This is a genomic window from Salinisphaera sp., from assembly GCF_002729955.1.
Lineage (GTDB): Bacteria > Pseudomonadota > Gammaproteobacteria > Nevskiales > Salinisphaeraceae > Salinisphaera.
Genome location: NZ_PBYA01000012.1, coordinates 55,927 through 110,582 on the forward strand (window position 1 = coordinate 55,927; position 54,656 = coordinate 110,582).

Sequence of the window (54,656 nt, forward strand, 5' to 3'; positions counted from 1 at the left end):
CGGTTTCGATCAGCCGGTCGTCATTCAGGCCCAGACCGCCCAGCAGGGCCACGCGCTGGTTGATCCAGTTCTGCTTCATGAAGCCACGCAGGCCGTATTCGGACTTGAACAGGTTATAGCTTTCTACTTCCGGCGCCTGTTTCTGGAACTTGCTTACATCCAGCGGGTTGGGGCGGGCGGAAGGCGTCGCCGATGCCACCTGCGGTCGCGCGTGATCGGGCGCTTCGAACGCGTTTTGCACGTTCAGGTCCAGCGAATCGCTGCGCTCGTTCTCGACGAATGTGTCGCTGGTTTGCGCGTCTACGCCCCCGGTCGTCTCGGCGGGCTTGCTGGTTTTCTTGGCCGGTTCTGGCTCGTGCTCGACCAGGCGGTTCGCGCCGTCGAGGCGCAGCTCCATGCTGGCCATGGGTTTGGCCGGGCCTTTCGAGGTGGACGGTTCCGCCGGTTCTACGGGCGCCGTATGAGAGGCGCTCATGCCCTGAGAGTCTTGCACATACGACTCTTGTGGCTGCTGTGCGTACCACCAGCTGCCCGCGGCAAGTGCGCCGACCACCGTCAGCGACAGCGCGGCGATTATTCGGGAACGGGCAAAGTAGGGCTTGTTCATCGCTTCATCCATGACTGAACGTCAAAGAAGCCGGAGATTCCGTAGTGGGGTCAGACAGTTCAAAAAGTATCATCGCGCGATTTCGAGCGATGCACAATATGTAACGAAAAGGGCGGCTCGCAGACCACGAGCCGCCCGAGAGCACGCATCGCATGACGATACGCGTTCAACTCCGTAGTTTATGTACGCAAGCTGATCTAGACCTGAACGTCGAGGGTGACGTCGATATTGCCGCGGGTGGCATTCGAATAGGGGCAGACCTGATGCGCGGCCTCGACGAGCTTGTCGGCCTCGCTCTTGTCCATGCCCGGCAGCGAGATATTGAGTTTGACTTCAATCCCGAAAGCCTCGCCGGAGGGGCCGATACCGACATCGCCGGTCACGCTCGTGTCCTTGGGTAGCGATACTTTCTGCTTGCCGGCCACGACCTTCATCGCGCCGATGAAGCAGGCCGAGTAGCCCGCTGCGAACAGCTGCTCGGGGTTGGTGCCGTCGCCGCCGGCACCGCCCAGCGCCTTGGGCGTATCCAGTTTGAGATCGAACTCGTTGTCGGCGCCGGTGGCACGGCCGTCGCGGCCGCCGGTGGCCGTCGCCTGGGCCCGATAGAGAACCTTGTCTACCGCCATGTCGTGATCCTGTTTGTAAGTGGTTTGGCAATTAGTATTGTGCGCAATGTAATTCGATTCAAGACCGTTCGGCAACGGCGTGCGCGGGTCGTTGCCGCGCGCCGATAGTGCGCCTAGGCTGCCTTGCTCAGGGCTTCCTCGAACAGGGTCAGCAGACGCTTGAAATGCCGCGCATCGGCACGGGCATCGTAGACCGGGGCGTCTTTTGCGGTATAGCCGTGGCCGGCCCCTTTATAGAGTTCGGTACAAAAGTGCACGCCTGCGCCGGCCAGTGCTTCGTCAAGGCAGGCGATCTGGTCGGGCGGTAGCAGCGCATCGCCGTCGGCATGGCCCAGATAAACCTGGGCCTGAATCGAGGCCACCTCCTGAACCGGGCTGTTCGGGTCGTCGGCTTTCGCCAGGTTCGCGGAATGAAAGCCCGCCGCCGCGCGTATGCGCTCTGGATGCCAGGCTGCCATGCGCAGCGCAAAGGCACCGGTCATGCAGTAGCCCACCACACCCACGGCAGATGAATCGAACTCGGGTTCGCTATCGATAGCCGCCAGCCAGGCGGCGAAGTCCTCGCGCTGTGCTGCCGGGGTGAGATGGTCGGCGTATTCGAAAAGCGTAGGACGGATATCGTCGTCTCGAAAAGACTTGCCGTCCGGAACGATCGTCCCGTGGGCATCGCGGTAATAGACGTTGGGCATGAGCACCGCGTAACCGCCGTCGGCTACGATCTGGGCCTTCTCGTAATAGCAGGGACGCAGTCCGCCGATGTCGGTGAGAAGAATGACCGCGGGCAGCGGGCCCTGGGCGTCGGCGGGGGTGAGAACGTGGCCATCGATCGTGCCCTCGGGCGCGTCGATCTGAATACTGCGAGACATGTTGCGGCTCGTAGGGGAATGTCGTGGCCCAGTTCTACGTTGCCGTTTAGGGGCACGCAACCACGAGGTTGTCGCCAGCCGGGTCAGGAGTGCGAAGACGTATGTGAGGGGCTTATTGAATACGCGAATGCATTTTGTGCGATCGGCTTGATGCCGGGCTCCTAGAACGTTGGCCGCGTGACAGGTTGTGCAGCGCTTCCCTAGGCTGGTGACCCTTCATTGTCCTGAGTGAACCGATGAGCCCGGCTTACCCGCATACCCCCGACGGTCGGTATTTCGTTGCCAAGGGTCGGCTGTGGCGCTGCTCCAATCCAGCGCTCGCGCCCGCCGAGCGCCAGCAGCTCGTTAAATCGTTGATGGCGGCCCGGCGTGCCGTGGGCGCGGCACAGACCGAGGCCGCCGAGCGCCAGGCTCGTGAGCGCGTGCAGGAGGCCAAGGTAGCTCTGGGCGAGCGCGGGCCGGTGTGGTGGTCGGACGGCGCCGCCGACGAATCCCGAAAAAGCCCGGCCAATAGTGGCTATGCCGAATGGTGGGCGGCGCTCGACAAAGAAGCGCGCGCCAAGGGGCGGTCCTGAAGCGCGCCACTCAACAGGCGATCTGTACCCGGCAGCGGCCGCCGCGTTTGGCCTCGTATAGCGCTGCATCGGCACGGTCCAGGGCTTCGCGCCACTGGCCGTTTTCGAATTCTGCATACCCCATGCTGGCGCTGAGCTTGAGGCCATCCAAACCGTCCAGGCGGGTCTGATCCAGGGCCCGTACGAGGCGTTCGATGGCCGGATGGGTGTGTTCGCTTTCGGCGCCCAATTCGAGCAGTACCACGAACTCATCGCCGCCCCAGCGACATACGACATCCCGCTCTCGGGTCGCCTCGCACATGCATCCGGCAACCGTCTTGATCAGCCGGTCGCCGGTGATATGGCCGTAGTCGTCGTTGATCGTTTTAAAGTGATCGAGGTCGACGAACAGAAGCCCGCCGCGCGCCTGCGCGCCCGCACGGCTCATATACTCTTCGAAATAGCAGCGGTTATACAGGCCCGACAGCGCATCGCGATTGGCGCGGTCGGTGACCGATCTGAGCTGTGCGTGGTGACTGCGCTGCTCGCCGAGCGTCAACGAGTAATGCCAGACCATCACTGCGCAGGCGAAAGTCTGGAATAGCACGCCGGCCAGCGCCAGCGTATCCAGCGGTAGCAGCGACAGGCCGAGCTCGCGCAAGGCGTCGTGAATGCCGCAGAGGATGAATACCGCGAAGCCGAACCCCGTCACCAGCGAGATACCCGTGCTTTTCCGGGCCGGCGCATGCCGTAGTATCCGGTAGCTCACCACGGCGAACACGGCCAGGCAGGCCGCGAAGAAAGGTCCCGCGCCCGCGCCGTAGTCGAGGAATATGTTTGCGCGGGTAATCGTGAGCTGCTCGCTGGCCACGATCAGGTACGGACTGTCCACCCAAGGCAATATCGCGCCACCCAGGCCGAGCGAATAACAAGCGACAAGTAACCGGCGCGATGGCCAGCCGTCCTGCCGCATGCAACGGTAAACAAAGAAATAAGCCGCGAGTGCGAGTGGCAAGACAGCGATGGCCGCCCGGTAGGCGGTCTGGACCACATCGTCACGGGCCAGCGTCATTGCGATGATGACCGTGGTATCGGCCACGATGTAGGCGGCGGCGAAGAAGTTGGCAACCGTGAAATGCACGGCGGTCGGCGCATATTGATCGCAACGCTGGTATAGAGAAAGCGTCAGCACGACAAGCACCGCGGTCAACGCCAGGGTAGCGCCCACGGTCAGAAGTTTAAGCCACAGCGCCCATGCACCCCAAGAAAACGCTGCATGTGCGCCGGTGGCGATATATGCCTGCGGCATGCTTATACCGTGTTCCCCGGCCCCGTCCAAGGATCATAGCAGGATGCTTCAGGCGCCGGTGCAGTATGTGGTGCGCAACATATCGACTGCTGTCACGAGCGATTTTTTCGCGCTGTCCGATGCGCCTGGCGGCATGGCGCCTGTGCGCGCGATTCATTGCGAACACAAGGCAGGCGCGAGGCGCGCAACCGCTGGCACGGGCAAAGCGTCAGCGGGTTGCGCTACGCCAGCGATCCCAGAGCGGCGGGTCGCCGATCTGTTCGAGCACGTGATTGACGAATGCTCTTGTCTTGGGCGGGGCGAGCTCGCGCTCGGCATACAACATGTAAATCAATCGTTGCTGCGGCGTGACTTCCCATTGCCAGTCTTCGAGCAGCGGGACGAGCGTGCCGGCGGCCAGCTCGCGGTCGATCAACCAGCTTGGGAAGAGCACGAGGCCGCTGCCCGCCAGCGCGGCTTCGCGCAGGCTGACCGCGTCGTCGCTATAGAGAGGGCCATCGACGGTCAGCGGTGTATAGGCAGACTCGGCATGAGCGCGCCAGTACCACTGTTGTCGTCCGTAATCACCCTGGTAGCGCAGACAGGCATGCTTGAGAAGGTCGCGCGGAGCTTGCGGGGCGGGGTGTTCTGCTAGATAGCCCGGCGCACCGGCGACGATATACCGCATCGGTGCGAGCGGACGTGCGATCAGAGTGGAGTTGGCGGGCTGGCCGACACGAAAGGTGACATCGTGGGCCAGCCTCACCGGGTCTTCAAAGCGGTCCGACAGGCGCAGGTCGACGCGAACATCGCGGTAGTGCGCCTGAAAGCTGCCCAGGAGTGCAGGGAGCTGGCGCTGGCCGAACGCGACCGGTGCATTGACGCTGAGTACGCCTGCGGGCTCGGCGTCGTCGCTGAACAGCGTTTCGGTGGCGCTATCGATCTGTTCGACAAGAGGCCGAACCGCGTCGAGATAGAGCCGACCGGCTTCGGTAAGCGATACCGCCCGCGTATGTCGATAGAACAGGCGTTGGCCCAGTGCCCGTTCGAATGCGCCAACCTCGCGTGATACAGCGGAGACCGAGCGCTGACTTCGTTGCGCGGCTGCGGTGAAACTGCCGGTGTCGACCACCGTTTGCAGCAATCGCAGGGCATTAAGATCGAGTGTGTTGCGTTTCATGCAATAAACAATTGCAAAGTTAGCGATTGTAGCAACTCGCGTAAGCCGGATACTGGGTTCATCACCCACGCAGCCATGCTGCACTTTTTGACAGGATCAACCATGCAAAAAGGAACCGCGCTCGTCGTCGGTGCCACCGGCATCGTCGGTGGCAATCTTGCCGCCTATCTGGCCGCCAGCGGCTGGACCGTTTACGGCCTGTCACGCCGACCGGCCGATACCGGCGGAATCATTCCGGTGCAGGCCGACCTGCTCGACGCCCGCGCCACCGCCGAAGCACTTGCCGGCCTTCCGGTCACCCATGTGTTTTTCTGCACCTGGACCGCTCGCGACTCCGAAGCCGAGAACGAAAAGGCCAACGGCGCAATGATGCGCAATCTGTTCGATGCGCTCGACGAGACAAGGCTGCGTCACGCATCGCTGGTCACGGGCACCAAGCAATATCTGGGTTCGTTCGAAGCCTATGGCAGCGGCAACGTGGAAACGCCCTTTCGTGAATCCGCCGAACGGGTGCCGGGGCCCAACTTCTACTATGTACTCGAAGACATTCTGCTCGAAAACGCCCGGCGTTACGGTTTGAGCTGGAACGTGCATCGCCCGCATACGCTCATCGGCTATGCGCGCGGCAATGCCATGAACATGGGCGTGACGCTTGCAGCCTATGCGTCGATCTGCAAGGCCACCGGCCGGGCGTTCAAGTTCCCGGGCTCGCAGACGCAGTGGAACGCGCTCACCGATCTCACCGACGCGTTGCTGTTGGCGCGGCAGATGGAATGGGCGGCCATTTCGCCTGGCACGCAGAATCAGGCCTTCAATTCGGTCAACGGCGATGTGTTTCGCTGGCGTCGTCTGTGGCAGGAAATCGGCGAGTACTTCGGGCTCGAGGCCGAGGGTCCGGACGAAACACCGCAGCCGCTACAGCAGCAAATGGACGGCATCGAATCCACCTGGGCCGAACTCGCTGAAACCCACGGCCTGGTGGAGTCGGATATCGGGCGCCTTGCGTCCTGGTGGCACAGCGACGGCGACCTGGGTCGCGAACAGGAGTGCGTGAACGATATCAACAAGTCGCGCAACTTCGGCTTCATGGACCACCGTGAAACGCGCTCGTCGTTCTTCGATCTGTTCGATCGGCTTGCCGCCGAACGCCTCATCCCGCCGATTCAGGCCGACTAAGCCCTTGGCCCGGGCGCGGCAGGCTGCGCCTGTCGGGCCCGAGGCCTGCAGACGTGTTGCTGTGCGCCGACAAAGCGGCTGCGGCTTCGCGTTATCATTGCGCGATGCACACGATTTCCGACGACCTGCGGTTGGATCACCGCGCCGCGCTACCGGCCGAGATCGCGTTGCTGCGGGCGAAGTATCCGGTACCGCAATGGCCGGCGCACACCAATTACGGCGAACTGGCCGCATTCTGGCTGCAGGTTCACGATGCGCTGCGCGCCGAGGGCGCCGCCCTGGCCCGGGTTAGCGAGGATTTTCGCGAAGGGCGCACCGACATCGCGGCGTTTGAGCGCGCGTTCGCGCCGCGCCTACGGGCCTATCTCCAGCATCTGGAAGGGCATCACCGAATCGAGGATGCCCATTATTTTCCCCGTTTTCGAAACCTCGACAAGCGCCTGATCTACGGCTTCGATCTGCTTGAAAACGATCACGAAATCATTCATGAGCAGCTGCTGTCGGTCGTAGATAGCGCACGGTCGTTGCTGCAGGCGTTCGCGGTGGGCGACGACGCGCTGCGCTACGGCGTGGATACCTATGCCGAGCGCGCGGACCGTCTGCTGGTGCTGGTTAAACAGCACCTGGCTGATGAAGAGGAAATCGTAATTCCGAGCATTCTCGAATACGGCGAACTGGCACTGCGCTAACCGCGCTCGCGGCTTTGGCCGCTGGCCTGGGCGGTGAGCTTGAGCCAGCGACCGGGCGAAATGCCGTAGGCATCGCGAAACTGCCGCGTCATATGGCTTTGGTCCGCGAAGCCCGCGGCCAGTGATGCCTCGGCCAGCCCGAGCCCTTGCGCGAGACTGCGCTTGCAGCGTTCAAGACGGCGCATGGTGAGATAGCGGTAGGGGCTCGTGCCGAACAGCAGCCGAAAATCCCGCGATAGCCGCCAGCGGTTCTGTCCGCTCGCGGCTTCGAGTTGGGCGAGGGTGATCCGCCCCTGCGGGCTGTCGTCCATGAACGTACGTGCACGCTGCGCGGCCACGGCGTCCACGATCCCGGGTTTTGCGCCCGTGCCGGCCAGCGTATTCATGGCGCCGATCAGATCGAACAGGGCATCGTCTTCCTCGAACGTTTCGAGTGGATCGTCGATCGGGCGCAACAGCCGCAGCACGCTCTCGGCCATGCGCGTATCGGTAGTGATACCGCCCGGTAGAAACGGCAGGGGCTGGCCGCCGAGCATGTCCTGGAACACGGTCGGCGGGACATAGACCATGCGGTAGCGAAAGCCGTGGGCGTCGCCGGCGTGACCGTCGTGTACTTCGTCCGGATGGATGACGATGGTGCGCCCGGGCAGGCTGTGTCGCTGGGCGCCGCGGTAGTGAAAGCTCTGCACGCCCGTCAGGGTGACGCCGATCGCGTAGGTGTCGTGGCGATGCGGGTCGTAGGCATGGCTGCCGAAATAGGCCTCGATACGTTCGAGGCGCGGTGTGGGCGAATGGATGAACCAGTCGCTGTCGTGCGTGCGAGCGCTCATGCGGGGCCGTTGCGGGTGGCGATGAAGAAATCGTAGGCGATCGACGCCGCCACGGCGACCAGACACAGCGCCATGACCTTGTTTGCAATCGCAAGCGTGCGGCCGTGGCGAATACGCGCGCCAGCGAGCCGGCCAAGCAGGGCATAGGAGGCCGGGGCACCGACTGCGCCCAGAGAAATAAGCAGAGCGCAGACGAAAATCCCGCCACCGCTCAGCCCGGCAGCCGGAAACATCAGGGTGGTCACCGGTAGAACCAGAACCCAGCCTTTCGGGTTGAGCAGCTGCAGGCCATAGCCCTGTCGAAAACGTAGTTCGGTGGCGGATTCGCACGCCTTCGAACCGTCAGTGTCCGCAGTAAAAAGGTGGTAGGCGAGATAAAGGATATAGGCACTGCCCGCGCCGGCCACCCAGGGCAGCAGGGCCTGGCGAACGAGTGCGGCGCCGGCATAACCCAGCACCGTGAATACGCTCAGCATCGCCACGCCCACGCCCATACAGTAGCCGGCCAGCGTGGCCGGCCGCCGCTGCAGGGCCGCGTTGAAGGCAAGCAGGTTGACCGGCCCCGGCGAGTACATCACGCAGACGGTATAGATCGCGATTTCCATGGCGTGTCGACAAACAGGCGAACGAATATCGACAAGCTTGAAGCGCGCGCACCAGCGCGATCTTGAACGATCGTGCAACCGCGCGGCGAGCGACTGCGGGGGCGCCGATTACAGGCCCACGTCGGGCCGGTATTGCCATAGCGTGGCGGGCGGCCAGTTGCGGGCGACACGCCGAAAGCGGTCGGCGCGATAGCCCCAGCGCTCCAGTGCGCGCTGGCGCACCGGCGAGCCGGGCAGGTAGGTGATCTGGGTAAAAAGCGCCCCCGGCAGCGCGCGCGCGAAACAGCCATCGAGCACGCGACGTTGGTCGGCGCGAGAAAAATGCAGGATCGGCAGCGTGGATACGATCGCGGCCACCTGATCGATACCCTGGGCGTCGAACAGCGAACCCAGCGCGCGGGCGTCGCCCTGGACGATGCCGCCGTTGCCGAAGCGCTGGCGCAGCAAGGCTACAAGGTCGTGGTCGTATTCGACCACGCACAGGCGTCGTCGATCGATGCCGGCCTCCAGCATGGCGGCGGTGATCGGGCCGGTCCCGGCGCCGAGTTCGATGATATGACCCTGACGAGGGGCAGCATCCAGCGCGTCCACGAAAGCTTGGGCCACGGCGCGCCCGGTCGGCGTCCAGGTGGCGATCTGGCGTGGTTTGGTCAGCCATAGCCGCAGTAGCAGGCTGGTATCCGACATGTTGCTTCCTGGAGCGAGCGTTAGCGGCACTGGATAGCAGCTTCGAATGACACAACCGTGACATTCCGCTGCGTCATGCAGCTGTCACCGATGGGTCACTTGCGTATCACACGGGGCTCGGAGAATTGCCGTCGTTGATTCGCGATCGAGACGCTCGCCATGACCGCAACGACGACCCAGCAAGCAGCGCAGGAGCGCGGTGCCCGTTTCTACTACAGCTTTGCCCGTACCCAGAACGAAATTGACGAAAGTCTGGCCCTGCGCTATCGCATATTCGTGCAGGAGATGGGGGCCCAGGCGACGCTGGCGGGCAGTGGCCTCGAAGCCGATGCGATGGACGCCTTCTGCCTGCACCTGTTGGTCCGTGACGCCCGCGACGGCCGAGCCGTGGCGAGCACCCGTGTTCTGACGCATGAAGCGGCCACCGCGGCCGGCGGTTTCTATTCCTCCAGCGAATTCGAACTGGATGCCGTGCTGGCCTGCCACGGGCGCTTCCTCGAAATCGGCCGGACCTGTGTTCACGAAGACTATCGCCGTAGCCCGGCGATGGCCGTGCTCTGGAGCGGTATCGCCGATCTGATCCGTGCCGATCGCTACGATCATCTGATTGGCTGTGCGAGTATCGATCTACGCGACGGCCTGGCGCTTGCCCATGCCACCTATCGCCAGATCTGGGCACGCCAACCGGCCGAGCGTGATCGCTGCGTGCGCCCGCGGCTGGCACTGCCGCCGGCCGACGCGCCGCTGGATCGGGCGGTTCGCCTGCCGCCGCTGATCAAGGCCTATCTGCGCGTCGGCGCCTGTGTCGGCGGCCCGCCGTGTTACGACCCGGACTTCAACGTGGCCGACGTGTTCATGCATCTCGACCTCAACCGTCTGACGCCGCGCTATGCCCGCCATTTTCTGGGCCGCTCGATGCCCGATGAGGGCCGTTCGGCCGCGCGTCTGTCGGCTTGATCCGCCTGGCGCCTGTTCAATGATCTGCCTGTTGATCGCGCTGCGCGGCGAGCTAAGGCGCTCGCGGCGCTAGTCGCTCACTGGCCAGTGCCCGCCGCGTCGATGTAATATATGCGCTATACATCGATTGGGCGGGCGTGATCGCGCTCGCCCTGGCTTTTCGCAGACGGCGGTCCCCATGTCCTCACCCGATCGCACGGCCCGTTTGGGTACCGTGCTGCTTCTTGTCGCAGTCCTCGCCGGGCTCGGCGTCGCGGTTTATTCCTATTTCGCACCGCTAACCGGCGTCACCGAAACGCTGGGCGCGCTCGCGGCGATCGGCGTGAGCGCGGTGCTGGTCGTATTGTCGCTGCTACTTGCCCGGCGGCCCGGGCAGGCTGTTCTGGTGGCCCTCACGTTGATCGGGCTGGTCGGCAACGCGGTTGCCGGGGCGCTCCTTCACGAATGGTGGCTCTGCATGGCGATGGGCGTCGGGTTGATCGGCTTGCTCGTCGATACGCTGGCGCCGCAGCGCGGCCGTATGGCGGTGCACTCATGAGTACTAACGTGTATGCCGTACTGCGTGCCGCCGCCACCGGCGCGGCGCTCGCGTTGCTTGCCGCTTGTGGCAACAACGCCGCGGCCCGCCAGACGGGCGCGCCCGAGGGCCAGGCTTCGACCACCGCGCCTGTTGCTGCGAACACGCCCTCGTCGCTGGTGCCGGCCGAGCCCACCTGGGACAGTTTTCACGGCCAGCTCAACGCACAGAAATACAGTCCGCTCACCCAGATCACCGCGGACAACGTCGCCGGGCTCGAGAAGGTGTGGGAGTTTCATACCGGCGATGTCTCCGACGGCAGCGGCGATACGCCCGCGACGGTCTGGTCGGCAACGCCGATCTTCGCCAACGACACGCTCTATATCGGCACCCCGTTCTACCGGCTGATCGCGCTCGATCCGGCGACCGGCGAACAGAAGTGGGCCTTCGATACCCACACGAAGAAGAAAGCGTTGACCCAGCCGGTGCTCAAGAACCGAGGCGTATCGTATTGGGCGGCCGACAAGCCGGTGCCAGGCAAGGCCTGCCAGAAGATCGTCTACATGGGCACGATGGACGCGCGGCTGTTCGCGCTCGATGCCGATACGGGCGAGAAATGCCCGGAGTTCGCCGACAACGGCGTGCTCGACGTGAATCAATGGAACGACACGCACGCGAAGTGGCCACTGTCGCTGCTGCAGCCGCCCACCGTGGTCGGCGATCACCTGCTGCTGGGCTGGGCCGGCAAGGACTGGGCCTTCGAACAGGCGCCACCGGGCACCGTGTTCTCGATCAACGCCCGTACCGGCAAGCGCGAATGGACATTCCAGGCGCTTTCCGACGAGATGCGCAAGAACAGCGGCACGGCCAACGTGTGGACGCATATGTCGGCCGATGAAGAGCTCGGGCTCGTGTATGTGCCGGTATCGTCGCCGTCACCGAACTTCTGGGGTGGCAATCGCCAGGAAAAGGCGCCGCTGGCGACTTCGACCACCGCGCTGGATCTCGATACGGGCGAGGTTGTGTGGTCGCGGCAATGGGTGCATCACGATATCTGGGACTACGATATCAACGCCGCGCCCACGCTCATGGATATCACCGTGGATGGCGAAAACATCCCGGCGCTGGTCCAGGCGACCAAGATGGGCTTTCTGTTCGTGGTCAATCGCAAGACCGGCGAAGACGTATGGCCGATCGAGGAACGCCCGGTGCCGGCCGGCGATGGTTCGGTGGCCGGCGAAATCTATTCGCCCACCCAGCCGTTCCCCACCAAGCCCGCACCGTTGCTCGACCAGACCAGGAAACCGCCGGTCTGGAAACTGGCGGATATCGTCGGCGGCGGCCAGTGTTCGCGGCTGTGGGATCAGCTCGACTACCGCGGCATGTATACGCCGCCCACCACGAAGGGCGAGGGCGCGATGGCCTATCCGGACAGTTCCGGCGGCGTACAGTGGGGCGGCGTGGCCTTCGACCCCGCCAGCCAGACCGCAATCGTGAATACCTCGCATATCGTGCAGTACGTCAAGCTCTACGAGCGCGAAGCGTATGAACAGGCCGATAGCGGCTCGGGCAATGAAAGCGGTTTTTCACCCCAGACCGGTGCCCCCTACGGCATGCGCCTGAAGGTGGCGATGAACTGGCTCGGCATGCCGTGCTGGCAGCCGCCGTTCGGCGAACTCGTGGCTCTGGACATGCATACCGGCGAGGTGAAATGGCGGCGCCCGGTGGGTGCCTCTCAGAAGTACGGTTTCTTCATGCCGGAAAAATGGGGCTCGCCCACGATCGGAGGCCCGGCCGTTACAGCCGGCGGCGTAGTGTTCATCGGCGCATCGATGGATGCCAAGCTGCGTGCCTTCTCACTGGAGACCGGCGAACAGCTCTGGTCCGATCAGGCCCAGGCGCCGGCGGTGGCCAATCCGTCGGTTTATGAATACCAGGGCCGCCAGTACGTGGCGTTCGTTGCCGGCGGCAATACCATCCTCAAGGATCAGGTCGGCGACCAGGTGGTTGTCTACGCGCTGCCGCGGGAGTAGCGCTGGAAAGGCCTGTCGAGCGCGTTGTTCAACCCGTGCACTTACGCGTGGCCATGCCGCGGAAATAGCCCGGGACGCTTGCCCGGGCTGCGGGCAGGCGACGCTCATTCGAGGCGTTTTGCCACCGCGTCCAGTCCGGTACGGAACACGCCGTCGGCCACGGTATCGACCGTCGTGGCCGCATCCTCGGCGGCCACTTCGAACTCGGCTTTCCAGACCACCAGGCTGGCGGCTTCCTCCGTGATCGGGATCACATCGAGGGTGGCATCGTAGGCCGTCACCGGCATGGGCGATTCGAGAATCACATACCGCATATGCCGGTCAGCGTCCGAGAGGGCGGTGAGTCGCTCGCGGATATGGCCGCCATCGGCGAGGTGGAAGCTGCGAACACAGCCCACCGCATCGCTCTCATGACCCTGCTCGATTTCGCTATCGGTAATCGCCGGATGCCAGTCCGGCATGCCGTTGAAGTCGCGCAGCAGGGTCCAGACCACATCGGCATCGGCCCGAATCACGCGGCTGATGAATATACGTTCCATGGCAATCTCCCGAATCGGTAAGGGCTTCGCTCGTCGCGCCTCGTGCGCACACGAGGCGATATGCCTCGACGCTTTCTCGCACCATAGCACTGAACAGAACGCGCGCCGGACGATAGACCGTAAGCCTTGTTCGGCGAATAACCGATTACGATAAGGCGATGCTGAAACTCATCGACAGAAACTGGCAACGGGTCGTGTCGCGGCTCACGCGTGCCAGCGCTGTTTACGCTCTGATCCTGTCCGCGGGCATCGCGAATGCTGCGATCGATACGACATCGCTGGAGTCGATCGCCGAACGAGCAGGGGCGCTGGCACGAACCCATAGCTTTCTGGTCGCCATCGATGGCAAAACCGTCGTCGCACGCGGTTATCGCGGTCACGACGTGGACGCCACCGCGAATATCAAGTCGTTGTCGAAGACGCTGATCGCCACACTCGTCGGCGCGGCCATCGATCGCGGCGTGATCGAGAACGTGGATCAGCCGATCGGCGAGCTGCTGGGGTCGCGCATGCCGCAAAACGTGGATGCGCGGGTCGCGGAAATTACCGTCGGACAGCTGCTGTCGATGCAGTCCGGGCTGGAGCGTACCTCCGGGGCCAACTACGGCAGCTGGGTCGCCAGTCGCGACTGGGTGGCGAACGCGTTGCGGCGCCCGCTCGTCGCCGAACCCGGTACGCGCATGCTCTATTCGACCGGCAACAGCCATATTCTGTCGGCGATTCTCACCCGTGCGAGCGGGCGCAGCACGTTGGCGCTCATGCGCGACTGGCTCGGCGAGCCGCTGGGCATCGATATTCCGGCCTGGACGCGCGACCCCCAGGGCATCTATTTCGGTGGCAACGAAATGGGCATGACGCCGCGTGCGCTGCTCGCCTTCGGCGAAATGATCCGTCGCGGCGGCACCGTCGGTGACCGGCAGATTGTGTCCTCCGACTGGATCGAGGCCAGCTGGCGTGGGCGAACCCGTTCGATCTATACCGACGATGCCTACGGCTACGGCTGGTTCACCACCGAGCTTGCCGGCGTGACCGCCCACTACGGGCGCGGTTATGGCGGGCAGGTTCTGTTCGTGGTGCCCTCGCGCGCCATGACGGTGGTGATGACCTCCGACCCGACGCCGCCCTCGAACGGCAGTTATTTCGGGCGGCAGGCCGAAATCGTCGCAGCGCTCATCGACGCGGGTTGATTGCAAGGTCGAGGCTGGCTGCGCTTACCGCAGCAGTCTTCGCTATCATGCGCAGCTGACTGTATCGACAGGGAATAATCATGCCCAGCCAAGATGCCGGCCTCTCGTTCGTTTGCCTGGGCACCGGTCGCGGCGCGACGACCGTTTATAACGGGGAGCCCAGCAGTGCGGTTGCCTTGCGTATGGATGGGCATGACGTGCTGCTGGTCGATATCGGTTTTGGCGTGGTGCGGGCGTGCCAGAAGTGGCTGGGTGCGATTCCGGATACGATTCTGGTCACGCACAATCACAGCGACCACGCGGCCGAATTGCCGGTGGTGCTGGCGGCCGAAGCGGCTAGCGCGCGTCGCCTGCGGGTTGCCGCCGAGCCGACGGTTGGTGCACGCCTGAAAGCGCATCGCCTGCACGAACTGGAAAGCACGGGCGATCCGCTGACCACGTTCTGCCAATGGGTCGATACGCCGGCGGGGCAGGCGTGGCCGTTAACGTCTCGTCTGTCGCTGTGTTTGCTGCGCGCGCGCCACAGCGAGCCTTGTTTCGGTTTCGTTGCCAGCCTCGACGGCGAGCCGATTCTGAGCTACGGCGGCGATTCGGCGGCCGACACCGACTACTACGATCAGCTTTTCGCCGCGCCCAACGTGATCCTCGACGCCCGTGCAACCGGCAACGACGAGCATGCCGATTTCGAGATGGTCGCGGCTTATATCGCGACAAGGCCGGCCCACCGGGTATGGATTACCGGCTATGGTCGACACGATCAGGCGCCCGCGCACATGACGGCGATCCATCCCGGCGACACGATCACGCTAGGCTCACGCGCCGCATGAACAGTACGCGCCTGGTCGAATGGCTGGTGGTCGCGCTCTACCGGCTTTCGCCTTATGCCTGGCTGGACGCGGGCATGGCGCGGTTGGAGCGTATGCGGGGCCCAGGCTGGCGGCAGGCGCGCTATGTGGCCTCGGAAGTCTATATCGTCGGCTGGCTGGTATTGGCCGTGCTGCTGTGGTGGCAGTACGAACATGTCCCGGCATGGCTCGTCGTGCCGGCATTGCTGCGTGTGGCCGGTATTCTCAATAAGGAAATCGGGGTCATCCTGTTCGGGCGTTGCAAGATCACGCCGGGGCGTATCGTGGCCGCCACCGGCCGCACCATCGTGCTCGCGCTGGAAAACTATGCCACCGCTGCGTTCTTGATACCAAGATCGGCCGCTTTGATCTGCCGCATGGCCAATCCGGCATGCTTGAGGGCGGCCATGCGCTGATCCAGTCGCTGTCCGTTCAGTTCTCCATGAGCGGTGCCTACCGGCCGCTGGATCTGGATACCTGGATACTGGTAATGAGCCAGAGCGCATTCAGCTTCCTGTTCAGCCTGATCGTGATTTCGTTGTTCGTATCGCTGCTGGATATTGGTGCCGACCGCCATTGAGCGACCGCGGCGTTGGAGGATCGGGCAAACAATCGACAGCCCGCGATACGCATTGGCTTGCGAATACCACTATGCTCGGGGGTGTTCATTCATAGCCTGTATGGAGGCTTCGTGGCTAACACAGTCAAGACCATCAACCCGGCGACCGGCCAGGTCATCCGCGAATTCGACACGATTTCCGATCAGCAGCTGCAGGACAAGATCGAAAAGACCCACGAGGCCTTTCTCGACTGGAAGCAGCGCTCCTTCGACGAACGCGGCAAGCTGATCCGCAAGGTCGGCGAACTGCTGGTTGAAAACCAGGATCGTCTGTCCAAGCTCATTACAGAGGAAATGGGCAAGCCGATCAGTCAGGCCCCCGGCGAGCTCAAGCTCTGCAAGGGCATCTGTGACTACAGCGCCGACAACGCGTCCACCTTCCTCGCCGACGAGGAACGCGACCTGCCCGGCGGGCGTGCCCTGGTCAGCCATCAGCCGATCGGCGTGATCTTCGGCATCCAGCCGTGGAACTTCCCGTTCTATCAGGTCATTCGCTATACCATCGCCAACCTGATGGCCGGCAACACCGTGCTGCTCAAGCATGCCCCCAACGTCTGGGGCTGTGCCGAGGCACTGGAAGACATCTTCCGTGAAGCCGGCATGCCCGAGAACGTATTCAACGTCCTCTACATCCAGGAAGACCAGGCCAGCCAGGTCACCGAGCATCCGCGCGTACGCGGCGTAACCTTCACCGGCAGTGCCGCCACCGGTCGCAAGATCGCGTCGGCCGCCGGCCAGCATCTCAAGAAGACCGTGCTCGAACTGGGCAGCAACGACGCCTTCCTGGTGCTCGAGGACGCCGATATCGACAAGGCCGTGGATGCCTGCGTGACCGGTCGTATCAACAACAACGGCCAGACCTGTGTCGCCGCGAAGCGCTTCGTGGTCGTGGATGCGGTCTACGAGCAGTTCCGTGATGCCTATCTCGCCAAGATGAAGCAGATCGAGTTCGGCGACCCGAGCGACAAGAACACCCAGCTCGGCCCGATCGCCCGTGAAGACCTGCGCGACAACCTCCATGCCCAGGTCAAGGAATCGATCGAAAAGGGCGCGAAATGCCTCACCGGCGGCGAAGTGCCCGATCGTGAGGGTTATTTCTACCCGGTGACCGTGCTAGAAAACGTCACCCCCGGTATGCCGGCCTACGACGGTGAGCTGTTCGGCCCGGTCGCATCGCTGATTCGTGCCAAGGACGAGGCGGACGCGATCCGTATCGCCAACGATTCGGTCTACGGTCTGGGCGGCGGCATCTTCTCGGAAGACGAAAAGCGTGCCGAACTGCTGGCCCGGGATCATTTCGATACCGGCATGGTCAGCATCAACGGCTACTACATCGCCCAGCCGAACCTGCCCTTCGGCGGCGTCAAGGACAGTGGCTATGGCCGCGAACATGGCGGCTTCGGCATGCGTGAGTTCGTCAACAGCAAATCGCTGATGATCGCGCAGTAACGCGCTTGCCCAACGTCGTCCGCGTGACGTCGTGAAAGCCCCCGGCATGTTTTGCCGGGGGCTTTTTTTGTGCGTGTTCGTACGTCGGTGACGGTTCGGAAGGACCGTCCGCGAATGAACGCGAATAAACGCGAATTAGGACGATGGTAGGCCCCGTGCCGTGGTAGAAATGACCCTGACCGCACGCGAAGCCGGTCGAACATTCCGGCCGGGGGCAACCATCATTTATTGGCGCTCATTCGCGTTTATTTGCGGATAGAAATTGTCTTTCAGGCAAACGGCAGCGCGGTCGAATACGGGGGCTGTGCCCTGCGCCAGCACGTGCTCCTTATACCAACGGGCTGCAGTCAGGCCGGATCGGTCAGAGACAGGGTGCCGGTATGGGCCTGGCGCGATCGGTCGCGGGTTGGGGCCACGCCGAAGTAGCGCTTGTACTCGCGCGAGAATTGCGAGGCGCTTTCGTAGCCCACGGCATGGGCCGCACCCGCCACGTTTTCCACCTGGCTGGCGAGCAGGTCGCGGGCGGCCAGCAGGCGAATACGTTTTTGATACTGCAACGGCGACAGCCGTGTGACCCGCTTGAAGTGGTGGTGAAAGCTCGATGCGCTCATGTGCACGCTCGCCGCGAGATCTGCCACCGACAACGACCGCGCATAGTCGGTATGCAGCTGATTGATGGCCGTGCCGATACGCGCATAGGCGCCGCGCTCGTGGATGAGCCGTCGCAGCAGATGCCCCTGGGGGCCACGCAGGGCCTCGAAGATCACCTCGCGCACACGCGTTGCATACAGCGCCCGCGCCGACAGCTCGTCGTCCAGGCAGTCGAGCAGTCGTGTCAGCGCATCGGTCATGTTCGTATCGAGCGCCACGGCCGCCATCGGCAGTGATTCGGTATCGGTCGGGTCGGTCGCCGGCCAGGCGTGCTCCGGCAACGACGTCACCAGCTCGTCGAGCACATCCGGGTCAACGCGCAGCGAAGCGCCCAGCACCGGTACATGGCTATCGCCCCGGGTTTCGCATTCGAAAGGCACCGGCATGGCCTGTACGAGATAGTGCCCGGCGCCGTAGTGGATGACCCGATCTTCCAGATAGGCCGTCTTTTCGCCCTGGGCGACGAATACCAGCGAGGGCTGGTAGACCTCGGGCTGGCGAATGGTGCGCCCGGCATAGCCGAGCAGCGACAGGCCGTCCAGCGCAGTCGGCGTAAAGCCGTCGCGGCTGATATGCGGCGCGATACGGGCCGCCAGCTGTTCGAACGGGCCGTGCGGTTGCTCGCTACGGTACATATCGACCACGAATGTTGAGTCCCGACAAATACACGGCGCAATTATGCCTGTATCGGCCGGCACGGGCGGAATACGCCTGAATGTTGAGCTGCGCGGCGACTGTTCTATCATGGGTCTGTATTCGTGGTGTATCCCAGCGCCGCGCAAAGGCCGCGGCAGTGAAAACGGCTGGGGAGCCAGTGGTCTGGGTGCCGGACACGTCATCGCGTAACCACGCTTTTCGGAGACGCCGTGCCTACGCTTGCCGCAATCTATCGTTATCCCGTCAAATCCACGGCTGCAGAGGCGCTCGGCACGGCCCGTGTACAGCAGGAAGGGTTGGCCCATGATCGGCGCTTCATGGTGGTCAAGCCTAACGGCGCATTCGTGACCGCCCGCAGGTATCCGGTTCTGCAGACGATCACCGCACGCTTTGATGGTAATCGCCTGACCCTGGTTCACGACGATCAGGTTGCGGTGGCCGAATCCGTCGCGCAATTCGAGCGCCAGCGTTTCGAGACCGGCGTGTGGGCCGATGATTTCGCGGCCTGGACCACCACGCTACGCCTGGATGCCTGGGTGAGCCGAATCATCGGCGAACCCGTGCATCTGCTGTGGCTGGGCGAGCAGTCGCCGCGCTTTCGCGACACGCTGGGCGTACGCGTCAGCTTTGCCGATGGCTATCCGCTGCTGCTGACCAGCGAGGCCTCGCTGGCCGATCTCAATGCGCGTACCGATGGCACACACGTCATGGCCCAGTTTCGCCCTAACGTCGTGGTCAGCAATACCGAGGCTTTTGCCGAGGACGGCTGGACGCGTATCCGTATCGGCGAGGTGGTGTTTCGTGTCGACGCGCCGTGTTCGCGCTGCGTGATGATTACCGTCGACCCCGCCTGCGGCGAGCGTCGTGATGATGGCGAACCCATGCGCACGCTGCTGGGCTATCGCAAGGGCACGGATAACCAGGTGTACTTCGGGCAGAATCTCGTGGCCGAAAATGAAGGCGAGATCCGTATCGGTCAGACGGTCGAGGTGCTGGACTGACGCGCCGATCACGCCCATAGCGACCCACATGATTCGTGTCGCCGCCGCCGTGCAACGCCCGCCGCAGGTCGGCCCGCGGCGGGCGGTCGCCTCGCCCGCTGCAGGCTACGGGCGGTTTGTGGACTCGGGCGTCTTGTCCTTGCTTTCGTCGTGGACGATCGGGTTCTGGCCCTTGTAGCCGCCCACTTCGTCTTCCTTCACCGGCGACTGCACCCGATAGCCTTCCTCATGGGCTGCATAGCCGCCCGCCGCACCGGCGCCGGCTGCCGCCAGCACACAGCCCTGCAGGCCCAGGCTGGCCGTGGTGAGCATCGCGATCATGATCAAGGTGGCGAATTTGCGCATCAGTACACCTCGGAGGGTCGAAATATCGGCCCAGTATGCGTGCCCAATCTGAGCCGGTGCTGAATACAGCAACCCACGGCGGGGCACCACGTTGGCATCACTCGTCGGCGGATTCGCCGCCGCGCCAGTAGCGCTGCATCTCGATATACAGAAAGGAGGCGGTCCAGGTGATCAGCATCAGGCCCGTCAGCGATTCGATGCCGGTCAGATAGCGCAGGCCGGCAAGTGGATGAATATCGCCGAAGCCGAGGGTGGTGAAGGTGGTGAAGGAAAAATAGGCACAGTCCAGCAGGCTGCCGTCGAACTGACCTTCGAAATGACCAAACCCGCCCCAGGACAACATCGCGTAATAGGCCAGGGCGAACAGCCATACCTCCACCGCGTGCGCACACAGCGCGCCGAACACCCCGAACACGATACGAAACCGATGCGCGGCCGGCAGGCGCGGCATGAGCCGGGTCATGCGGTAGAGAAATTCGTAGTGGATGAATACCGCGAGGGCCACAACGAAGATATTGATGGCAATGATGGTCGGCAAGGATCGAACACCCGGGAAGTCGGTGATCGCCAGCCTAGCGCGGCACGTACGGCGTGGACAGTCTCCGCGGCCGCACTGCGGCATACTCGATTGCGCTAGAGTTGAATGCCATGTGTGGGCACCGGGCATGCCTGAACGGGGGACGGCATGGCGAAGAACATACTGATCTTTTCGGATGGTACGGGCCAGATCGGCGGGCTGAGGCCGGACCAACGACTTTCCAACGTATACAAAATGTATCGGGCCATGCGGGCCGGGCCCGACTCGCCGATCGATCCGAGCCGACAATTCGCGTTCTACGACCCGGGCCTGGGTGCAAGCGAAGGCCGCACCAGCAAGCGCGAGCGGATACGGGATGTGCTGTCGTCGGCGCTCGGTACCGGGATCGACGATAACGTCATCGATTGCTATGCCGCCGTGATTGCCCAGTATGAGCCGGGCGACCGGGTGCTGTTGTTCGGGTTCAGCCGCGGTGCCTATACCGTGCGCGCGCTTGCCAATGTCATGAACCTGTGCGGCGTGCCGACCGGCGATGGCAACGGCCATGCCGTGCCGCGCTACGGGCCGAAGCTACGCAAGATTGCCGCCGATGCGGTGCGCTATGTCTACAATCACGGCGCGGGCAAGGATCGCGCCCGCTATCAGTACGAGCGTGAAACCAAGGCCCAGCGGTTTCGCGACCGGTACGGCTGCGACGGCCGTGGCTCGGGCGGCGAGCCACAGGGCAATGTACAGCCGTGCTTCGTCGGCGTATTCGATACCGTGGCGGCGCTGCAGAGTCGGTCTGCCATCGCGCTAGCGGTGGTCTGCGCATTGGTGCTTATGGCAACGACCCTGGCCGGGTGGCTATGGCTGGGTGGTTGGCCGGCGCTTTTTTTGAGTGTGCCGGCGGTGCTTGCAAGCGTGCTGGCGGTGCGGGTGCTGTTCCGGCAGTTCAAGTATTTTTTTGAAGACCCGGATCGGCGCTTACGCTGGTGGCACCCGATCGACTGGGTGGATGCCTACCGGCACGGCCATTTCGCGCTCTGGACGGGAAAACACTACGACCGCTATATCGATCGCGACGTGCGTTTCCTGCGCCATGCGCAGTCGATCGACGAGGCGCGGGCGAACTTTGCTCGCGTCGAATGGGGACGGCCGGAAGATATCGCCTGGAATCATGAACAGGGCCGCGACGACTGGATGCGACAGCTCTGGTTCGCGGGCAACCACTCGGACATCGGGGGCAGCTACCCCGAGCATGAATCACGGCTGTCCGATATCGCACTCGACTGGATGGTGGCCGAACTCGACGCCGCCATGCCGGGCACGATCGCGATACGACGCGACGTGCTGTTTCGTTTTCCGGACGCGTTGGGGCTGGCGCACGACGAACGCAAGCAGCTGCTTTTCATGCAGCCTCGCTGGCTGCGCGCCTGGACCGGAGATCGACTGACCTGGCCGGAAAAGCATCGGCCTGTGCCCGTCGACGCGCCGTTGCACGACAGCGTACTGCAACGCTTTCGAGCGGCGGCGGTAGCGCATGCCGATGTCGTCAAGCCCTACCGGCCGCCCAATTTGGCGCACCACGAGGCCGTGGCGGCTTTTTACCGCTAGGGTTCGCTTGGGTTTGCTGGCCGGTGCCAGCATGTCAGTCGTTGCTGATAACATCGACGCTACCTGCCTGCTGCCGAATTGATGAAACCCATGCACGTTCAAGAATTCGCAGGATCCAAAGCCGAGGCGTTGCTCGACGCGCATGTCGCTTACCTCGCCACGCGTTTGCAGGGCGATGCGCTCGAACGCGAGTACGAACGGCGCGTCGACTGGCTGCTCGCCGATGCAGCACGCCTGCGCCTGGGCGACGTCGTCAGCGAAGCCTCGATCAAGCAGACCGCGATCGACTATGCGGCCGATATGAAACTCGGTGGGGGTATCCCCGTGCTGGTGGGCGATATCGCCGCGGCGATCTACGAACATCCGGTGCACGAACACACCACGCTGGCCGAGCTGCTGCCCGATCGCGAGTTCGAGGAACTGCTCGACAAGCTGCTGGAAATGCAGCGACTGCGCGAAGAAATCATCCACCATTCCGTGTCCACCCCGGTGTTCGCCAATCTGGTTGCGCAGCTTCTGTATTCGGGGCTGCGTGGCTATCTAGCCCATGGTCAGCGCGTGGCTCGTCGTGTGCCCGGTGCCGGTATGGCGATGAAAGCGGGGCGCGCGCTGCTCGATCGGGCGCCTTCGAGGCTGAGCGCGGCGATCGAACGCGGTATTCGCGACTACGTCGAGCGCTACACGCGCAGCGGTATTCAGCTCAGCGAGGCGTATCTGCGGGCGGCCTTCGAGTCGGATGAACTGCGCCAGGCCGTGCTCGACTTCTGGGACGACCACAAGCATCGCTCCGTGGCCTCGGTGCGCGACGTCGCCGGCCAGCTCGATATCGAAGAACTGTTCGTGATTGGCTACGAATACTGGCAGCGCCTGCGGCGCACGCCGATCTATCGCGAACTTATCGAAAACGGCGTGGAAGTATTCTTCGATAGCTATCGCGACGTGACCCTGGCCGACCTCCTCGCCGACATCGGCGTCACTCGCGAGATGATCGTGCGCGACGGCATGCGCTTCGTGCCCCAGGTCGTCGAGGCACTCCAGGCACGCGGCATGCTCGAGCCGGCTATACGCCGCCATCTCGAAGACTTCTACCGCAGCGACGCGGTCGCCCGTATTCTGCGCGACCCGGCTGGCTGAAGCGGTCGCGAGCCCGACTGCCTGTCGGGCTCGCGGATCGATTCACGGCCGGTTGAGGGTTAGAACATGGTGTTGTCGTTGGCAGCCTCTCCCGGCACGGCCTGAATCACGTCCCAGTGTTCGACGATCTGGCCGTCTTCAACGCGAAAGATGTCCACGACCGCCTCGCCGCGATCGTCGGCATCGGTCGTCGAATGCACATGCAGCCATACCAGGTCGTCGTTGGCAGCGGTGCGTACGATACGCGCCTTCGAATCCGGGTGGTCCTTGAAGAACTGCTCGAAGTAGTCGACGAACGGCGCCTTGCCATCGGGCACCTGGGGATTGTGCTGGCGATAATCGTCGGCGACAACGCTCGCCGCCTCGCGGACTTCGTGGTCGTTGAAGAAGCGGTTGTAGAAGTCCACCACCAGGGCGCGGTTTGCGGACTGCAGGTCTTTTGCGTCGCCCGCGTGCTCGTGCGCCTGCGCCGGCCGGGCCAGGAGAGCGGCCAGGGCGAGTGGCACGACCACTACGGCCGTTCGCGAAAACTTGATCGGTTTCATTGCGGATTCTCCGGTTGACTTGCTGGACGGTCTCAGTAGCCGACGGTGAAACGTTGGCGCACATGAGCGGGCTGTTCCAGTTCGTCGACCAGCGCGATGGCATAGTCCTCGAATGAAATGCTTGAGCCCTCGGCATGAGTGAGCAGTTCGTCCTTGCCCAGACGAAAGCGCCCGGTACGTTCGCCGGGAACGAATTCCGCCGAGGGCGACAGAAACGTCCATTCCAGGTCGTCGACGCCGCGCAGATAGTCCAGGAATACGCCGCCGGCGCTCGCTTCGGGTTTGTAGGCCTCGGGGAAGTCCGGCTGGTCGATGACTTTCTCACCCGGGGCGACTTCCAGGCTGCCCGCGCCGCCGACCACGAGATAGCGGGATACGCCGGCATCGCGTACCGCACCCACGAGAGTCGCCGCGTCGCTGGCAGTGAAGTGCACTGCGCTGATGACTGCATCGTGGCCCTTGAGCAACGCGGCGAGGGCGGCGCGATCGTTGGCGTCACCCTGGACGGCGGTCACGTCGGGCAGGGCGGCGATTCGATCGGGGTGACGGGCGATCGCCGTGATCTGGTGTCCGCGATCGGAGAGTTCCTTGAGAATCCGGGAGCCGGCATTACCGGAGGCACCGACGAGAGCAACATGGGACATGACTGCATCCTTCAATAAGTATGTAAATAAATATTGGTCTAATTAGTAGACCGTGGGCGTAATCTATGCCACCGTTGACTGCGGTACAAGACGTCATTTTTTCGTGACCCGGTCATACCCGGCTGACCCTCGGGGGTTGCCGACAAGGAGACAGCCCATGACTAAGACCTCGAAGGACGCGAACTCGCCTGCGTCGGATCCGTTCGTGTTCGAGCAGCCCTGTCCGATTCGCGATGTGCTCGATCGCATCGGCGATCAATGGAGTCTGCTGGTGCTCGAATCGCTCGCCCCTGCGCGCCGCCGCTTCAGCGAGCTCCAGCGAGCTATCGGCGATATTTCGAAGCAGATGCTCTCTCGCACCCTCAAGCAACTCGAACAGGACGGCTTCATTACGCGTACCGTCTACCCCGAGGTGCCGCCGCGGGTGGAGTACGAACTGACCGAGCTCGGCCGTTCCTTCGAGCAGCCGATGCGTGAGCTCGTACAGTGGGCCGATAGCAACCATCGGCAGATCGTCGAAGCCCGGGCACGCTATCGCGCCACGCGATGACACAGACTTTGAGGCGCGCCGGGCGAGCGATGCCTGCCGCGTTACACTGCGCGCCGCTTCATGCAGTCCAGAGATTCACGATGCTTGCCAGAGCCCGCTGCGCGCCAACGCAGCGCCACGATTCGCCCGGGGTTGATAAGCGATGAGCTATGCCGTCAAGGAGATGTTTCTCACCCTGCAGGGCGAGGGCGCCCAGACGGGTCGCGCCTCGTTGTTCTGTCGCTTTGCGGGCTGCAATCTCTGGAGCGGCCGGGAAAAGGATCGCGGCCACGCCATCTGCCAGTTCTGCGATACCGATTTCGTGGGCGTTGACGGCCCGGGCGGCGGCCGTTTCAAGAATGCCGAGGCCCTTGCCGAACGAGCACGCGAAATCTGGGATGAGACCGCGAACCAGGGGGGCACGCCCTATATCGTCTGCACCGGCGGGGAGCCCTTGCTCCAGCTGGACGATTCGCTCATCGACGCCCTGCATGCGGTGGGCTTCGAAATCGCGGTGGAAACCAATGGCACCCTGAAAGCGTCGCCGGCCATCGACTGGGTCTGTGTCAGCCCCAAGGCCGGTAGTACGCTCGTGCAGACCCACGGCAACGAACTCAAGCTGGTCTGGCCCCAGCCGGGTTTCACGCTCGAGCAGTTCGAAACGCTGGCCTTCGAGCGCTTCTATCTACAGCCCATGGACGGCCCGGCGCGCGAGGCCAACGTGGCCACCTGTATCGAAACCGCCCTCGGCCGCCCACAGTGGCGGCTGTCGCTGCAGACCCACAAGATGATCGGCATCGCCTGAGTGATTGACGGGTGCGGCTGGGCGCCAGTGTGGCTGAGCACCGACAGGCCCGCGGGTGAGGTCGCTCATGACGGGTCATCCGTCGACCTCGCGGCTTGCGTAGAATGGCTGCGCTAGAGAGGCGGTATCCGCGTAAAAACGGACTGAGTACGGCCACCATCCGCCGCCATTCGTCTATCTGCCTGGAGACGTCTTGACCGCAGCCTATCGTATCCGTCGTCAGATCGGCATCGACGCCGGCCACCGCATACGCCTGCACGGCAGCAAGTGCCGGCATCTGCACGGCCACCGCTATACCGTGGAAGCCGTCTGCGAGGCCGCTGAGCTGGCCGACGCCGGCGAGCAGACCGGCATGGTCCTGGATTTCGCCTTTCTCAAGGACGAAATGCTCGGTGAGATCGACAGCCCCTGCGACCACGGCTTTATCGCCGAAGCGGCGGATACCGAACTTCTGGCCTTGTTTACGCCGGCGGGCACCGACCCGGGCGAATTCGCGCAGGCGCTGGCGGAAGAGGTAAACGCCCAGGGCTTCGCCGTGTCGACTGATACCGCGTTGGGCACGAAGCTCTATGTGATCGGCGCACCGCCGACTGCGGAAAACCTGGCACGCCACTGGTTCGAACGACTGGCGCCGCGGGTGGCACAACGCAGTGCCGGCCGAGCCCGGCTGACGCGCGTGGTCGTCTGGGAAACACCCAACTGCGCAGCCGAATGGCCCTGAGTTGAAGCGCAGACGAGTCTAAGCGTCGGCGGGTGCTTCGAAGATGACGGGAAAGGCCGCATCCGAGCCGTTGCATTCGCTTCGCGCGCGATACTCGCGCAGCCGGAAATCGCTGCCCTCCCATTGCCAGCGGCGGGGGCCGCCGCAGTCACCGAGGCCACGATCCTTGTACTGGTCGGACAAAATACCGGTTTGCGGATCGAATGCAGGATCGAACAGATCCGCGGTGCCGGTCCAGCTCTGGTCGCGCCATAGGGCGAACAGTAGGCGGCGCGGGGCGCCATCCTCGGGGACAACGACCGCGTTGTAGGCCGTCTGATAAGAGCCGCGAATGCAGGGCACCAGCCAGAGCATGCCGCCGGCATCGGGCAGCGCATAGCTGCGTGCATCGGCGGCCAGGGCAGGGTCGGCCGTGCCGTCACAGGCGAGTTCGGTTGCCGGCGCCGGGCGCGCCTCTACCGTATCGGCACGGGCCCATGCCGCCTGGCTCAGCGCCAGGGCGGCGGCCAGCAGGCCCGACGTCAGGACAGCCAATCGATCAGTACGCATGAGGCGCTGCGCGGTTGTGTATGGCCAGCGGGATTATAGGCAGGCAGCAAAGGCGTCGCTATCGAACGAGCCGATTAACCGGCATCAAAACAGCTGACTCTGTCAGCCGTTTTCAACGCTTTCAAAAATCAAGGCCGGCGCGTGTCCGCCCCTGATTTCCAATAGCTTCGCGGCCGTCGGCCGCGCCGAAGTGACTCAGCCATAAAGTGATGTGTGTTCGTTCAATTCGTAGCGGCGCGACCCATCTACCGGCCCGGATAGCCGTCGTAAAAAAGTGATCCCCGGTATGATTGCCGCGCCGGTGCGTATTGTCGGCGGGGGACGGGATAAACGACGGCACAGACGGGGACGGGTAGACGTGCGATCGGAAGACGAGTCGAGGCATCCACTACTGGGGCTGTGGTACTGGCTGATAGAAGGCGATACACAGTCGCCCGAACAGCGCATGAACCGAAGTTTTCTGTTCTGCGCCGCGGTCGGCTGCTTCAGCGGCGCAATACTCAATTATTTCGCTGGACTGACCGACATAATCTATATCGTGACGGTCACGATCATCGGCGTCGGCCTGCTCGCCATGTGGGTGTATCTGCGGCGTGGCCACGACGCCGGGCATTCGGCGATGGTGGCCAGCTGCCTTGTGGCCATTGGCCTTCTGCCGCTCAACTGGTTTTACAACCAGGGCACGCAGGGCCCCAGCCTGCTGCTGTTCCTGGCCGTGGGCGGCTATGCCTTCTGCCTGCTGCTGGTCGAGCCCATGCAGCGACTCGTGATCGCGCTGCTTTTTCTGATGGTGCCCTACGGGCTGATCTACCTGGATTACCGCTTCCCCGACTGGATCGACCCTTACCCCTCGGATGCCGCCCACGCCATCGATGCCGCAGCGACATATACGATCTGTGTGGTGCTGCTGCTGGTCATGGTGAGCGGTTTCTTTCGCCGTTTCGAAAGCGAGCACCGGCTGCTCAACGAGTACGCCGAAAAACTGCGCGAGGCGGGCCTGCGCGACAGCCTCACGGGGCTGTTCAACCATGGCTCGTTCTACGCTCTCGCTGATGCCTATTGTCGCCAGGCCGAGCAGACGCCGAGCGAGCCGGGCGCGCTCATCATCTACGATCTGGACTACTTCAAGACCGTCAATGACACCTACGGCCACGTCTACGGCGACACCACCCTTAAATTCTTCTCTCGCGTGCTGCGGGAGCTGGTGGATGCACGCGGCGGTACCGCCGGGCGCTGCGGCGGGGAAGAGTTCGCGGTACTGATGCCCGGCGCGCGTCAGGCGGAAGTGCAAGAACTGGATTCGCGTCTGCGTGACGTGCTTGAGGCGCAACCGCTCGAATACGGGCCGGTTCGATTCAGCGGTGGTGTCGCGTTGGAACCGGCGGCGAGCATCAAGGCCTGGATGATGCGTGCCGACCAGGCGCTCTACGACGCCAAGTGCCGGGGACGCGATCGAACGGTTTTCTACCATCAATCCGAGACTGATGGCGTTGCATGAGGCCGGCCGACGGTAGGACTTGGGCTACGCCGATGCGTCCTCCGTGGCAACGCCGCGCCCGAGCCCGGCCAGCAACGCCATCGCGAGCAGAACGGCCGTACAGGCCACCAGAAACGCATCCGAGAATGCGGCGGTGGCCGCCGCGCCTTCGTAAAATGGATTCAACGCTGGCGCGGCCTGTTGCTGGCGGGCGGTGAGCACCGAGCCGAACACGGCGGCACCGCTGCCGGCACCCATGAAGAAGAACAGCTGATAGATGCCGAAGCCCACCCCGGCGATCTCGGGCGATAGCGCCTTGGACGCCGCATTCGCGGCCGGTGAGGTGACGCCCGCATAGCCGATGCTGGCAATCACCAGCGCAATGGTCACCATCCAGGGGGCGGCGCCCACCGCGAACGAGGACATGAACAATAGCCCGCACAGCAGCCAGGTCAGGCTGATGCCGAGTACCGGGCGCGGGCCGAATTTATCGGACAGCCGGCCGATCGTGGGGGCCAGCAGGGCCACGGCAATCGCCCCCGGTGCGACCACGAGGCCGGTTTCGAAGGCGGTCAGGCCCAGTTTGTTGATAAGCAGCAGCGGGGTCAGAAACAGCCCGCCGCCGATGAACGCGGCCTGGGAGAGCAGGGCGATCGCGGCCGCCGAAAGAAACTGGCGGTTGCCGAACAGGGCCGGCGGGGCAAACGGATGGCTGGCCGTGCGAATACGCCACACGAACAGCCCGATCAGCGCCGCTGCCAGCAGCAGCGCGCCCCAGGCGTGGGGCGCGGCCAGCCCGGAATGATTGGCCGCCGTGATGCCGAACAACAGGGAAGCCGCGCCGAGTGCGAGCAGCAGGCCGCCCGGCAGGTCGAGGCGGGCAAAGCGATGGGGCTGGCGTGCGCGCTCTGCGTTCAGATCCGGCAGGAAACGCCAGGCTGCAACGAATAGCAGGCAGATCACGGTCAACGTGCCGAAGAAAAGCACGCGCCAGCCAAAGGCGCTGACGCCAAGCCCGCCAATGAGCGGCCCGGTGGCCGCGCCCAGCCCGATCGCCGAGGAGAGCGTACCGAACACCACGCCCCGCTTGCCCGGCGCGAACAGCCGGGCGACCGAGCCGAATGCCAGAGAGGGAATTGCGGCAGCGCCGGCGGCCTGAATGGCGCGGCCGGCAACCAGCCAGCCGAAGCCGGGGGCCAGCGCACAGGTCAACGAACCGATGCCGAAGATCACCAGCGCCGAGAGAAACGTCAGCCGGAAGCTGTAGCTGTCGGACACGCGCCCGTAGAGCGCGACTCCGGTCGCAAACACGATCGAAAACGCCGTGATCACCCAGCCCGACAGGCTGGGCGAGACGTCGAGCCCGGTGCTGATGGTGGGGATGGCGACGTTCACCATGCTGTTGTTGAGCACGCTCGTGAACGCGGCCAGCACCATCACCAGCAGCAACGGATTGGTCAGCGGCGAGGCGGATGCGGTATCGGAAAAGCGATTCATTCAACGCGCGGGGTCGGAAAAACGGCGCTTACTGTGCCATGAAGCGGTTGCAAAAACGTGAGTCGTTACCGCGCTCGCCTGCCGTGATCGGTTCATGACGGGCGTCGGGATCGGAATCAACGCTTGAAAAAGTCCAGTCTGGCCTGCATGCACGACAGGGTAAGCAAGAACACGATACGAACAACGTCTGGAGAACGATCGATCATCATGACCGATTCCAAAGAGAACGAAAGCCCGGAAACCCATGCGCCGATGCTGCAGTGGCGCGATATCAACGCGCTCACGCTGGCCGACGAGTCGCCCTGCGTGACGATCTATGTGCCGACCACGCCGGTATCCAACTACCGAGAAGAAAACCGCATCCTCTACAAGGATCAGGTCAAGAAGGTGGGCGAGGCGCTCGAACAGCGCGACATGGACAAGTACGAACGCGACGCGTTGCTCGAACAGCTTGAGTCGGTAGGCGCCAACGAAGTGTTCTGGACGCACCAGCAGTATGGTCTGGCCGTATTCGCCTCGTCCAAACGCTTTACCGTGCGTCGCATGATGACCAGCCCGGCCGAAGCCCAGGGCATCGTGGCCGACTCCTTCCACCTGCGTCCGGCGCTGCGCGCGGCCTCGAACTGGATGGACTATCAGGTGCTGTGCGTGAGCGTGCAGGATGTCGCGCTCTACGATGCCAATCAGGACGCGATCGTCGAAGTGGACCTGCATAGCGACGTGCCGCGTGGCATGGGCGACGCACTCGGCAAGCCGGACACCTCGCCCAACCGCAAGGATTCCGAGAGCGCCGGCAGCAACAGCACCGATCTGAAGAACTACTTCAAGGAAGTCGACAAGGCGATCCGTGCCTATCACGGCAATACGATTCGCCCGCTCGTGCTTGCGGCCGTGGCCGAACACCAGGGGCTGTATCGCGAGGTGAGCGAGCATCCCAACCTGCTCGAAAATGGGCTGGATCACGACCCGTTCGAGGCCATCCGCCAGAGCAATCTCGGCGAACAGGCCTGGCAGATCGCCGAGCGCGCCACCCGTGACAACATCGAACAGATCATTGACCGCTACAACGAACGCGCCGCGCACAAGGAAGGCGCCAGCGCGCTCGAAGACGTGGCCTATTCGGCCACCATCGGCCAGATCGATACGCTGCTGATCGACGAGACCGCCCGTGTGGAAGGCTCGGTCGATGGCAATGGTCGGATCGAATATGGCGCGGCCGGCGACGGCTATACCGACGACGTGCTCGACAAGATCGCCGAGTTCGTCATCGCAAGCGACGGCGACGTGAAGTTCGTGCCGGGCAACATGATGCCCACGGACACCGGCGTGGCCGCGGTGCTGCGCTATGCGATGGAGCCGGAAACATAAACACGGCGCTTGAAGCATCCGCCAGCCCCAACGCGCTGGCAAGTTGAGCGAAAGGCGGTCATTGTTTCAGTGACCGCCTTTTTCGTGGGCGGCACAAACGCGGTGCGCAAGCCCGTTCATCGCCGACCCCCGGAGGCTTTTCATGATCGTTCGTATGACCATGCTCGCTCTTGGCACGCTGCTGGCCGCGACTACCGCGCAGGCGGCCGACACGGCTGCCGCGCAAACGGCCGGTGCGCCCGCGGTAACCGTCGAGGGCGCCGGGGCGACTGCGCCTTCGCCGAATGCCGGCGCCGCGGCCGATCGTAGCCGGCTGGAGCCGGGCCGCGAAGAGTCGGACTACTACGCCACCCCGCCGGACAACGACGCCGAGGAGGCGTCCCGCACCGAACGTACCCACGGGTTGGACGATACGGCACGCGACGAGGCGGATATGCCCGAGGCGTCGCGCTAGCGCCGGCGCGCGCTCCCGGCCGCGGGCAGGGCGTCTTCGTTGCCGACGCCAGTCAGCACGACGCCGCGCCTCAGCCGCATTTGGAGTCGCCGCAGTTCAGACAGGTCAGGCAACCGTCCATCATCACCAGCGCCTTGGTGTGGCATTTGCCGCATAGCTGGGCGTTGTCAGGAAAGTTGGCGGTGCTGTCGTCGCAGTCTGCGGCCGCCTGTTTTTGCGGTTGCCGGGCATCGATCTCCGCCCGTTTGGCCGCAATGAAGGCTTTCTGGTGCTCGTCGAGCGGCTCGGCCTCGAGCATGCCGATATGCTGGAGGTGCTGTTCGAGAATATCGCCGATCTCGGCGACCAGCGACGGCATGAACTTGCCGCCTTTCTTGAAATAGCCGCCGCGCGGGTCGAACACGCTCTTGAGCTCTTCGACCAGGAACGTGCAGTCGCCGCCCTTGCGAAACACCGCCGAGACGATACGCGTGAGGGCGACGATCCACTGGAAATGATCCATGTTCTTCGAGTTGATGAACATCTCGAAGGGGCGACGGCTTTCGTGCTCGGTACCGGCATTGAGCACCACGTCGTTGATGGTGACGTACAGGGCGTGGTCCGACAGCGGTGTTTTTACCTTGTAGCTCTTGCCTTCGAGCCGGTCCGGGCGCTGCAGCTGCTCATGCATGTGCTCGATTTCGGGCGCGGCGGGCGCCTGGGCCGCGTTGTCTTCGGCGCGTGCGACTTTGTAGTCGACAATCTTGCGATCGATCTTGATGGCCATGATCTGGTTCCCTCTTGTAGTGCGCCGGCTCAGAAGCGGCCGTAGTAGCCTTCTTTCAGGGCATCGAACAGGTTGGCGGCGGTATGGGTTTCGCCGTCGTACTCGATCTCATCGCCACCCTGGGCCTCGACCACCGAGCCATCTTCGAGCACGAAGCGATAGGTGGTGTTGGCCAGATCGCTTTCCTTGACCAGCACGCCCTGGAAGGCCTCCGGATTGAAGCGGAAGGTCGTGCAGCCCTTGAGGCCCTGCTGGTGGGCGTAGCGGTAGATGTCCTTGAAATCCTCGTAGGGATAGTCCGTGGGCACGTTGGCTGTTTTCGAAATGCTCGAATCGATCCATTTCTGGGCCGCCGCCTGGACGTCCACATGCTGTTTGGGCGTGATTTCGTCCGCGGTGATGAAATAGTCGGGCAGGTTGCGCGTGGCGGCGTCCGTGCTCGGCCGTGCGTCCGGGTCCACCATATGCCGATAGGCCAGCAGTTCCATCGAAAAGACGTCGACCTTTTCCTTGGACTTGCGGCCTTCGCGGATGATGTTGCGGAAATAGTGGTGGGCAAAGCTCGGTTCGATGCCGTTGCTGGCGTTGTTGGCCAGCGACAGCGAGATGGTGCCGGTGGGCGCGATCGAGCTGTGGTGGGTAAAGCGCGCGCCCTGTTCGGCGAGCTTTTCCACCAGGGCCGGGTCTTCGCCGGCGATCTTCTGCATGTAGCGGCTGTATTTCGCATGCAGCACCCGGGCCTTGATCGTGTCGCCCGCGCTGTAGCCGTCGGCCGCCATTTCCGGACGCCGCTTGAGCATGGCGTCGGTGACCGTGAAGTCTTCGTCCATGATCGGGGCGGGGCCTTTTTCCTCGGCCAGCGCCAGGCCGCTGCGCCAGCCCTGCAGGGCCATCTCCCGGGCCACCCGTTCGGTGAACTCGAGCGAATCCGGCGCGCCGTATTTCATACGCAGCATGGTCAGCGTCGAACCCAGCCCGAGAAAGCCCATGCCGTGGCGGCGCTTGCGCTGGATTTCTTCGCGCTGGCGCTCCAGCGGCAGGCCGTTGATCTCGACCACGTTGTCGAGCATGCGGGTGAACACGTCGACCACCTGGGCGTACTCTTCCCAGTCGAAACGGGCGTTGTCGCTAAACGGCTCGCGCACGAAGCGGGTCAGGTCGATCGAGCCCAGCAGGCAGGCGCCGTAGGGCGGCAGCGGCTGTTCGCCACAGGGGTTGGTCGCCCGGATTTCCTCGCAGAACCAGTTGTTGTTCAGCTCGTTCACGCGGTCGATGAGAATGAAGCCCGGCTCTGCGTAGTCGTAGGTCGAGCCCATGATCATGTCCCACACGCGCCGTGCCTTGACCGTGCGATAGATCCGACAGGCCACCAGGCCATCCTCGCGGCTGACGTAGTTCTCGCCGAGCGGCCATTCGCGCCAGATGACCTGGGCCGGATCTTCGAGGTCGACTTCGCCGCTGGTCACCTCCTCGGCAAGTACCGGGAAGCCCAGCGGCCAGTCGGCATCGGTTTCCACGGCCTGCATGAACTCGTCGGTAATCAGCAGCGAGAGGTTGAACTGGCGCAGCCGTCCGGATTCACGCTTGGCACGAATGAAGTCGAGCACATCGGGGTGGCCGACGTCGAAGGTGGCCATCTGCGCGCCCCGGCGACCGCCGGCCGAGGACACCGTGAAGCACATGCGGTCGTAGATGTCCATGAACGACAACGGCCCGGAGGTATAGGCGCCCGCACCGGACACATAGGCGCCCTTGGGCCGCAGCGTGGAAAACTCGTAGCCAATGCCACAGCCGGCCTTGAGCGTGAGCCCGGCTTCATGAACCTTGCCGAGGATCGCGTCCATGGAGTCTTCCACGGTGCCCGATACCGTGCAGTTGATCGTCGACGTGGCGGGCTTGTGCTCCCAGGCGCCGGCGTTGGAAATGATGCGCCCGGCCGGAATCGCGCCATGGCGCAACGCCCAGAGGAACTTCTCGTACCAGGCCTGCTGTTTTTCGGGCGTGGTTTCCACATCCGCCAGGGCCCGGGCGACACGCTGACGGGTGGCATCCACATCCGCGTCCAGCGGTCGGCCATCCTTGGACTTCAAGCGATACTTGCCGTCCCAGATATCCAGAGAGGCCGCCTGCAGCGGAAGTTCGGCGTCAACGCTGGACGAGCGGGCGAGGGCGATGGATGTCATACCGTGTTCCTGGGCGGCAGTAGTCGGGGAGGCGGGATACTATCTCAAAACCACGTCATATAGTGTATTGATTTGCGTCAATCGCTATATCTTGGGGTTAGCCTTTGCGGCCTATTCCAGGACACGCGCTGTATTCGCGCGCTTGTACGGTGGGCGTGAGGACGGTTTTTCGTCCGGTCCGGCTCCGGTTGCAACAGTCTCGGCAGCGCGCGAGCGTCCCTAAAGCCCGTGGCTGCCGGCGACCGCGCCCCCCACGATAATGACCCCGGCGAGCAGCAGCAGCGCATGCAGCCGGTGGAAATATCCCCAGGCGCGCCGTGGGTCGTCGCCGCGCCCCAGCAGCCGTTCGAAAACGCCCAGTGGTTCGGCCACGAACAGGGCCAGGGCAAAGACCAGCCAGTAGGCGATCATGGCCTGCAGCCACCAGAAGCGGGGTATCGTCAGCCACGCCCAGGCGTGGAGCGCGTACAGCAGATAGGCGCCGGACAAGCCGGTGAGCACGACCGCCAGGCGCGCCTGGCGCGAAAAGCGGTGTTCGATCGCGCTGAACAGGCGCCGCGGATCGTCATCGAGCCCGTGGCGCAGCGCCGGCAGAAATACGAGCGTGACGAATGCCAGCCCGCCGATCCACCAGACCACCGCGAGCACGTGCACGGCAAGCGCGAAGCCGGGCAGCGTCATCGATGCCTCTTCGTAAGCTCGACCGACGGGCGCGCTCGGCCGGCCGCGCCGGCGCCGAGCGCTGCAGGGATCGGCGCTATAATGCGAATGTCGATGATGGACAGTCTGGCCAGGTTCATGGCGATATCGCAGCGCTTTCTCGGGCAGAGTAGACCTGTTGCCGCGATGGGCCAGCCGCCGCGGCGCCCGCAATATAGCGACCTGCGCCCTGTGCGCCATTGATCGGCATCAAGCACGCGGCGTGCCCGGAGCATGCCCGTTGATCGACCGAGGAGCATCGATGACCCGTCCCGATGATCGTCTGCTTGCACAGCTGCGCAAGCACTATTTGTTCGCCGACCTCAGCGATGCGCAGATGGCGGAACTGCGCCCGCATCTCGACGTACGGGCGTTCGATGCCGGCGAAACGCTGTTCGACCAGGGCGACGAGGCGGCCTCGTTTTTCATGCTCCATCGAGGCACGATCAAACTGTTTCGCGTATCGGCCGGCGGGCAAGAAAAGATCATGCGGTTGATTCAGGCCGGCCAGAGCTTTGCCGAGAGCGTGATGTTCATGGGCGAGCCGCGCTATCCGGTCAATGCACAGGGCCTGAAGGGCGGCCAGCTGGTTTCGATATCGGCATCGGCCTATTTGCGCGTCATGCAGGCGTCTTTCGCGAGTTGCCGCACCGTGATGGCACGCATGACCGAGCGCATCCAGTCGCACTGGGACGAAATCGAAGCCCTGACACTGCAGAACACGCAGTACCGAATCGTGCATTACCTGCTTGGCCTGGTGCCCACGAACGAGGCCGCCAGCGCGGATCTGAGCCTGCCCACGCGCAAGGGCGTGATCGCCAGCCATCTGGGCGTCACACCCGAAACGTTTTCCCGCGTGCTGCGTCTGCTCCAGGAAGATGACGTCATCCGGATGCAGGGCGCACAGGTGCATATTCCGAACGTTGCCGCGCTTCGGCGTTATTCTGCCTAGTCGCGATCGTCGCGTACTTCGATCACGCCATCCACGACCCGCAGCGCAAAGCTGTGAATATCTTCGTAGGCCGGCGGCGCCATCACGCGGCCGGTACGGATATCAAAGCGTGCGCCGTGGCGCGGGCAGACCGCGCAGCCGTCGTCCACCCAGCCGTCGGCCAGTTCGCCGTCGTCGTGGCTGCAGCGATCCTCGATGGCGAAATACTCGCCACCGAGGTTGTAGACGGCGATCGGTTCGTCGTCGATATCGCAGCGCAGGCACTGCTGGTCGGCGATGTCGCCCACGCGGCCGACCGCGATCCACTCACCGGAACTCATTCGTGCACCCCGGCGGTCATGCGGCTTCCAGCGAGTCGGCCGGGCCGAAGAACTCGTAATGCATGTGCTCGGCGGCGACGCCGCGTGCGTCGAGCAGGCGGCATACATGAGCGAGCATGGGGTTCGGCCCGCAGAAGTAATAGTCGGCGGGCGTCTCACCGATCACCGCATTCAGCAGGGCATCGTCGATGAATCCCCGGCTTGCCTGCGCCGCTTCGGGCGCGGCCTGCGGCTTCTCCTCGCTATAGCGGATATGCAGCTCGAAGTTCGGGTGGAGGCGGGCCAGTTCGGCCAGTTCGTCGGCGAACGGACGCAGCGCTTCGTTGCGTACGGCCTGAATCAGGATCACGCGACGCTCCGGCTCGGCGGCCAGGGCGGCGTGCAGCATCGACAGCAGCGGGGTAATACCCACGCCACCGGCCATCAGCACCAGCGGGCGGCCTGCCTGCGCGCTCGGCGCCAGGGTGAACTCGCCGCAGGGCGGGCTCAGACGCACGCGGTCGCCCACCGCGAGTTCGTCGTGGGCATAGTGCGAGAACACGCCGGCCGGCGCGTCGTCGCTCGACGCCAGTTCGCGTTTGACGCTAATCCGGTAATACGGCGTGCCGGGTGCGTTCGACAGGCTGTAGTTGCGCAGCGCCGTGGCACCGTTCGGCAGGGTCGTATGCACGGCCACGTACTGGCCGGGTCGGTGCGCGGCCAGCGGCGCGCCGTCTTCCGGCTCCAGATAAAGCGATACGATGTTGTCCGAGACGGCCTCGCGCCGTGCGACCACGAACGGCTTCAAACCGGTCCAGCCATAGCGCTGCTGCTTGGCATCGTAAAGCGCGTGTTCGCGGGCGATGAAGATATCGGCCAGCTCGGCATACGCCGCCGCCCAGGCATCGATCACCTCGGGGGTTGCCGCATCACCCATCACCGCCTTGATGCTTTCCAGCAGGTTCTTGCCTACCACGGGATAGTGTTCCGGGAGAATGCCGAGCGAGACGTGCTTGTTGGCGATCAGCTCAACCGCGTCGGCAAGTGCAGCCGGGTTGTCGACGTACTGCGCATAGGCGCAGACCGCCGACGCCAGGGCACGCTGTTGGCGGCCGGATTGCTGGTGGGCGGGATTGAAGTAAGGCTTCACTTCGGGATTGTTCTTGAACATGCGGGCATACATGTCGCGCGCCAGCGTCTCGCCGCAGGCCTCGAGGGCAGGGGCCGTGGCCTTGATCGTTGCGGTCTGTCGTTCGCTGAGCATGTCTGCCTCCTAAAGTGGCATCTGATTTACCTGTTTAAAATAAGTATATAGTTTACCTATTTGGGGTCAAGCGCATGCAGCTCACCACGCATACCGACTACGCGCTGCGTCTGCTCATCTTCGTGGCCGTGCGCCGGGACGAATCGCCGGCGCGGGTACAGGATGCGGCCGCGCGCTACGGCATCTCGGCCAACCATGTGGCCAAGGTGGCCCAGACGCTCGTTCAGTTGGGTTATCTGGACAGTTTTCGCGGGCGCGGCGGCGGGGTCGCGCTGGCGTTGCCGGCGGAATCGATCAATATCGGCGCGCTCGTGCGCCAGACCGAGAATCTGCGTCTGCTCGAATGCTTCGGCCCGCATTCGACCTGCCCGATCGATCCGGCCTGTACCCTCAAGCGCGCGCTCGCCGAGGCCCAGCGGGCGTTCCTAGAAGTGCTCGACGGCTATCATCTGAACGATCTGGTCGTCAACGGCGACACGCTGCACAGGCTGCTGGGCCGCCCCTGACGGGCAAGCGCGGCCACGCGTCACGGCGAAGCCCAAGATCCGCAGCGGCCAGAACGGCCGGGTCGGCTAGCCCGGCATGGACAGGGCTGGCAAGGTGGCGCTTTATTCCCGAGGAGTGACCCATGGCCCGTCCCGATCACGCGAGCGCGGCAGAGATTCAGACCTACCTGAGCGGCATGCAATACCCCGCCAGCAAGCAGCAGCTCGCCGAGCATGCAGAACAGCAGGGGGCCACCCTGGGCGTACGCACCGTGATCGATGCGCTGCCCGACGACGAATACAGCGATGCGGCGGCCGTGAGCCGTGCGGTGGGCGCCGTCGAATAGGGCGTACACCTGTGACCGAGCGCAGCCGATCGGCAACGCCAGGCGTTGTCGGCGTCGCGCTCGGTCGCGGTTAACCGAAGGCGTTTTGGCGCTTGCCCGGCAACGAGGCCAGCCTATCGACCGGCGGGCGGGATTCGCTCATAATTCGGCCAATCGGGTCGCTGCCGGTGCAGCGCGGGTATTTATCATGCATCCGTGTTTGAGCTGTGGCGCGTGTTGCGCGCATTTTCGTGTGGCGTTTCACTGGCTGGAAACCGAGCAGGCCGACGGCACCGGCGTGCCGACTGAACTTACCGAAACGCTCGACCCCCATCGCCTAGTGATGAAAGGCACCCGCAACGGCGCCGTGCGCTGTGTCGCGCTGGCTGCGGATATCGGCCAGCACGCCCGCTGTACGATTTATGACCAGCGCCCCAGCGTATGCCGGGACGTGGCCGCAAGCTGGGAGTTCGGCCAGCCCAGCCCGCAATGCGACCGGGCCCGTAGCGCGCATGGACTGGCGCCGCTTACCGAGCGTGATTGGGCGCATGTGCAGCCTGCGGTCGCTGCGAACGAGCCCGGCCTTCGGCCGCCAAACGCACCCGTGGCAGCCTAGGCGCAACAGCCGGCTATCGGTCTACAGCGCGTTGCCATCGGCGGTTCGGGCAGCTGTCTTGTGCTCAGGCCACAGGCCCAGAAAACGCCCGGCATCCATGGCGAAGGTCCGATCCCTGGCTGCTGCGAGCCGACGCCGATTTGATGCGCGCTCGTGTTCGCGGCGCGCGGGCGTCACCATGGACGGCGTGTTAACGTTCCGAGTGCCCAGCGGCACTCGGCAACACAGCCGCTGCTGCCACGCCGCGCGCTTTGCAACTACCGAGAAACGCCCGTCATGAATGATTTTCTGATCCTGCATCACTACGACAGCTCGCCCTATGCCGAAAAGGTGCGGCTGATGCTCGGGCTGGCAAACGCCAGCTGGTCGTCGATGCTGTCTCCGGTTCAGCCGCCGCGGCCGAACCTCGATCCGCTCACGGGCGGCTATCGCCGTATCCCGGTAGCCCAGGTGGGCGCAGACATCTTTTGCGATACCGCGCTCATCGGCCCGGAACTCGCGACGATGCTCAACTGCCCCGCGCTCGACCCCGCGAACGTCGATGCCGACGCCGCCGCGCTGATGGAACAGGCACAGAAAAAGGCGTTCTTCGCGGCCATCGGGGCCGTGCCCACGCCGCGCCTGCTGGGCACGATGCTGGGCATGTTCGGGCCGATAGGCGCGGTGAAGTTCATTAAGGACCGCATCGACCTCGTCAAAGGGGGCACGGTGCGCGCGCCCAAGGGCGACAAGGCCCGCGCCGTGCTCAACTCGCTGCTCGACAATCTTGAAAGCCGGCTCGAAAAACATGCCTGGGTCGGCGGCGATGCGCCTTCGGTCGCGGATTTCGCCACCTACCATCCGCTTTGGCTCTATGCCGCCTGCAATCGTCGGCCGATCGAGGCTGGGGCAAAAGTCGAGGCCTGGTACCAGCGCGTGGGCGAAATCGGCCACGGCCATCGCGAGGAGATCACCCAGGAACGCGCCTTTGCCGCAGCCCGCGACGCCGACCCGCGGCCGTTGCCGGAAAGCGTGTCCGACACGCCGGCACCGATCGGTACCACCGTGGAAGTGGCGCCCTCGGACTACGGCCGAGTCCCGGTCACGGGCATGCTGGCCGCGGTGACCGAGGATCGCGTCATCCTTGCTCGTGATACCGACCAGTTCGGCCTGCTGCACGTGCATTTCCCGCGCGACGGCTATTCGGTGAAGCCCAAATAGAGCGCAGCCGGCCGCCTCACCGGTGGCCGACTCATCGGCTTAGACGGCGTCATCCTGTCCAGCCGTCGGCCGCTCGCCGTAGTCAGGCTGCACAGCACTTCTTGAACTTGCGGCCGCTGTTGCAGGGGCAGGGGTCGTTGCGGCCGGGCTTGAGCGCACGCACCGCGTGGTCGCCGTCGAGATAGAACCACTGGCCGCGTTCGCGCAGGAAACGCGAGCGCTCTTCCAGCATGGCGAAGCCGTCATCGTCACGACAGATGGCGCGAAAATGCACGTGCCCCGTATCGGCCTGGGCGTCGCTGCTGATCACGTCCAGGCCCAGCCACCGATCGTCGGCGGGCAGATCCAGGGTGTGCGGTCGCGTATCGGGGTGCCAGCTCGCCTTGACGTAGGCGGCGTCGCCTAGCGCATAGGCACTGTAGCGGGCGCGCATCAGCGCCTCCGGCGTAGGCGCGGACGTGCCGCGGTGGTAGGGCGCGCAGCAGTCGTCGTACGGCGCGCCGGATTGGCAGGGGCAGTTCACGTCAGGGAAGGCGATTGAACAAGGATCGCTTATCGTGGCGCGGATAGGGCACGCCCTCAAGCGAGGCACGCCATTGGGATCGCCCATCAGTCACTTTTAAACGGCCGCTTTGAAGGCGCCGAACACCAGCCAGCCCGTATAGGCGATAAAGGCGAGCAGAAACACGCCGCCCTCGATACGGTTCAGGTGGGCGGGACGACGGCCAAAACGCATCGCAAAGACCAGCAGAAGCAACGTCAGGCCCAGCATGATCGGCCAGTCACGGCTCAGCACGCTCGGCTCCACGTCGATGGGCGTGATCAGACCGGCCACACCTACCACGCCCAGCGTGTTGAACAGGTTCGAGCCCACCACGTTGCCCAGCACCAGATCGTAGGCCCGGCGCCGGACTGCGCTGATCGACGAGGCGAGCTCCGGCAGCGACGTGCCGATAGCCACGACGGTCAGCCCGATGACGAGATCGCTCACGCCCAGCGCGGCCGCGATCGTGCTCGCGCCCCACACCAGCAAACGGGAGCTCGCCAGAAGCAGCACCAGGCCAACGGCCAGCCATACCAGCGAACGACCGAATGGCGGCACGTCGCTCGGCGTATCGTCAGGCGTGGGTGCCATGGCCGTCGCTTGCGCGGGGTTGCGGCGGGCCTCAAAGGCGACGAAGGCGATATAGCCGATCAGGGGCAGCACCAGCAGCAGCGCGTCCAAGCGGCTGATCGCCCCGTCGCCGACCAGCCAGCGCGACATCAGGGTCACCACGATCAGCAGCGACATTTCGCGGCGTACGATGCCCGCCCCAACTGCCATCGGCGATAACAACAGCGTGATGCCGAGAATCAGACCGATATTGGCGATGTTGGAGCCATAGGCGTTGCCGATGGCCAGACCAGGCTGGCCCTGCCAGGCCGCAAGCCCGGACACCAGAAACTCCGGCGCCGAAGTGCCGATGCCCACAATCACGGTGCCGATGATGAACGCGGGCAGGCGCAGGTGATGCGCCGTGCCCACCGCACCTTCGATGAAGCGTTCCGAACTCCAGATCAGTACGGCAAGGCCAACGAGAACAGCGGCTGCGGCCATCAACATGAAATATCTCCATTGAAGCGGTGGCGGACGATAAATCCGGCAGGGGGCATCATGCCAGACGGTTCGTAAACGGTTGATTCATATCGGCCGTCAACCCGGTGACTGCAACGTCGCGATTATAATTACCAACCCGCCGCAACGGTGGATGCAGGCCTTGTCCGCTGCTTTCGCTCGCACTTTGCCTGCGGGCGAGCTGTTGCAGATAGCCCGGCAGCAATCGGCCCACGAGGTTCGTATTTGGGTAGAACCGATGGCGGCGGTAATCTGATAGCCGCGCGCCCGGATGAACAGGCCGGCAAGCCAGCGCCACATCGTCAACGTATCGGGGGATCAACGATGAACGACCGGGGAACGCCGAATAACCTGCTTCAGCGCATGCTTGACCGGGTCGAACGCACCGGTAACAGTCTGCCGCATCCGGTGCCGTTGTTCGCGCTGCTGGCTTTGATCGTCGCGGTGGTATCGGCGTTGCTCTCGCAGCTTGGGTTGACGGTGGTACCGCCCGGCGGCGGTGCCCCGGTGGCGATCGAGAACCTGCTCTCCGGCGAAGGTATTCGCTATATCTTCGGTTCGCTGGTCGACAACTTCATGGGTTTTGCGCCGCTTGGCGTGGTCCTGGCCACGATGATCGGCATTGGCATGGCCGAGCGCACGGGGCTGATCAGCGTATTACTGCGCGGGTTCATCCTGTCCATTCCGAAGCCGCTCATCACCTTCGGGCTGGTCTTTGCCGGCATTATTTCGAGCGTCGCCGCGGATGCCGGCTATGTGGTGCTGCCGCCGCTGGGGGCGATGATGTTTCTTGCCCTCGGGCGTCACCCGATTGCCGGCCTCGCGGCTGCCTTCGCCGGCGTTTCAGCCGGCTATAGCGCCAACCTGTTGCTCTCGGCGGTGGACGTCAATCTCGGACAGCTCACCATCGAAGCGGCCGGCACTATCGACCCGGGCTATGCGGGCACGATGAACCTGGCGATGAACTACTACTTCATCATCGTTTCCACCTTCTTTCTGGCCATTGTGGGCACGCTGGTCAACCAGTTCGTGGTCGAGCCGCGCCTGGGCCGTTATCAGAGCGACAGCAAGGCGCATTCAGGCGACGACCACAGCGCGGCCATCACCGCCGAGGAAAAGCGCGGCATGAAATGGGCGGGTATCGCTTTGCTGGCGACGGTCGCGTTCATGGCCCTGCTGGTGGTGCCGCCGGGCGCGCCCCTGCGCGGCGAGGGCGGCGCCATCGTGCGCTCGCCGTTCATGGACTCGCTGGCGGTGGTGTTGATGATCGTGTTCTTCGTGCCGGGGCTGGTCTACGGCATCGTGATCGGCGCGGTCAAAAACGACCGTGACGTGGCAGAGAATCTGGCCCAGACCATGGCCGGCATGGGCATGTTCATTGCGCTGGCCTTCACCGCCGGCCAGTTCGTGGCCTGGTTCGCCGAATCCAACCTCGGCGTATTCATGGCCGTCTACGGTGCTCAGGCGTTGCAGGCCATCAGCCTCGGCGGCGCGCCACTGCTGATTCTGTTCGTGCTCATCGTCGGATTCATCAACCTTTTCATCGGCAGCGCGTCGGCCAAATGGGCAATCCTGGCGCCGGTGTTCGTGCCGATCATGATGCAGCTTGGCTATTCGCCGGAACTCACCCAGATGGCCTATCGTGTGGCCGACTCCTCGACCAACATCATCACGCCGCTGATGCCGTATTTCGCGCTCATCATCGCCTACGCGCAGCGCTACGACGAAGACATCCGCATCGGCTCGCTGATATCCATCATGCTGCCGTTCTCGCTCGCCTTCCTCGTGTTCTGGACGTCGCTGCTGATCGTCTGGATGACGCTGGGCCTGCCACTCGGCCCCGGTGCGGGCATCGTCTACGGCGGCTAGCGCCAACGATCGCCGGGATGGCGATCAGCCGAGCAGTGCATGCGCCGCGCTGCGTCTTGCGGCTATTCGTCGGGGGGCGATTGCCGGCCCGGAGCTAGGACTGGCGATAGGGAGCGCAGACCTCGCCCTGTTTCGGGTAGACGAGCGCGGCGGTGTCGAAACCCATCGCCTGCGCGCGGCTCACCCATGCGTCGCGTTCAGACGCCGGCAGTTGCGGCTGGCGAGCGAGGATCCAGAGATAGTCCCGGTTCGGCCCGCCGACGATGGCGGTTTGGTAGCCGTCGTCGAGCGCGAGCACGTTATAACCCGCGTAAAACGGCCCGAAGAAACTGACTTTCAAGCGCGCCCGGTCTTCGCCGTCCACGAAATAGGCGTTGCCGATGGCCTCGTCGGGCTTGCCCTCGGCAAGGCCCACGCCACGGTTGACGACCCGAACGCCGCCGTCCTCGCGTGCGCTGTAAGTCGCGGTCACGCAGTCCAGCCCCTCTTCGAAGCCGTGATCCAGGCGCGCGATTTCGTACCAGCGGCCGAGATAGCGATCCAGCGTGAACGGTTCGACCGCAGTCGTGCCCTTGGGAATGCTCACACAGCCGGCAAGCAGGCTGCCGGCAACAAGCGGGATGAGCCAGGCGGCTCGAATGCGATAAGGCATGGTCGGGACAGGGGCAGGGGAGCGATGGCGCGATTTTACCGGCTCTGCGGTCGCCCTGCGTCACGCGAGCAGATCATCAACGCCCGGCGCGGGCGCCTTTGGCCGGCGCTGTTCGTCCGGCGGCAAAGCAGCACGGTTCGTACGGTTTTCAGTTCTTCAGGATATCCGCCGCGACCTTGGCGAGCGCTTTGCGCCAGGGAGCGTCGTTTTTTTACCCACGCCGCGATTGGGGGTCTATCGATAAAAACTTAAACAAGTGCGCCGACGGCCGATAACCGACGCGTTGTACCGGGAAGGGCGTATGCGCCCTGTATCGCCAGGGAGAACCATGAGCCCAGCCTCGCCGGATTACGGCATGCCGCTGTCGTATCGCCATCGCCGTCATCTGCTGCGCTTGCTGCTGACGGTGACCGCGCTGTTCGGCCTTGTTTTCGTTATCGTGAATCTTGGCGCCGGCCGCTATGGCCTGATGACGGTCGATCTGGCCATTACCGTGCTGGCCGTGGCGTTGCTGCCCGTGGTTCGTACAACCCAACGCCTGCGTCGCTGGTGTCTTTGCTATCTGGTATCCATCTATGCGGCGACGCTGTATGCGCTCGCGCTGCCCACCACGTCGGTCACGGTATTCAGCTGGGTGATGGTGATGCCGCTCACCGCTCATCTGCTGCTCGGTCGCCGGATGGGCGGCCTATCCTCGGCGTTGTATCTCGCGATTGCAGCGGGCCTGTTCTTCTGGCGCTTCGGCCTCGATTCGGTTGTGGAAGCACCCGGCGCCACGGCGAATATCGCAGGGGTGACGGTCTGGACCTACCTGTTCTCCTACTTTTACGAGGCCAGTCGCGAATCTGCGGAACGACAGCTCTCGCAACAAGCGCTCACCGATTCGCTGACGGGGCTGCCCAACCGAGCGCAGCTGGAGCAGTCGTTCCGGCGCCTCGCAAACGCTGACGGGCATCCGATATCGGTATTGATGCTCGACCTGGACCACTTCAAGGCCATAAACGACGACTACGGTCATGCCACGGGCGACGCGGTGCTACGTGAGGTCGGCCAGGCGCTAAGCGCACACACCCGCGCGCAAGATCTGGCCTGCCGGCTGGGCGGCGAGGAGTTCTGTGTTCTGCTGCCGCATACCGACAACCGTGCGGCGCGGCATCTGGCCGAACGCCTGCGGGAGGCGATCGAAGCGCTGCACTGTCGACACAACGACTCCGTGCTTTCTCTGACGGCCAGCATTGGCGTCGCCAGCTCTACCGACCGCGCCGAACAGCTCGAGCCCTTGTTGCATATTGCCGACGAAAAGCTTTATGAGGCCAAGTTCAGCGGCCGCAACCGGGTGGTGGGTTAGCTCAAAGGCGTGGATGCGCGCCTGGCGTATCAAGACGGTGAGAGCGTGAGGCCAGCGCGCAACGCAGGGGCGCCGGTTCAGCGTCGAAGCGCCCGGGCAATCGAGCGGCCGCGACTTGCAGACGGATCGAAGAGGGGGCAGATTCAGTTATCTGAACCTTCGGGGCATTCAAATCGAAACGCGCGACCGGCGGGCAACGCAACTCATGGAAGAGGCGCTGGCAGCGCTGCCCGATCCGGTGTTCGTGCTCACCGAAAGCGGGCGCTATGCCGCGATCTTCGGCGGTCCGGATCGGGCCCATTATCACGACGGCGCCTGTCTGGTGAATTTCAGTCTCTACGACGTGTTGCCGCAGGAACGGGCGGACTGGTTTCTCGCCGAGATCCGCGCAACGCTGGCCGCGGGCTGTCTGCGTATTGTCGAGTACGAGCTGGCAGCCGCCGAAGTGGAAGGCGTCGATGGCGACGGTCCGGCCGCCCCCATTCGTTTCGAGGGGCGGGTGCAGCCGCTGCGCTCGCCGGTCAACGGCGAGCGCGCGGTGCTGTGGCTGGCAAGCAACATCACCACCCGCCACGAGATGGAGCAACAGTTGCGTCGGCTCAGCGAAACCGACGAACTCACCGGGTTTCCCAACCGACGCCGCCTGATGGCGGCCCTCAACGAAGCACTCGCCCAATACGATACGCACAACAGCCGCATCGCGCTGCTGCTCATGGATATCGACCACTTCAAGACGATCAACGATCGCTACGGGCATCCGGCGGGCGACGCGGTGATCTGTGCCATATCCAGCGCCTGCGGTGCGCGTATAAAACGCCGCGATCTGTTCGCTCGGCTCGGTGGCGAAGAATTCGCCACCGTGCTTTACGACATCACCGCGGGGCAGGCGCTTATCGTGGCCGAACGCCTGCGCAAGACCGTGGCCGATGTCTTGTTCGAGCCCAAACCCGGCGAGTCGCCGCGGATCACGGTAAGCATCGGCGTGAGCGTGGTTGGCCCCAACCGGCGCCGCACGCACGACCTGCTCAGTCAGGCCGACGCGGCGCTTTATATCGCGAAACAGGGCGGGCGTAATCGCGTGGTTCTGGCAGAGGATTATGACTAGGTGGGGCTCGACAGCTTGATACGCGTCGCACCTCTGACCGTAGACCGACCGAGGTTATATCTCGGCCCGGCGCCTACACCGATCGGCTGCTTCAGGGACGAAGTTCCACCGCAAGCTGTAGTGCGCCCGCCAGCAACAAAGCCAGCGCCAGTTTGATGAGCGGATGGTTTTTACTTTCCCAGATACAAAGGGCGACGATAAAAACGCCGAGAACGATCACTATCCAGTAGCCGAGTTCGACCCCGTTCATCTGATCGTGGATCGGAACGGCCTCTCTTGTAACGAGCGGGATCTTGCTTGCGGACATCGCGGCGTGCTCGCTAATTGATGCCCGGGTCGACCGCAAAACCAACCGACAGGCTGTTGTGGTCCGATATGTCGGTGTCGGACTCGTGCCCCACCACACCCTCTTCGATGACGTGAAGGCCCCGGTAATAGATATGGTCCAGCGCCAGATCGCCGCCGACAACTGCTTTCGTGCGGCCAGCGGCGGCCTGGCCAAAGACGGGCTTCAGGCCGTGCTCATCGGCCATCCTGTCCACCACGGCCTGGCGTGCGGCATTACGCGTGTTCAGGTCGCCGGCGAGAATGACCGGGCCGCGGTGTGCCGAAATGGCCTCGCCAATGGCGCGTACCTGTTCTGAGTAATCGTCCAGGGTTCGCCACTCGAAGTTGAGAAGATGCGTATTCACGACCAGCAACGTATCCGCACGATCGGCCAGACGATAGCGCGTGACCAGCGTCGATTTCGGCGTGATCCCGAGTTCGCGATTCTGGCTGAGCAGGGCGATACGGGATACCGGCCGCGCTGACGAGGCGGTAAGCACGCCGGTTGCCCGCTGCCCACCGCAGCCCAGCAATCGAGACTCGAAGCTCGTCGCAAAGACCCAGCCCAGCCGTGCGTCGGCCAGAGGCTTGCCCAGCGGATCGTGTGGCTCGTCCAGCGGCTCGCAGGCCTCCTGCAACAACAGCAGATCGATACCGCCAAAGCGCTTTGCCGCCGTGCCCTGGCTTGCGTAGGCCGGCCAACCGGACGCCTTGGTTTTCTTGATGTTCCAGCTGGTCACAGTGATCGACGCCGGCGCTAACGCCTGCGCCGTAAACCCGTCGTCCATGAGCGAACGCTGGGCCGGCACCGACACACAGCCGGTGGCGGTAAGCAGCGCGAGCGCGGTCAGTAACCACAGCGCCTGCCACGGGCATCGGCGACCGGCCCACCGCGCCGCTTTGTCGCCACCATCGGGGCAGGGCTGTACGCCGGTCATCGATATTCGAGGCGATGCGGCTGTAAAACGTCTATGTTTTTGCAGGCGGTATGCGCGCGGCGCGATCGCTTGGGCGCTGGTTGCGTCCGGTGCCTGCACGGCCGCGAACCCACCGCGCTAGCCGGCGAGCCCGAGATGCGTACGCAGCGCTGTGGCGATCCGGTCCATCGCGTTGCCGGTGGCCGCCAGCCAGGCCGGCATTTCGATAAAGCCATGGATCACGCCGGGGTAATGGGCATGGTCCACCTCGACGTCGTCATCGGCCAGACGGGCGGCATAGAGTACGCCTTCGTCCATGAGCACATCCGCGCCAGCGGTAATGACGAGTGCGGGCGCGGTGCCTTCCAGCGTTTGCGCCAGAATGGGCGAAACCCGCCAGTCGAGCGGGTCGGTATTGGCATCCACGCTGCGATGGCCGAACCAGGCCATGAGTTCGGCCGTAAGCGGCGGCACGTTGGCGTTGCGTCCCTTCGAGGGATACTGGCCGGCGGCTTCGCGCAGGTCGGTGGCCGGGTAGACCAACACCTGCAGGGCCAGCGGCCAGCCGGCGTCGCGTGCGGCAAGCGCGACCACGGCCGACAGATGGCCGCCCGCGCTGTCGCCGCCCACGGCCAGGCGCTGCGGATCGATATCGAAGGCGGCCGCGTTTTCCACCAGATAACCGTAGGCCGCGATGGCGTCGTCGGAAGCGGCCGGCAGGCAATGTTCTGGCGCCAGGCGATAGTCCACCGCCACGAGCTGACAGCCCGCGCGCTGGGCCAATTGCCGACAGATGCGATCGTGCGATTCCAGATCGCCCAGCACCCAGCCGCCGCCATGGAAATACACCAGCGTGGGGGCGGCCCCTGCGGCCAGTCCCTCGGGGCGATAACGCCGCGCCGCGACGCTACGGCCCTCGAGTGGCAGCTCATGCGCCACGATTTCGCCCATCGGCACCGGCTCGCCGCCGCTGGCCGCCAGCGTGTCGATATAGAACTGGCGCGCTTCGGCCAGACTCAGGTCGGCGAAGGAGATTTTCGCTTCGCGCATCCGCGCGACAACGCCGGCAACTTCGGGGGTGAGCGACATAGGGCAGTCCTTTCAGCCTGATGTATGCAGCGGGCTTGATAGCACGATTGGTCGGGTGCCTGCACGCCGTGCACCGCCAACCGCCCTCGGCCATGGTTGGGTTTGGGCGGCGAGTATCGCCCGGCAGGCCTGGCCGACAATCCCGGCCGCGCCACGTCATTACTGGCCGGCCGCTATGCCGGCCACGCGCATGAACCCCATCCGACCGTTGAACGTTACGGTCACGGCCCGCATCGTTCACAGGATCAAGTCCAGCCAGTAGTCCGACACGGCGCTGGCGATATCGTTTGCCGCGGAGGCATCGTCATGACCGAAACCGCAGCCGCCGAGCCGTTCGTGCTCGACAACAGCTATGCCCGCCTGCCGGGCGAGTTCCACGCCCGGGCCATGCCCACCGCCGTTGCAGCAGCACGCCTGTTGCGGGTGAACCGGCCTCTGGCCGAACAGCTCGGCCTCGACGTCCAGGCGCTCGAAAGCCCGGCCGGCGTCGACATTCTGGCCGGCAATCGCGTGCCCAAGGGGGCCGAACCGTTGGCCATGGCCTATGCCGGGCACCAGTTCGGCAACTTCTCGCCGGTGCTGGGCGACGGCCGGGCCGTACTGCTGGGCGAAATGACCGATCGTAACGGCGTGCGGCGCGATATCCAGCTCAAGGGGGCAGGGCCAACGCCGTTTTCGAGCCGCGGCGACGGGCGCGCCGCGCTGGGGCCGGTCATCCGCGAATATGTCGTCAGCGAAGGCATGGCGGCACTCGGGATCCCCACCACCCGGGCGCTGGCCATGGTGGCCACCGGCGAATCGGTGCGTCGCCGGCGCGCTGAGCCGGGCGGGGTGCTTACCCGCGTGGCCGCCAGTCACGTGCGCGTCGGCACGTTCGAATACTTCTACCGGCAAGGCCATAACGAGGCAGTACGCGCGCTCGCGGACTACGTCATCGAGCGCCACTATCCACACGTCGCCGATGCCGACAATCCCTACCACGCCCTGCTCGAAGAGGTCGCCGCACACACCGCCGACCTCATCGCGCAGTGGCTTCTGGTCGGCTTCATTCACGGGGTGATGAACACGGATAACGTCTCCATTGCAGGGGAAACGATCGACTACGGCCCCTGTGCCTTCATGGACAGCTACAACCCCGCAACGGTGTACAGCTCCATCGATCACGGCGGGCGCTATGCCTACAACCGCCAGCCGGGCATTGGCCAGTGGAACCTCGCGCGCTTCGCCGAGTGTCTTCTGCCGTTGCTGGACGAGGACCAGGAGAAAGCGGTAGAGCAGGCCCAGGCCGTGCTCGAACGTTATGTCGAGCGTTTCGAAACGACCTATCACGATGGTCTGGCGGCCAAGATCGGACTGGAAGAACGCCGCGAAGGCGACGCCGATCTCGCCTACGATCTGCTCAAGCGCATGACGGAGCAGGGTGCGGACTTCACCCTCACCTTCCGCCATCTGTCCGATCTCGGTCGGGCGGCGGACGACCGGGATGACAACGTACGCGCGCTGTTCGATGACCCGAGCGGCTTCGACGGCTGGGCAGTACGCTGGCGCGAACGCCTGGCCGATGAAACGCGGGACGACGCCGAACGTCGCGCAGCCATGCGCGCGGTCAACCCGGCGTACATTCCCCGCAACCATCGTATCCAGCAGGCGATCGACGCCGCCGAAGCCGGCGATTACCAGCCGTTGGACGACCTGCTCACCGTCGTCGCGAATCCGTACGACGACCACCCGGAGCTTGCCGAGTACGCACGACCGCCGAAGCCCGAGGAAGTGGTAGAACGCACGTTCTGCGGCACCTGAGTCGGGATCGATGGCCAGGGCGGGGCTGCCCGATGGCTTCAGCGTGCGCTGATTCGTTGCCGGTTCGTGATGGCTTGATTCGAGGCTTCCTCGAGCGTCGTGCACTGCGTGCCCGCGGCGCGCCGCGGACTTTGATCCAACAGGCGCCGACGTTTGACGCCCGCCAGGCGCTTCGCCACTCTCGATCCGCTTGCCCGGGCTTGCATCGCGAGTCGGGCCAAACCCTATCTATTTAAGGAACCGCCATGGATACCGCCGCATTGTTTTCGCTTGAAGGTCGTAGTGCACTCGTCACCGGCGGTTCCCGCGGCATTGGCCGCATGATTGCGGAAGGCTTGCTGCGCCAGGGCGCGCGGGTCTATATCAGTGCCCGGAAGGCCGATGCCTGCGACGAAGCGGCCCGGGAGCTCTCCGAAATCGGCCCCTGCGTGTCGTTACCGGCAGACGTGTCCACCATGGACGGTATTCACGGTCTGGTTGCGGCCTACCGCAAGCACGAGAACAGCCTGGATATTCTCGTGAACAACGCCGGCGCGGCCTGGGGCGCCGAGTTCGATACCTTCCCCGAAAGCGGCTGGGACAAGGCGGTCGATCTCAACATGAAGGCGCCGTTCTTTCTGGCGCAGGCGTTCAAGCCGATGTTGCTCGAAGCCCGCGCCGCCGGTCCGCTCGCGAAGATCATCAACATCGCCTCGATCGACGGCCTGTCGCTCAATCCCCAGGAAACCTATTCCTACCACGCCTCCAAGGCCGGCCTCGCCCACCTCACCAAGCGTATGGCCGTCCGCCTGGCGCCCGAAGGCATCGTGGTCAGCGCCATCGCCCCCGGCGCGTTCGCCTCGAACATGAACAAGGTCGCCCGCGACCACGGCGACGAGATCGCGGACCGCATCCCTTCGCGCCGCATCGGCGAGCCCGAAGACATGGCTGGCGCCGCGATTTATCTCGCCTCCCGCGCCGGCGATTATGTCGTGGGTTCCACACTGGTGGTGGATGGCGGTGTGAATATCGCCCGTTAAGTCAGGCGCGACATCAGGCAGCGAATCCAGCCTCACGACAGGGTGGATGGAGCGCGCAATCCCAGCGATCACGGTGCGCTGTACGCATGCTAGGCGTCTCGCGCGCTCGACAGGAGGGAAGGCCACGTTGCCCGCGGTTAAATCCAAGGCGGGAAATAGCGATGGGCGGGGGTTGGGGGCGTCCATAGCGGCGAACTGCGCGTACCGTTACCCGATACGCAAATAAAGTACGGTTCGTGCGGCCGACAGGTGGCTATGCCGGCTATGCTGGCAGGCGTCCGCACCGAGATGACCGGAGCGGGCCGCTAACTTTTGCGAACGCGCACGTCTGCAGGGATTTACCGGCGTGATCGCTTGCGTATCACGATTGAACGCCCGGTTCGCCGGCAGTGTTCAACTTTTTTAACGGCATTCGAAGGATTGCAAGATTATGTCTAGCCCGGAACACAAGCAGAAGATCTGGAACCTGATCAAAGACATTCAGGTCGGGATGCTCGTCACGCTGGATGATGACGTGCCCCGCGCCCGTCCCATGCATCTGGTTCAGGACGACTACGACGGCACCATCTGGTTCTACACCCGCCGCAGCTCGGAGAAGGTGCTGGAAGCCAAGGGCGATAGCGAAGTCTGCCTGACGTTCTCCGACCAGGAGGCGGGTGTTTATGTATCGATGTCTGGCACCGTGCGTATCACCGACGACCAGGACAAGATCGACCGCTACTGGAATCCGGGCATCGCCGCCTGGCTACCGGAAAAGGAAGATCCGGACGTCGTCATGCTCGAAATCGATATTCAGATGGGCGAGCACTGGGCGGCCAAGGAAAGCAAGGTCTTCCAGCTTTATGAATTGGCCAAGGCCAATATCAAGAACGACAAGACGCCGGATATCGGCGAAAACGAAAAATTCGGCGGCTGATCAGCCCGACCGATGACTTGAAAGCGCCCGGTTCGCCGGGCGTTTTTTTGAAAACTCCGGCTCAGCCGGATGGCCGCAGAACAAACACGCCCTGCGAGCTTCCCAAGCCCCATTACCCGACGCGCAAGCTAACGCTGTCGCGGCCGATAAGAAACGGTGCCGGCGCGTGTAAGCCGGGCAACGGCGTCACCTCGCACGGCGTATTGAGCCAGGCGCTCGAAACGGATTGCGCCTTACAGCTTTAGCGGTGGGCGCGAGTCGTCGCGCGCGCTGCGGGCGACAAGGCGCACGACAGCGCCGTTCTTGCGCAGCGAAATCCACGCCTGCAGGCCGCCGCCACAGCGAATTCGCTGCTCGTGTGTCGCTAGCCGATCGGCAGATAACAATAGTTACCAAGTCTGACTTCGGCGTGCATGCCGACGCTGGCGAATCCGGAAACGGTATGCGCCGCGTATTTGCTCGAAAACGGTGCAGCGTCACGGCGTAAACGTGTCATCCCCAATCTCCATTGAGCGTAACGTACGCAAAGCTACGGCACCGTCAGGCTCCGTCTGGCAAGCGGTGAACGCAGTATGCAAGCGGTTTCGCACGCGCATCGCAGGTCCGAGACCTGGGTGGCTGGCTCCGAGCTCTATGCGACTACATCGATGGCGCCCGCAGGGAATGGCTACGTCGTCCGCCCGTGCGGACCGCGGCTTATCGCGGCCGGGGGATATGCTGAGTAGCGATATAAAGGAGCGGTAATCAGCATTGCTGTGGCACGCATGAAATAGGTTGAGAGCGCGCGGGCGTCGCTTAAAAAAGGGGACGCCTCTGCCGATATACGTCATACAAGCAGGCCCTGTGGGGAACCGGGTCGGTCAGGAATTGCGAACAGGGAGCCTCGCTTTCGTGATAAGACAACTCGAAGAGAACCGTCAGCGGGCGAACAGCGCGCTGGATTCCACTCACCGCGCCGCCCGGTCCTTCTGGCGCCTGATGCTCGGCACGTCCTGTATCGGCGTTGTATGCCATTCCTCTTTCGTACTTCTGTTCTACCTGAACGGCGTCACCGGACTGGCGCTGGTGAACGTCGGCAGCGTGAGTCTTTACGCAACATCCGCGTTTCTGCTCACTCGTGGCCTTGCCCCGTGGATCGCCTTTTCTTTCGTGATATTCGAAGTACTTGCCCACGCAATGCTGGCGTCGTACTGGGTCGGTTGGGAAACCGGGTTCTATTTCTACGCGATCCTCGCGATCCCAGTACTGATCGTTGCCGATTTTCAACGCCTTCCTACCAAGATTCTTTCCGTCACCGGCGCCACTATTTTCGTCATTGCCATGGATGTTCTGGTTCGTAGCCGGGCGCCGATTCACGCGCTGCCCGAGCACGTCGTGGACGGGCTGCACTATTTCAATCTGACAGCAGCGTTGTCGATCCTCATCTTTATGGTTGGCAACTATT

The 54,656-nt window shown here is 63.9% G+C and carries 59 protein-coding genes (2 of these 59 only partly in view); 32 read left to right on the top strand and 27 right to left on the bottom strand.

The window, feature by feature from the left end; genetic code table 11:
* The 3 genes from CMN27_RS03670 to CMN27_RS03680 form a co-directional block, all read right to left on the bottom strand.
* On the bottom strand, positions 1-607 hold the 5' portion of the coding sequence (locus CMN27_RS03670) for a hypothetical protein (protein WP_293624051.1). Its footprint begins 59 nt before the window's first position; 607 of the gene's 666 nt are visible here — the first part of the coding sequence; the start codon lies at positions 605-607; the stop codon falls past the left edge of the window.
* Between the two features lie 197 nt (positions 608-804).
* Positions 805-1,233, bottom strand: a complete 429-nt coding sequence (locus CMN27_RS03675; RefSeq protein ID WP_293624052.1) for an organic hydroperoxide resistance protein — start codon at positions 1,231-1,233, stop codon at positions 805-807.
* A gap of 113 nt (positions 1,234-1,346) precedes the next feature.
* Positions 1,347-2,099: a dienelactone hydrolase family protein gene (locus CMN27_RS03680; RefSeq protein WP_293624053.1), complete on the bottom strand. Its 753-nt coding sequence runs from the start codon at positions 2,097-2,099 to the stop codon at positions 1,347-1,349.
* 236 nt (positions 2,100-2,335) lie between these two features.
* Here CMN27_RS03680 and CMN27_RS03685 point away from each other — a divergent pair, with 236 nt between their 5' ends.
* Positions 2,336-2,674 (top strand): hypothetical protein, encoded by a 339-nt coding sequence (locus CMN27_RS03685; RefSeq protein ID WP_293624054.1) that lies wholly within the window; start codon positions 2,336-2,338, stop codon positions 2,672-2,674.
* A 10-nt stretch (positions 2,675-2,684) separates the two neighbouring features.
* On the opposite strand, the gene CMN27_RS03690 is transcribed toward CMN27_RS03685, so the two are convergent.
* Both CMN27_RS03690 and CMN27_RS03695 read right to left on the bottom strand, forming a co-directional pair.
* Positions 2,685-3,881: a GGDEF domain-containing protein gene (locus CMN27_RS03690; protein WP_293624055.1), complete on the bottom strand. Its 1,197-nt coding sequence runs from the start codon at positions 3,879-3,881 to the stop codon at positions 2,685-2,687.
* A 289-nt stretch (positions 3,882-4,170) separates the two neighbouring features.
* The gene (locus CMN27_RS03695; RefSeq protein ID WP_293624056.1) at positions 4,171-5,121 is read right to left on the bottom strand and encodes a LysR family transcriptional regulator; all 951 of its coding nucleotides are present in this window, start codon (positions 5,119-5,121) and stop codon (positions 4,171-4,173) included.
* A gap of 102 nt (positions 5,122-5,223) precedes the next feature.
* On the opposite strand from CMN27_RS03695, the gene CMN27_RS03700 reads away from it, so the two are divergent.
* Positions 5,224-6,297 (top strand): SDR family oxidoreductase, encoded by a 1,074-nt coding sequence (locus CMN27_RS03700; RefSeq protein ID WP_293624057.1) that lies wholly within the window; start codon positions 5,224-5,226, stop codon positions 6,295-6,297.
* Between the two features lie 104 nt (positions 6,298-6,401).
* Positions 6,402-6,986 carry a hemerythrin domain-containing protein gene (locus CMN27_RS03705; RefSeq protein ID WP_293624058.1) on the top strand — a complete coding sequence of 195 codons (585 nt, stop codon included), beginning with the start codon at positions 6,402-6,404 and terminating at the stop codon, positions 6,984-6,986.
* Here CMN27_RS03705 and CMN27_RS03710 read toward each other — a convergent pair.
* From CMN27_RS03710 to CMN27_RS03720, 3 genes are all read right to left on the bottom strand, one after another.
* Complete coding sequence (locus CMN27_RS03710; protein WP_293624059.1) at positions 6,983-7,816, bottom strand: AraC family transcriptional regulator; 834 nt, start codon at positions 7,814-7,816, stop codon at positions 6,983-6,985. The two genes, CMN27_RS03705 and CMN27_RS03710, sit on opposite strands and share 4 nt — an antisense overlap.
* A complete protein-coding gene (locus CMN27_RS03715; RefSeq protein ID WP_293624060.1) occupies positions 7,813-8,421 on the bottom strand; it encodes a LysE family transporter in 609 nt (202 codons plus the stop codon). The genes CMN27_RS03710 and CMN27_RS03715 overlap by 4 nt, the downstream gene beginning before the upstream one ends.
* Positions 8,422-8,529: 108 nt before the next feature.
* Positions 8,530-9,108 (bottom strand): methyltransferase domain-containing protein, encoded by a 579-nt coding sequence (locus CMN27_RS03720; protein WP_293624061.1) that lies wholly within the window; start codon positions 9,106-9,108, stop codon positions 8,530-8,532.
* A gap of 159 nt (positions 9,109-9,267) precedes the next feature.
* Here CMN27_RS03720 and CMN27_RS03725 point away from each other — a divergent pair, with 159 nt between their 5' ends.
* The 3 genes from CMN27_RS03725 (at position 9,268) to CMN27_RS03735 (ending at position 12,615) form a co-directional block, all read left to right on the top strand.
* Entirely contained in the window at positions 9,268-10,065 is a 798-nt protein-coding gene (locus tag CMN27_RS03725) for a GNAT family N-acyltransferase (protein ID WP_293624062.1), read from the top strand.
* A gap of 214 nt (positions 10,066-10,279) precedes the next feature.
* The gene (locus tag CMN27_RS03730; RefSeq protein ID WP_293624125.1) at positions 10,280-10,603 is read left to right on the top strand and encodes a hypothetical protein; all 324 of its coding nucleotides are present in this window, start codon (positions 10,280-10,282) and stop codon (positions 10,601-10,603) included.
* Complete coding sequence (locus CMN27_RS03735) at positions 10,600-12,615, top strand: pyrroloquinoline quinone-dependent dehydrogenase (protein WP_293624063.1); 2,016 nt, start codon at positions 10,600-10,602, stop codon at positions 12,613-12,615. Before CMN27_RS03730 ends, CMN27_RS03735 begins: the two co-directional genes overlap by 4 nt.
* A gap of 104 nt (positions 12,616-12,719) precedes the next feature.
* Here the strand turns inward: CMN27_RS03735 and CMN27_RS03740 are convergent, their stop codons facing one another.
* A complete protein-coding gene (locus CMN27_RS03740) occupies positions 12,720-13,154 on the bottom strand; it encodes an SRPBCC family protein (RefSeq protein WP_293624064.1) in 435 nt (144 codons plus the stop codon).
* Positions 13,155-13,312: 158 nt separating this feature from the next.
* Between CMN27_RS03740 and CMN27_RS03745 the strand changes: the two genes are divergently transcribed.
* From CMN27_RS03745 to CMN27_RS03765, 5 genes are all read left to right on the top strand, one after another.
* Positions 13,313-14,341, top strand: coding sequence for a serine hydrolase (locus CMN27_RS03745; RefSeq protein WP_293624065.1), 1,029 nt, complete (start codon positions 13,313-13,315; stop codon positions 14,339-14,341).
* A gap of 80 nt (positions 14,342-14,421) precedes the next feature.
* Positions 14,422-15,168 carry an MBL fold metallo-hydrolase gene (locus CMN27_RS03750; RefSeq protein WP_293624066.1) on the top strand — a complete coding sequence of 249 codons (747 nt, stop codon included), beginning with the start codon at positions 14,422-14,424 and terminating at the stop codon, positions 15,166-15,168.
* Positions 15,165-15,602: a hypothetical protein gene (locus CMN27_RS03755; RefSeq protein WP_293624067.1), complete on the top strand. Its 438-nt coding sequence runs from the start codon at positions 15,165-15,167 to the stop codon at positions 15,600-15,602. The genes CMN27_RS03750 and CMN27_RS03755 overlap by 4 nt, the downstream gene beginning before the upstream one ends.
* Positions 15,578-15,766 (top strand): hypothetical protein, encoded by a 189-nt coding sequence (locus tag CMN27_RS03760; protein WP_293624068.1) that lies wholly within the window; start codon positions 15,578-15,580, stop codon positions 15,764-15,766. Before CMN27_RS03755 ends, CMN27_RS03760 begins: the two co-directional genes overlap by 25 nt.
* 111 nt (positions 15,767-15,877) lie before the next feature.
* Positions 15,878-17,254: an NAD-dependent succinate-semialdehyde dehydrogenase gene (locus CMN27_RS03765; protein WP_293624069.1), complete on the top strand. Its 1,377-nt coding sequence runs from the start codon at positions 15,878-15,880 to the stop codon at positions 17,252-17,254.
* A 347-nt stretch (positions 17,255-17,601) separates the two neighbouring features.
* Here CMN27_RS03765 and CMN27_RS03770 read toward each other — a convergent pair whose 3' ends face one another.
* The gene (locus tag CMN27_RS03770) at positions 17,602-18,540 is read right to left on the bottom strand and encodes an AraC family transcriptional regulator (RefSeq protein ID WP_293624070.1); all 939 of its coding nucleotides are present in this window, start codon (positions 18,538-18,540) and stop codon (positions 17,602-17,604) included.
* Between the two features lie 231 nt (positions 18,541-18,771).
* Between CMN27_RS03770 and CMN27_RS03775 the strand changes: the two genes are divergently transcribed.
* Complete coding sequence (locus CMN27_RS03775; protein WP_293624071.1) at positions 18,772-19,563, top strand: MOSC domain-containing protein; 792 nt, start codon at positions 18,772-18,774, stop codon at positions 19,561-19,563.
* Positions 19,564-19,668: 105 nt separating this feature from the next.
* On the opposite strand, the gene CMN27_RS03780 is transcribed toward CMN27_RS03775, so the two are convergent.
* The gene (locus tag CMN27_RS03780) at positions 19,669-19,908 is read right to left on the bottom strand and encodes a hypothetical protein (protein WP_293624072.1); all 240 of its coding nucleotides are present in this window, start codon (positions 19,906-19,908) and stop codon (positions 19,669-19,671) included.
* Between the two features lie 97 nt (positions 19,909-20,005).
* On the bottom strand, positions 20,006-20,446 hold the full coding sequence (locus tag CMN27_RS03785; protein ID WP_293624073.1) for a potassium channel family protein: 441 nt from the start codon (positions 20,444-20,446) through the stop codon (positions 20,006-20,008).
* Between the two features lie 147 nt (positions 20,447-20,593).
* On the opposite strand from CMN27_RS03785, the gene CMN27_RS03790 reads away from it, so the two are divergent.
* Complete coding sequence (locus CMN27_RS03790) at positions 20,594-22,042, top strand: DUF2235 domain-containing protein (protein WP_293624074.1); 1,449 nt, start codon at positions 20,594-20,596, stop codon at positions 22,040-22,042.
* Positions 22,043-22,132: 90 nt separating this feature from the next.
* Positions 22,133-23,176 (top strand): hypothetical protein, encoded by a 1,044-nt coding sequence (locus CMN27_RS03795; protein WP_293624075.1) that lies wholly within the window; start codon positions 22,133-22,135, stop codon positions 23,174-23,176.
* Between the two features lie 59 nt (positions 23,177-23,235).
* On the opposite strand, the gene CMN27_RS03800 is transcribed toward CMN27_RS03795, so the two are convergent.
* Both CMN27_RS03800 and CMN27_RS03805 read right to left on the bottom strand, forming a co-directional pair.
* Positions 23,236-23,721 carry a nuclear transport factor 2 family protein gene (locus tag CMN27_RS03800; protein ID WP_293624076.1) on the bottom strand — a complete coding sequence of 162 codons (486 nt, stop codon included), beginning with the start codon at positions 23,719-23,721 and terminating at the stop codon, positions 23,236-23,238.
* A 32-nt stretch (positions 23,722-23,753) separates the two neighbouring features.
* Positions 23,754-24,365, bottom strand: coding sequence for an NAD(P)-dependent oxidoreductase (locus tag CMN27_RS03805; protein WP_293624077.1), 612 nt, complete (start codon positions 24,363-24,365; stop codon positions 23,754-23,756).
* 157 nt (positions 24,366-24,522) lie between these two features.
* On the opposite strand from CMN27_RS03805, the gene CMN27_RS03810 reads away from it, so the two are divergent.
* The 3 genes from CMN27_RS03810 to CMN27_RS03820 all read left to right on the top strand — a co-directional run bounded on the left by CMN27_RS03810 (position 24,523) and on the right by CMN27_RS03820 (position 26,420).
* Positions 24,523-24,915, top strand: a complete 393-nt coding sequence (locus CMN27_RS03810; RefSeq protein ID WP_293624078.1) for a helix-turn-helix domain-containing protein — start codon at positions 24,523-24,525, stop codon at positions 24,913-24,915.
* Between the two features lie 142 nt (positions 24,916-25,057).
* Entirely contained in the window at positions 25,058-25,699 is a 642-nt protein-coding gene (queE, locus tag CMN27_RS03815; protein ID WP_293624079.1) for a 7-carboxy-7-deazaguanine synthase, read from the top strand.
* A gap of 193 nt (positions 25,700-25,892) precedes the next feature.
* Positions 25,893-26,420 carry a 6-carboxytetrahydropterin synthase gene (locus tag CMN27_RS03820; protein ID WP_293624080.1) on the top strand — a complete coding sequence of 176 codons (528 nt, stop codon included), beginning with the start codon at positions 25,893-25,895 and terminating at the stop codon, positions 26,418-26,420.
* Positions 26,421-26,438: 18 nt separating this feature from the next.
* Here CMN27_RS03820 and CMN27_RS03825 read toward each other — a convergent pair whose 3' ends face one another.
* Positions 26,439-26,969 (bottom strand): DUF1176 domain-containing protein, encoded by a 531-nt coding sequence (locus CMN27_RS03825; RefSeq protein ID WP_293624081.1) that lies wholly within the window; start codon positions 26,967-26,969, stop codon positions 26,439-26,441.
* Between the two features lie 445 nt (positions 26,970-27,414).
* On the opposite strand from CMN27_RS03825, the gene CMN27_RS03830 reads away from it, so the two are divergent.
* A complete protein-coding gene (locus CMN27_RS03830; RefSeq protein WP_293624082.1) occupies positions 27,415-28,467 on the top strand; it encodes a GGDEF domain-containing protein in 1,053 nt (350 codons plus the stop codon).
* Between the two features lie 24 nt (positions 28,468-28,491).
* On the opposite strand, the gene CMN27_RS03835 is transcribed toward CMN27_RS03830, so the two are convergent.
* Positions 28,492-29,943 carry an MFS transporter gene (locus CMN27_RS03835; RefSeq protein WP_293624083.1) on the bottom strand — a complete coding sequence of 484 codons (1,452 nt, stop codon included), beginning with the start codon at positions 29,941-29,943 and terminating at the stop codon, positions 28,492-28,494.
* A gap of 207 nt (positions 29,944-30,150) precedes the next feature.
* On the opposite strand from CMN27_RS03835, the gene CMN27_RS03840 reads away from it, so the two are divergent.
* Entirely contained in the window at positions 30,151-31,311 is a 1,161-nt protein-coding gene (locus CMN27_RS03840) for a hypothetical protein (protein ID WP_293624084.1), read from the top strand.
* Positions 31,312-31,453: 142 nt separating this feature from the next.
* The gene (locus tag CMN27_RS03845; RefSeq protein ID WP_293624085.1) at positions 31,454-31,765 is read left to right on the top strand and encodes a hypothetical protein; all 312 of its coding nucleotides are present in this window, start codon (positions 31,454-31,456) and stop codon (positions 31,763-31,765) included.
* A 70-nt stretch (positions 31,766-31,835) separates the two neighbouring features.
* Here CMN27_RS03845 and CMN27_RS03850 read toward each other — a convergent pair whose 3' ends face one another.
* The 3 genes from CMN27_RS03850 to CMN27_RS03860 all read right to left on the bottom strand — a co-directional run bounded on the left by CMN27_RS03850 (position 31,836) and on the right by CMN27_RS03860 (position 35,395).
* Entirely contained in the window at positions 31,836-32,531 is a 696-nt protein-coding gene (locus tag CMN27_RS03850; protein ID WP_293624086.1) for an NrdJb, read from the bottom strand.
* A 29-nt stretch (positions 32,532-32,560) separates the two neighbouring features.
* A complete protein-coding gene (locus CMN27_RS03855) occupies positions 32,561-34,714 on the bottom strand; it encodes an adenosylcobalamin-dependent ribonucleoside-diphosphate reductase (RefSeq protein ID WP_293624087.1) in 2,154 nt (717 codons plus the stop codon).
* A 219-nt stretch (positions 34,715-34,933) separates the two neighbouring features.
* The gene (locus CMN27_RS03860; RefSeq protein WP_293624088.1) at positions 34,934-35,395 is read right to left on the bottom strand and encodes a hypothetical protein; all 462 of its coding nucleotides are present in this window, start codon (positions 35,393-35,395) and stop codon (positions 34,934-34,936) included.
* 280 nt (positions 35,396-35,675) lie between these two features.
* Here CMN27_RS03860 and CMN27_RS03865 point away from each other — a divergent pair, with 280 nt between their 5' ends.
* A complete protein-coding gene (locus tag CMN27_RS03865) occupies positions 35,676-36,365 on the top strand; it encodes a Crp/Fnr family transcriptional regulator (RefSeq protein ID WP_293624089.1) in 690 nt (229 codons plus the stop codon).
* Here CMN27_RS03865 and CMN27_RS03870 read toward each other — a convergent pair.
* On the bottom strand, positions 36,362-36,685 hold the full coding sequence (locus tag CMN27_RS03870) for a non-heme iron oxygenase ferredoxin subunit (RefSeq protein ID WP_293624090.1): 324 nt from the start codon (positions 36,683-36,685) through the stop codon (positions 36,362-36,364). The genes CMN27_RS03865 and CMN27_RS03870 overlap by 4 nt on opposite strands.
* A 16-nt stretch (positions 36,686-36,701) precedes the next feature.
* The gene (gene hmpA, locus CMN27_RS03875; protein WP_293624091.1) at positions 36,702-37,928 is read right to left on the bottom strand and encodes an NO-inducible flavohemoprotein; all 1,227 of its coding nucleotides are present in this window, start codon (positions 37,926-37,928) and stop codon (positions 36,702-36,704) included.
* 74 nt (positions 37,929-38,002) lie between these two features.
* Here hmpA and CMN27_RS03880 point away from each other — a divergent pair, with 74 nt between their 5' ends.
* The 4 genes from CMN27_RS03880 (at position 38,003) to CMN27_RS03895 (ending at position 40,555) form a co-directional block, all read left to right on the top strand.
* The gene (locus tag CMN27_RS03880) at positions 38,003-38,434 is read left to right on the top strand and encodes an Rrf2 family transcriptional regulator (RefSeq protein WP_293624092.1); all 432 of its coding nucleotides are present in this window, start codon (positions 38,003-38,005) and stop codon (positions 38,432-38,434) included.
* A gap of 122 nt (positions 38,435-38,556) precedes the next feature.
* Entirely contained in the window at positions 38,557-38,760 is a 204-nt protein-coding gene (locus tag CMN27_RS03885) for a DUF2795 domain-containing protein (RefSeq protein ID WP_293624093.1), read from the top strand.
* Positions 38,761-38,944: 184 nt separating this feature from the next.
* On the top strand, positions 38,945-39,355 hold the full coding sequence (locus tag CMN27_RS03890; protein ID WP_366515397.1) for a YkgJ family cysteine cluster protein: 411 nt from the start codon (positions 38,945-38,947) through the stop codon (positions 39,353-39,355).
* A 276-nt stretch (positions 39,356-39,631) separates the two neighbouring features.
* Positions 39,632-40,555, top strand: coding sequence for a glutathione S-transferase family protein (locus CMN27_RS03895; RefSeq protein WP_293624095.1), 924 nt, complete (start codon positions 39,632-39,634; stop codon positions 40,553-40,555).
* A gap of 82 nt (positions 40,556-40,637) precedes the next feature.
* Here the strand turns inward: CMN27_RS03895 and CMN27_RS03900 are convergent, their stop codons facing one another.
* Both CMN27_RS03900 and CMN27_RS03905 read right to left on the bottom strand, forming a co-directional pair.
* Positions 40,638-41,165 (bottom strand): YchJ family protein, encoded by a 528-nt coding sequence (locus CMN27_RS03900; protein WP_293624096.1) that lies wholly within the window; start codon positions 41,163-41,165, stop codon positions 40,638-40,640.
* Positions 41,166-41,174: 9 nt separating this feature from the next.
* Complete coding sequence (locus CMN27_RS03905) at positions 41,175-42,158, bottom strand: calcium/sodium antiporter (RefSeq protein WP_293624097.1); 984 nt, start codon at positions 42,156-42,158, stop codon at positions 41,175-41,177.
* Between the two features lie 336 nt (positions 42,159-42,494).
* Here CMN27_RS03905 and CMN27_RS03910 point away from each other — a divergent pair, with 336 nt between their 5' ends.
* A complete protein-coding gene (locus tag CMN27_RS03910) occupies positions 42,495-44,039 on the top strand; it encodes an AbgT family transporter (RefSeq protein ID WP_293624098.1) in 1,545 nt (514 codons plus the stop codon).
* A 94-nt stretch (positions 44,040-44,133) separates the two neighbouring features.
* Here the strand turns inward: CMN27_RS03910 and CMN27_RS03915 are convergent, their stop codons facing one another.
* Positions 44,134-44,691, bottom strand: a complete 558-nt coding sequence (locus tag CMN27_RS03915; protein WP_293624099.1) for a lipocalin family protein — start codon at positions 44,689-44,691, stop codon at positions 44,134-44,136.
* 328 nt (positions 44,692-45,019) lie between these two features.
* Between CMN27_RS03915 and CMN27_RS03920 the strand changes: the two genes are divergently transcribed.
* Both CMN27_RS03920 and CMN27_RS03925 read left to right on the top strand, forming a co-directional pair.
* Positions 45,020-46,039 (top strand): GGDEF domain-containing protein, encoded by a 1,020-nt coding sequence (locus tag CMN27_RS03920; RefSeq protein WP_293624100.1) that lies wholly within the window; start codon positions 45,020-45,022, stop codon positions 46,037-46,039.
* Between the two features lie 205 nt (positions 46,040-46,244).
* Positions 46,245-47,144 carry a sensor domain-containing diguanylate cyclase gene (locus CMN27_RS03925; RefSeq protein ID WP_293624101.1) on the top strand — a complete coding sequence of 300 codons (900 nt, stop codon included), beginning with the start codon at positions 46,245-46,247 and terminating at the stop codon, positions 47,142-47,144.
* Positions 47,145-47,235: 91 nt separating this feature from the next.
* Here CMN27_RS03925 and CMN27_RS03930 read toward each other — a convergent pair whose 3' ends face one another.
* The 3 genes from CMN27_RS03930 to CMN27_RS03940 form a co-directional block, all read right to left on the bottom strand.
* Positions 47,236-47,451: a hypothetical protein gene (locus tag CMN27_RS03930; RefSeq protein WP_293624102.1), complete on the bottom strand. Its 216-nt coding sequence runs from the start codon at positions 47,449-47,451 to the stop codon at positions 47,236-47,238.
* Between the two features lie 13 nt (positions 47,452-47,464).
* Positions 47,465-48,409 carry an endonuclease/exonuclease/phosphatase family protein gene (locus CMN27_RS03935; protein WP_293624103.1) on the bottom strand — a complete coding sequence of 315 codons (945 nt, stop codon included), beginning with the start codon at positions 48,407-48,409 and terminating at the stop codon, positions 47,465-47,467.
* 117 nt (positions 48,410-48,526) lie between these two features.
* A complete protein-coding gene (locus CMN27_RS03940) occupies positions 48,527-49,477 on the bottom strand; it encodes an alpha/beta hydrolase (RefSeq protein WP_293624104.1) in 951 nt (316 codons plus the stop codon).
* A gap of 306 nt (positions 49,478-49,783) precedes the next feature.
* Between CMN27_RS03940 and CMN27_RS03945 the strand changes: the two genes are divergently transcribed.
* The 4 genes from CMN27_RS03945 to CMN27_RS03960 form a co-directional block, all read left to right on the top strand.
* Positions 49,784-51,277 carry a protein adenylyltransferase SelO gene (locus CMN27_RS03945; protein WP_293624105.1) on the top strand — a complete coding sequence of 498 codons (1,494 nt, stop codon included), beginning with the start codon at positions 49,784-49,786 and terminating at the stop codon, positions 51,275-51,277.
* A 245-nt stretch (positions 51,278-51,522) separates the two neighbouring features.
* Entirely contained in the window at positions 51,523-52,296 is a 774-nt protein-coding gene (locus CMN27_RS03950; protein ID WP_293624106.1) for an SDR family oxidoreductase, read from the top strand.
* 430 nt (positions 52,297-52,726) lie between these two features.
* Positions 52,727-53,212 carry a pyridoxamine 5'-phosphate oxidase family protein gene (locus CMN27_RS03955; RefSeq protein WP_293624107.1) on the top strand — a complete coding sequence of 162 codons (486 nt, stop codon included), beginning with the start codon at positions 52,727-52,729 and terminating at the stop codon, positions 53,210-53,212.
* Positions 53,213-53,986: 774 nt separating this feature from the next.
* On the top strand, positions 53,987-54,656 hold the 5' portion of the coding sequence (locus CMN27_RS03960) for a GGDEF domain-containing protein (protein WP_293624108.1). Its footprint extends 587 nt past the window's final position; 670 of the gene's 1,257 nt are visible here — the first part of the coding sequence; the start codon lies at positions 53,987-53,989; its stop codon lies beyond the right edge, outside the window.

Bases quoted from the DNA above. Each gene is read 5' to 3' on its own strand.
- CMN27_RS03675 (WP_293624052.1), bottom strand. From the start codon at position 1,233: ATGGCGGTAGACAAGGTTCTCTATCGGGCCCAGGCGACGGCCACCGGC.
- CMN27_RS03680 (WP_293624053.1), bottom strand. From the start codon at position 2,099: ATGTCTCGCAGTATTCAGATCGACGCGCCCGAGGGCACGATCGATGGC.
- CMN27_RS03685 (WP_293624054.1), top strand. From the start codon at position 2,336: ATGAGCCCGGCTTACCCGCATACCCCCGACGGTCGGTATTTCGTTGCC.
- CMN27_RS03695 (WP_293624056.1), bottom strand. From the start codon at position 5,121: ATGAAACGCAACACACTCGATCTTAATGCCCTGCGATTGCTGCAAACG.
- CMN27_RS03700 (WP_293624057.1), top strand. From the start codon at position 5,224: ATGCAAAAAGGAACCGCGCTCGTCGTCGGTGCCACCGGCATCGTCGGT.
- CMN27_RS03705 (WP_293624058.1), top strand. From the start codon at position 6,402: ATGCACACGATTTCCGACGACCTGCGGTTGGATCACCGCGCCGCGCTA.
- CMN27_RS03710 (WP_293624059.1), bottom strand. From the start codon at position 7,816: ATGAGCGCTCGCACGCACGACAGCGACTGGTTCATCCATTCGCCCACA.
- CMN27_RS03715 (WP_293624060.1), bottom strand. From the start codon at position 8,421: ATGGAAATCGCGATCTATACCGTCTGCGTGATGTACTCGCCGGGGCCG.
- CMN27_RS03720 (WP_293624061.1), bottom strand. From the start codon at position 9,108: ATGTCGGATACCAGCCTGCTACTGCGGCTATGGCTGACCAAACCACGC.
- CMN27_RS03725 (WP_293624062.1), top strand. From the start codon at position 9,268: ATGACCGCAACGACGACCCAGCAAGCAGCGCAGGAGCGCGGTGCCCGT.
- CMN27_RS03735 (WP_293624063.1), top strand. From the start codon at position 10,600: ATGAGTACTAACGTGTATGCCGTACTGCGTGCCGCCGCCACCGGCGCG.
- CMN27_RS03740 (WP_293624064.1), bottom strand. From the start codon at position 13,154: ATGGAACGTATATTCATCAGCCGCGTGATTCGGGCCGATGCCGATGTG.
- CMN27_RS03745 (WP_293624065.1), top strand. From the start codon at position 13,313: ATGCTGAAACTCATCGACAGAAACTGGCAACGGGTCGTGTCGCGGCTC.
- CMN27_RS03750 (WP_293624066.1), top strand. From the start codon at position 14,422: ATGCCCAGCCAAGATGCCGGCCTCTCGTTCGTTTGCCTGGGCACCGGT.
- CMN27_RS03755 (WP_293624067.1), top strand. From the start codon at position 15,165: ATGAACAGTACGCGCCTGGTCGAATGGCTGGTGGTCGCGCTCTACCGG.
- CMN27_RS03760 (WP_293624068.1), top strand. From the start codon at position 15,578: ATGCTTGAGGGCGGCCATGCGCTGATCCAGTCGCTGTCCGTTCAGTTC.
- CMN27_RS03770 (WP_293624070.1), bottom strand. From the start codon at position 18,540: ATGTACCGTAGCGAGCAACCGCACGGCCCGTTCGAACAGCTGGCGGCC.
- CMN27_RS03780 (WP_293624072.1), bottom strand. From the start codon at position 19,908: ATGCGCAAATTCGCCACCTTGATCATGATCGCGATGCTCACCACGGCC.
- CMN27_RS03790 (WP_293624074.1), top strand. From the start codon at position 20,594: ATGGCGAAGAACATACTGATCTTTTCGGATGGTACGGGCCAGATCGGC.
- CMN27_RS03795 (WP_293624075.1), top strand. From the start codon at position 22,133: ATGCACGTTCAAGAATTCGCAGGATCCAAAGCCGAGGCGTTGCTCGAC.
- CMN27_RS03800 (WP_293624076.1), bottom strand. From the start codon at position 23,721: ATGAAACCGATCAAGTTTTCGCGAACGGCCGTAGTGGTCGTGCCACTC.
- CMN27_RS03805 (WP_293624077.1), bottom strand. From the start codon at position 24,365: ATGTCCCATGTTGCTCTCGTCGGTGCCTCCGGTAATGCCGGCTCCCGG.
- CMN27_RS03810 (WP_293624078.1), top strand. From the start codon at position 24,523: ATGACTAAGACCTCGAAGGACGCGAACTCGCCTGCGTCGGATCCGTTC.
- queE (WP_293624079.1), top strand. From the start codon at position 25,058: ATGAGCTATGCCGTCAAGGAGATGTTTCTCACCCTGCAGGGCGAGGGC.
- CMN27_RS03825 (WP_293624081.1), bottom strand. From the start codon at position 26,969: ATGCGTACTGATCGATTGGCTGTCCTGACGTCGGGCCTGCTGGCCGCC.
- CMN27_RS03830 (WP_293624082.1), top strand. From the start codon at position 27,415: ATGAACCGAAGTTTTCTGTTCTGCGCCGCGGTCGGCTGCTTCAGCGGC.
- CMN27_RS03835 (WP_293624083.1), bottom strand. From the start codon at position 29,943: ATGAATCGCTTTTCCGATACCGCATCCGCCTCGCCGCTGACCAATCCG.
- CMN27_RS03840 (WP_293624084.1), top strand. From the start codon at position 30,151: ATGACCGATTCCAAAGAGAACGAAAGCCCGGAAACCCATGCGCCGATG.
- CMN27_RS03845 (WP_293624085.1), top strand. From the start codon at position 31,454: ATGATCGTTCGTATGACCATGCTCGCTCTTGGCACGCTGCTGGCCGCG.
- CMN27_RS03850 (WP_293624086.1), bottom strand. From the start codon at position 32,531: ATGGCCATCAAGATCGATCGCAAGATTGTCGACTACAAAGTCGCACGC.
- CMN27_RS03855 (WP_293624087.1), bottom strand. From the start codon at position 34,714: ATGACATCCATCGCCCTCGCCCGCTCGTCCAGCGTTGACGCCGAACTT.
- CMN27_RS03860 (WP_293624088.1), bottom strand. From the start codon at position 35,395: ATGACGCTGCCCGGCTTCGCGCTTGCCGTGCACGTGCTCGCGGTGGTC.
- CMN27_RS03865 (WP_293624089.1), top strand. From the start codon at position 35,676: ATGACCCGTCCCGATGATCGTCTGCTTGCACAGCTGCGCAAGCACTAT.
- CMN27_RS03870 (WP_293624090.1), bottom strand. From the start codon at position 36,685: ATGAGTTCCGGTGAGTGGATCGCGGTCGGCCGCGTGGGCGACATCGCC.
- hmpA (WP_293624091.1), bottom strand. From the start codon at position 37,928: ATGCTCAGCGAACGACAGACCGCAACGATCAAGGCCACGGCCCCTGCC.
- CMN27_RS03880 (WP_293624092.1), top strand. From the start codon at position 38,003: ATGCAGCTCACCACGCATACCGACTACGCGCTGCGTCTGCTCATCTTC.
- CMN27_RS03885 (WP_293624093.1), top strand. From the start codon at position 38,557: ATGGCCCGTCCCGATCACGCGAGCGCGGCAGAGATTCAGACCTACCTG.
- CMN27_RS03895 (WP_293624095.1), top strand. From the start codon at position 39,632: ATGAATGATTTTCTGATCCTGCATCACTACGACAGCTCGCCCTATGCC.
- CMN27_RS03900 (WP_293624096.1), bottom strand. From the start codon at position 41,165: ATGGGCGATCCCAATGGCGTGCCTCGCTTGAGGGCGTGCCCTATCCGC.
- CMN27_RS03905 (WP_293624097.1), bottom strand. From the start codon at position 42,158: ATGTTGATGGCCGCAGCCGCTGTTCTCGTTGGCCTTGCCGTACTGATC.
- CMN27_RS03910 (WP_293624098.1), top strand. From the start codon at position 42,495: ATGAACGACCGGGGAACGCCGAATAACCTGCTTCAGCGCATGCTTGAC.
- CMN27_RS03915 (WP_293624099.1), bottom strand. From the start codon at position 44,691: ATGCCTTATCGCATTCGAGCCGCCTGGCTCATCCCGCTTGTTGCCGGC.
- CMN27_RS03920 (WP_293624100.1), top strand. From the start codon at position 45,020: ATGAGCCCAGCCTCGCCGGATTACGGCATGCCGCTGTCGTATCGCCAT.
- CMN27_RS03925 (WP_293624101.1), top strand. From the start codon at position 46,245: ATGGAAGAGGCGCTGGCAGCGCTGCCCGATCCGGTGTTCGTGCTCACC.
- CMN27_RS03930 (WP_293624102.1), bottom strand. From the start codon at position 47,451: ATGTCCGCAAGCAAGATCCCGCTCGTTACAAGAGAGGCCGTTCCGATC.
- CMN27_RS03935 (WP_293624103.1), bottom strand. From the start codon at position 48,409: ATGACCGGCGTACAGCCCTGCCCCGATGGTGGCGACAAAGCGGCGCGG.
- CMN27_RS03940 (WP_293624104.1), bottom strand. From the start codon at position 49,477: ATGTCGCTCACCCCCGAAGTTGCCGGCGTTGTCGCGCGGATGCGCGAA.
- CMN27_RS03945 (WP_293624105.1), top strand. From the start codon at position 49,784: ATGACCGAAACCGCAGCCGCCGAGCCGTTCGTGCTCGACAACAGCTAT.
- CMN27_RS03950 (WP_293624106.1), top strand. From the start codon at position 51,523: ATGGATACCGCCGCATTGTTTTCGCTTGAAGGTCGTAGTGCACTCGTC.
- CMN27_RS03955 (WP_293624107.1), top strand. From the start codon at position 52,727: ATGTCTAGCCCGGAACACAAGCAGAAGATCTGGAACCTGATCAAAGAC.